A 56,015-nucleotide genomic window follows, 5' to 3' on the forward strand; every position below is an offset into this window, starting at 1 on the left:
TGTCGTTGCGCTGGCGGCCGCGTTTGCGCTTGCCGTTCCGATCGGGTGGGATCGCGAGAAGCGCGCGCGAAGCGCGGGCCTGCGCACTTTCCCACTGGTCGCGCTGGCGAGCTGCGGCTTCGTGCAGGCGAGCGAAAGTCTTCTGGTGCATTCGCCTGACGGCATGGCCAAGGTGATCGAGGGCCTCATTACCGGTATCGGCTTCATCGGCGGCGGCGCGATCCTCAAGCAGGGCAATTCGGTACACGGCACGGCCACGGCCGCAAGCCTGTGGGCCACCGGTGCCATCGGCGTCTCCGTCGGGCTCGGTGCCTACGATGTCGCGGTGACGATCGCGGTGTTCACGTTCCTGACGCTTCGATTGCTGACGCTGGCCAAGGAAGAGGCTGACCTCTGATCACGGCCGACTACGGGATCTCTCGTCATTCCGGGCGCGCTTCTCGGCGCGAGCCCGGAATCCCTTTTAGGTCATAGACCGCGGCCCAAAGGATTCTCAGTTGCGCGGTTCCGCACCAGAACTCGCGACCTCGTCGCGCCCCGGAATGACGCCGGAGAGACTTACGACAGCCCCCCACCACCGCGCCCCATCAAACAGGGGCCAGCCCCCGTCACGATCGCTAAAAGTCAGCCGATCTGAGAAACCGCGCAATTACCAGTCGGATGGTTTCAGCTGCCCCGCAGCGCTGGCGCTAACCAGTCGAAAAGACCTCTCCCGTCAACTCAAAGCTGTGAAAACGCAGGAATGCTTTCATGGCGACCAACACTTTTGGCCGACGTGGTGTCGCGGCGCCGCCCTCAAGAGCGTCGATTCGACCCATCGCCGCGCCGATCGCTCCGGAGATCGTGCGTGACCCCGCTCGGCCCTTTCCCGATGAGGGGACGCTTTTCGGCGACAACAAGCTTCTGGCCGATATCCCTTTTCTCACCATTGGCCTGATTTTCGGTCTGCTGCTGATCTTTGCCCTGCAACGCAGTCTGGCCATCGACGTTGCGCGGGACGGCGACCTTGATGTCCGCTCGCTGATCGCTCAGGGCGCCTCCGGGTACGATCTCGTTGTCGGACGAGGAGAGTGGTGGAGGATTGGCCTTGCGCCGCTGCTGCACGGCAGCGGGTGGCACCTCATCAGCAACTGCGTTGCATTGTTCATCGTCGGCGTCAGGTTGGAGTCTCTGATCGGCCGTGGCTGGTTTGCGCTGATCTTCGTCGCCAGTGCAGTGGCGGGTGAGGTCGGCTCTCTGCTGGGCAATGGCCCCGGCACGGTGGGCGTCGGCGCGTCCGGCGCCATTACCGGGCTCATTGCCGCACTGTTCGTCGCGAGCTTCGAGCCCGAAGCGGACGCCGATCAAACCATATCGCGATTGAAGACGTCGCTCTTCTTCGGTGTGCCCGCATTGCTGCCGTTGGCCTTCGGTGCCTCGGGCAATGTCAACTATTATGCCCATGCGGGCGGTGCGGTGGCCGGCGCCGCGCTCGCGATCACGCCGTGGCTCGCCTTCTGGTCCTATGACAGCCTGCCGCGGAGCGCCGGCATGACGTTGCTTGCAGCATCCCTCGGATCACTGATCTGCGCCGGATTCGCCGCCGTTCATTATGCGTCCTACATGGCCGATGCCGCGCATTATATCCGCGCGTCGGAAGTGCCGTCGAAGGCTGACGAGATGGTCAGCCGATCGCTCGATCTCGTCACTCGCTACCCGAGAGATGCGCGGGCCCACGTGTTCCGATCAGTCTTCTTCCTGGAACAAGCGAACCTCGGTGCCGCCGAGACGGAGGCGCGAACCGCCCTGTCGCTCGCTGCTTCAGATGTGGCGGGTGGGCCGGTGCGCTCCGGGGCGCAGGGCTTGATGGCGGTGTTACTGTGGGCGCAGGGACGAACGAGCGAGGCGAAGGCAATGGCGGTCGAGCCCTGCCGTGCCAAGCTGGCCGAGGTGCGCCGTATCTTGCAGAAGTCGAAATTGTGCAGTCGACCGGAATGACCGGTTCGTAGCCCGGACGGGCCCAGCGACATCCGGGAAAATCTCTCCGCGGGAAGCTGATCCCGGATGTCGCTGCGCTCCTTTTGGCCACGGCATCAAGCCAGCACCCCCACCACCGCGCCCATCAGGCACGTCGTCAGCGTCCCCGATACGATCGACTTCAACCCGAGCGCGTTGATCTCCTCGCGCCGCTCCGGCGCCATCACGCCGAGCCCGCCGATCATGATGCCGAGGCTGGCGAAATTGGCGAAGCCGCACATGGCGTAGAGCATGATCAGGCGCGAGCGCGGGTCGAGCGTATCGGGCGGCAGCTTCGAGAAGTCGACATAGGCGATCAATTCGTTGAGCACCGTCTTGGTGCCCATCAGGCTGCCGGCCGTCACCGCCTGGTCCCAGGGCAGTCCCATCAGCCAGCACACCGGCGCCATCGCGAGACCGAGCAGGCGCTGCAACGAGATCGCGGCGCCGCCGACATTCGGCAGCAGGCCGAGCATGGCGTTGACGAGATAGACCAGCGCCACCAGCACCAGCAACATCGCGACGATGTTGATCAGCAGTTCGATCCCTGCGCCGGTGCCCTTCACGATCGCGTCCATCGTGCTGGCAACCTCCATCTCGGGATTTTCCAACATCCCGCCGGTGCGACTGTCGGAGGTTTCGGGCACCATGATCAGGCTGACGAGGATCGCGGCCGGCGCGCCCAGCACGGAGGCGATGACGAAATGCGCGGGCGCGTCGGGAATGAGGGGCGCCAGCAGCGTCGCATAGAGCACCAGCACGGTGCCGGCGATGCCCGCCATCCCGCCGGTCATCACCAGGAATAATTCGCTGCGGGTCATCTGCTTCAGATAGGGCCGCACGAACAGCGGCGCCTCGACCATGCCGAGAAAGATGTTGGCGGCGGTCGAGAGGCCCACCGCGCCGCCGACGCCGAGCGTCCGCTCCAGCAGCCAGGCCATGCCGCGGACAACGGGCGGCAGTACGCGCCAATAGAACAGCAGCGTCGTCAGCACGCTCATCACCAGCACGATCGGCAGCGCCTGGAACGCCAGGATGAAATCGGCGCCGGGCACCTTGACGTCGAAAGGAAGGGGGCCGCCGCCGACATAGCCGAACACGAAGGCGGAGCCGGCGCGCGAGGCCGCGGAAATCGCACCGACAGCCTCGTTGATGGCGCCGAAGGCGTGCGCGACGACCGGCAGCTTCAGGAGCGCGATCGCGGTGACGAATGTGGCGACGAGGCCGATGGCCGCCTGTCGTAGCGACACGGCGCGCCGGTTCTCCGCAAGCGTGAAGGCGATCAAAAGCAATGCGAAAATGCCGAGTGCCGATTGCAGGCGCAGCATGATGTCCCCAAACCCTCAATGATTATGGCCGCGCCTGCGTTGCAAAGGCAATGCCGGGAATGGTGTTGGCCGTCCCGCTGTTGACAAGCTGGTCTGCGTCAGCCACGCGGAAGACGTCCAAGGGAGCGACGGTCAGGGTGACCCAACAGGCGATGCCAGAGCAGCCAACAGTCGTGAATCCGCCGGTGACCGCCGGCCAACTCCTGACCCACCGCGCTTTCCTGTTCTTCCTGCTCTCGCGCAGCCTGTCGCGCTTTTCCAGCCAGATCGCGGCGGTCGCGATCGGCTGGCAAATCTATGATCTCACCGGCTCGGCCTTCGATCTCGGCATGGTCGGCCTCGTGCAATTTCTGCCCACCGCACTTCTTGTGTTCGTCGCCGGCCACGCCGCCGACCGCTATGAGCGCAAGCGCGTGGTCCAGCTCTGCCAACTCGTCGAGGCGGCGACCGCGCTCTATCTCGCAATCATCACCTATCTCGGCGCGGTCGGCGAGGTGCAGATCTTCATCGCGACCTTCGTGCTCGGCATTGCCGGCGCATTCGAGAGCCCGACTACGGCGGCGCTGCTGCCGCTGATCGCGCCGCAAGGCTCGCTGCAGCGCGCCACCGCCGTCTCCAGCGGCGCGGCGCAGGTCGCGACCATCACGGGGCCCGCGCTCGGCGGCTTCGCCTATGCAGTCGCCCCGCATCTGGCCTATGCCATGATGCTGCTGTTCTGGATTTTTGGAATGATCCTGACCGGTTTCATCCGGCCGCGCCCGCAAGCCGTCGCGAAGGAGGGAACGGACTCGGACAACATCTTCGCCGGCGTCCGCTTCATCCGCAGCAATCCGGCGATCCTCGGCACCATCTCGCTCGATTTGTTCGCGGTGCTGTTCGGCGGCGTCACCGCGCTGCTGCCGATCTATGCCCGCGACATCCTGCAGACCGGCCCGGTCGGGCTCGGCGTGCTGCGTGCCGCGCCCGCAGTCGGGGCGCTTCTGATGACCATGGTGCTGGCGCGTCACGCCATCTCCAGGCATGTCGGCCTGCGCATGTTCCAGGCCGTGATCGTGTTCGGTGTTGCCACCATCGTGTTCGCTCTGTCGTCCTGGATGTGGCTGTCGGTGCTATCACTCGCCGTGCTCGGCGCCGCCGATACGATCAGCGTCGTGATCCGCTTCTCGCTGGTGCAGCTGTCCACGCCCGACGAGATGCGCGGCCGGGTCGGCGCGGTGAACTTCCTCTTCATCAACGCCTCGAACCAGCTCGGCCAGTTCGAAAGCGGGGTGGCCGCCGCGCTGCTCGGCGCCATGCCGGCCGCCGTACTCGGCGGCGTTGCCACGGTTGCGGTGGCGCTGCTCTGGATGAAGCTGTTTCCGAGCCTGCGGAAGGTCGAAAGCTTGGAGTAGGGCACGGGCCTCTCCGCCGTCATTGCGAGGAGCTCTTGCGACGAAGCAATCCAGAACCCCTCCGCGGAAGCAGTCTGGATTGCTTCGCTGCGCTCGCAATGACGATTGCGACGGCAGCGCTGGCATTTAGCTCGTGTCACCCCCCGTCACTGCAGCAGCAGACGCCTCTTGACGGCTACTGTGCATGGGGTTGTTTTCGCAATTTTAGGGTCAGCCCCGTCCGACGAACGGCATCTTGGTCGCCATCACCGTCATCGTCAGCACGTTGGCGTCGAGCGGCAGGCCGGCCATGTAGGCGACGGCATCGCCGACCGCCTTGGCGTCCATGCGCGGTTCGTGCTTGGTGGTGCCGTCCGGCTGCAGCACGCCGGGGCCGTTGACCATGCGGTCGGTCATCGGGGTCGCGGCATTGCCGATGTCGACCTGGCCGACCGCGATGTCGTACATGCGACCGTCGAGATTGCTGGCCTTGGTCAGGCCGGTGATGGCGTGCTTGGTCGAGGTGTAGGCCGCCGAGAACGGGCGCGGCGCGTGCGCGGAGATCGAGCCGTTGTTGATGATGCGGCCGCCGCGCGGGCTCTGGTCCTTCATGATGCGGAAGGCGTGCTGGGTGCACAGGAACGGGCCGGTGAGGTTGGTGTTGACCACCGCCTGCCACTGCTCGAGGCCGAGATCCTCGAACGGCACGGCAGGGGCGCCCATGCCGGCATTGTTGAACAGCACGTCGAGACGGCCATAGGTCGCCTTCACCTTGTCGAACAGCGCGGCGATGGACTCCGGCTTGGTCATGTCCGCGGTGACGCAGAGGCTTTGTCCGGCGGGGCCGAGCTTTGCGGTCTCCTCGAGCATGTCGAGGCGGCGGCCGACCAGCACCACGGTGAAGCCGGTGTTCATCAACGCCAGCGAGGCCGCGCGCCCGACGCCGGTGCCGGCGCCCGTCACCAGGGCGATCTTCTTTGCTTCACTCATCGTTTCCTGCCTTTTCTCATTCTGTCAGGTTTTCGGTTCTTTTTCGTTCTTGTAGGGCGGCCGCGGAATGTTCTGATGCGCCGCGCGCAGCGCCGCCGACCAGCGCGAGCGCAGATCGTGGAAATAGGGCTCGCCGGCCTCGATGCGGTGGTTGAGATCGGCATCGCAGGCGTCGGCGCGCACCACCAGCACGTCGATGGGAAGGCCGACGCCGAGGTTGGAGCGCATGGTCGAGTCCATCGAGATCAGGCCGGTCTTCAGCGCCTCGTAGAGCTCGACGTCGTAATGCATGGCGCGGTCGAGCACCGGCTTGCCGTATTTGTGCTCGCCGATCTGCAGGTACGGCGTGTCGGTGGTGCACTCGATGAAATTGCCGGCGGTGTAGACCATGAACAGGCGCATCCGGGAGCCCTTGATCTGGCCGCCGAACAGGAAGGAGACGTCGAAGGAGACGTCCTCGGATTTCAGCGCCGGGCCTTCGGTGGCGTGCACCGCCCGGATGGCGCGGCCGATGCGCTGGGCGGCCTGGAACATGGTCGGCGCGTTCATCAGGGTCTCGATCTCGCCCGTGTCCGGGTCTTCCAGGCCTTCCGTCAGCGTCGAGAGCACCGACTGGCTGATGGCGAGGTTGCCGGCACTGGCGATCGCCATGATGCGCTCGCCGGGCTTTGAGAAGATGTGCAGCTTGCGGAAGGTCGAGACGTTGTCGAGGCCGGCATTGGTGCGGGTATCGGCGATCATCACCAGACCGTCCCGAACCAGAATTCCGCAGCAATAGGTCATTTCCAGTCCCCGAACGCGTTTGCGCCGAAGTACTAGCCAATTTCGGGGAGGCATGAAACCCCCGATTCCGGCCGTCATCCGGGGCGCGCGCAGCGCGAGCCCCCAATCCACTGAGAGGCAGAGTTGGTGGACGAATGGATTCCGGGTTCGCGACTTCGTCGCGCCCCGGAATGACGGGTGGTGAGATCTTCCTGTCTTGGCTCAATCGGCCGCGTCGACCAGGAAAGCCTCGTCGACCGGCACGCCGAGCGCCGTGACCAGCCGGTTGGTCTCCGCGGCCATGCCGACGATGGCGAGCATCTCGGCATATCCGGCCTCGGTCATGCCCTTGGCCCGTGCGCCGGCGGTGTGGGAGTGAATGCAGTAGCTACAGCCATGTGCGATCGAAACCGCGACATAGAGCATTTCCTTGACCTTGGGATGGAGCGCGCCGGGAGCCATCACCTCCTTGATGCTCTCCCACGTCCTTCGCAGCGTCTTCGGATCATGCGCCAGCGCGCGCCAGAAATTGTTGACGAAATCCGACTTCCGCACCTTGCGGATATCGTCGAAGACGGCCCGCGCTTCAGGAGAGAGTTCATCGTCCGAAAGCAGCTTGACGGTTGCCATGGTGTACCTCGCAGGGGAGCAGATCTGATCCCCGCGAGTGTAGCACGGCCCGTGCGTTCGGGCGGCTGCGTCTAGCTCTGTCGCTGGGATTGCGATTGCGACGGCCCGCCGCGGCTGGCCTGCTCGACCTTCACGGCCACGGTCAGAGTCTCCGCGCCGCCGCCGTAGCGGGTACCACGCACCGGGGCTGCGCCAAGATAGTCGAGCCCGATCGCGACGCGGACATGGGCATCGGTGGCGCAGATGGAGTTGGCGGGATCGAAGCCGACCCAGCCGAGATCGGGCACGTAGGCTTCAGCCCAGGCATGGCCGGCGTCCTGATGCACCGTGCCGTCCGAGCGCAGGAAGTGGCCGGAGACGAAGCGCGCCGGCACGCCGCTGGTGCGGGCGCAGGCGATGAAAATGTGCGCATAGTCCTGGCAGACGCCGCGCTTGAGCGTGAATGCCTCGGCGGCCGACGTGCCGCTGTTGGTCGGGTCCTCGTCGAACGTCATGTGATCGCCGATCTCCGTCATCAGCGTGTGCAGGAAGCCGAGGGTGTCGCTCTCGGCCTCGCTGCGCAACTGGCGCGCGACCGCCATCATGGCCGTATTGGCCGAGGTGAGGTCGGTGGTGCGCAAGAACATGCCCGCCGGGAAGCGCTCGTCGGTACCGCGCAGCACGCCGCCGGTGTCGTGGGTTTCGATCAGGCCCTCGGCGGTGATCTTGATATCGCCGACGGGCCCGCAGGACAGCACATGGGTGACGTTGCCGAACGCGTCCTCGTGGGCGTCGAGCCTGGTGTCGGTGGAGACGTCGATCTGCCATTCCGCAACATATTGCCCGTCATGGCTGCACGGGGTCATGCGCAGGATCTGGATCACGCTGGTGGCCGGCGGCTCGTAGCGATAGGTCGTCGTGTGCAGGATTCGCAGGCGCATGGTGGACCGTGCATTAGTGTGGTTGGGCCCGAATGGCTACCGCGAAGTCATTCGTCATGCCCGGGCTTGTCCCGGGCATCCACGCTCTTCCCTGTACGTGGAAGCAAGAACGTGGATGGCCGGGACAGGCCCGGCCATGACGATATCCCGTTTCGTCAGTCGGAGGACATCAGATCAAATACTGCTTCGTGATGATTTCGCCCAGCCTGGAATTGTCCGTGATGAATTCCTGAATGAATTCATGCACGCCATGCTGGAAAATGTCGTTCATATTGCTGTGTTCGAGCCGGTTACGGATGCCGCGGGCGTGGCGCTGGGCCGGGCCCTGGCGGCCATAGGCGACGCCGATCTGGTCGAGATTGCGCACGAGATTGTCGTAGCAGCTCGCCAGCGAGCGCGGCAGCGTGCTGTTGAGAATGAGCAAATCCGCGACCAGCCACGGTTTGAGCGTTTCGCGATAGACCCAGTGATAGGCCGTCAGCGCCGACACCGAGCGCAGGATCGAGCTCCACTGATAGAAGTCCAGCGGGCCGCCGACGTGCTCCTCTTCGGGCAGCAGCACGTGATACTTCACGTCGAGAATGCGCGCGGTGTTGTCGGCGCGCTCCAGATGCAGGCCGAGCCGGGAGAACCAGTAGGCGTCGTTGCGCAGCATGGTCCGGTAGGCCGAGCCGTCGAAGCGCAGCGAGGTCTCCTGGACGAAGCGCAGGAACTTTGCGAGATCCTCGCGGGTCGAAGTGCCCTTGCTCCAGACCGCCTGTAGTTCGATCCAGGCCGAGTTGATCGTGTCCCACATCTCGCTGGTCAGCGCGGTGCGCACCGAGCGCGAGTTCAGCCTCGCTGCCTCGATGCAGTTTCGGATCGAGGAGGGATTGTCCACGGAGAACGAGAGGTAGTCGACGACGTTGTGCTCGTTGGCTTCCTCGTAGGTCTGATAGAAGCTGGCGGCCACGCCGGCGGTGAGGAGTGCCGAGTCCCATTCATTGGTCTTGCCGATATAGGCGGCCGGCAAGGCCGTGACGCGCAGCGTCGCATCGATTGTGCGCGCGAGATATTCGGCCCGTTCGACGTAGCGGGCGAGCCAGTAGAGGTTTTCGGCGGTGCGCGACAGCATCTCTCTACTCGTCCAAAATCCAGGTGTCTTTGGTGCCGCCGCCCTGGCTCGAATTCACCACCAGCGAGCCTTCCTTCAACGCGACGCGTGTCAGCCCGCCCGGCACGATCGTGGTGCTCTTGCTGCCGGTGAGCACGAACGGCCGCAGATCCACGTGGCGCGGCGCGAGGCCGGAGGCCGTGCAGGTCGGGCAGGTCGAGAGCGCCAGCGTCGGTTGGGCGATGAAGCCTTCAGGCTCGCGCTTGAGCTTCTCGCGGAACGCTTCGATCGTTGCCTTGGTCGCGGCGGGCCCGATCAGCATGCCGTAGCCGCCGGAGCCGTGCACCTCCTTGACGACGAGCTCGCTCAAATGATCCAGCACATAGCCGAGGTCCTTCGGCTCGCGGCAGCGCCAGGTCTGCACGTTCTTCAGGATCGGCTCCTCGCCGAGATAGAATTTCACGATGTCAGGCATGTAGGAGTAGATCGCCTTGTCGTCGGCGATGCCGGTGCCGACGGCGTTGGCGAGCGTGATGTTGCCGGCCGCATAGGCCGACATCAGCCCGGGCACGCCGAGCGCGGAGTCGGGGCGGAAGGTGAGGGGATCCAGGAAGTCGTCGTCGACGCGGCGATAGATGACGTCGACCCGTTTCAGCCCTTCCGTCGTCCGCATGAACACTTCGTTGTTCTTGACGATGAGGTCGCGGCCCTCGACCAGCTCGATGCCGAGCTTGTCGGCCAGGAAGGAGTGCTCGTAATAGGCCGAGTTGTAGACGCCGGGGGTGAGCAGGGCCACGGTCGGCTCGCCCGAGGCGCTTAGCGGCGCGACCGAGCGCAGGGCGGAAAGCAACTCGTCCGGATAGCGCTCGACCGGCGCCACCCTGTGGCGGGCGAACAGATCCGGAAACAACCGCATCATGATCTCGCGGTTCTCGAGCATGTAGGACACGCCGGACGGCGTCCGCGCATTGTCCTCCAGCACGATGAAGTCGTTGGAGTCGACCCGGACGATGTCGATGCCGGCGATGTGCACATAGACGTCGTGCGGCACCTGCTGGCCGTTCATCTCGGGCCGGAACACCGGGTTCTGGAAGATGAGATCTTCGGGCACGATCCCGGCGCGGAGGATGTCGCGGCCATGGTAGACGTCGCGCAGGAACATGTTCAGCGCCTTCACGCGCTGCTTCAGCCCCTTTTCCAGCACCCCCCATTCCTTGCCGGACATGATCCGCGGGATCACGTCGAACGGGATCAGGCGCTCGGTCGATTCGGAATCGCCATAGACCGCAAAGGTAATGCCGATGCGGCGGAACAGGAGCTCGGCTTCCTGGCGGCGATATTCGAGCGCCTCGGGAGGCGTCTCCTTGAGCCAGCGTGCCAGCTCCTGATAGGCGGGGCGAAGGTCCCCACCCGGAATATTCATTTCGTCAAACGCGACTGCCATAGATCCCGACGTGTCTCCCTGGCCATGCGGCAAGAGTGCATGACTTTGAGGAGGTAGCAAGGGGCGGGCCAGCGCGATAAGCATGGAGAGAGGGCATTTGCCCGGGATGCTTGGCGGCCTGCCTGAAAAAATGGCTGAGGACTGCTTATTTCGGCAGCAAAACCGCGTGACTTCAACGCGTTACCTCGGCAAAGTCGGGACCAGAGGTGAGGGACTTAAGGTATGAGCGAGATCGTCACGGCGGGTATTCTGGTCATCGGGGATGAAATCCTGTCCGGCCGGACCAAGGACAAGAATATCGGCTTCATCGCCGAATACCTCACCAATATCGGCATCGACCTGAAGGAAGTCCGGGTCGTCTCCGACGACGAGCCCGACATCATCGCTGCCCTGGATGCACTGCGGCATCGCTACACCTATGTCTTCACCACCGGCGGCATCGGCCCGACTCATGACGACATCACAGCCGACAGCGTCGCCAAGGCGTTCGGGGTCGGCATCGACCATCATCCGGAGGTGGTCGCCCGCTTCCGCGAGCGCTGGAGCGAGCAGGACCTCAACGAGGCCCGCCTGCGCATGGCCCGCATCCCCGACGGTGCCGAGCTGATCCAGAGCGCCACCATCCTTGCCCCCGGCTTCAAGATCGGCAATGTCATCGTGATGGCCGGCGTGCCCTCGATCATGCAGGCAATGATGGACATCGTCTCGCCCAAGCTGAAATCGGGCGTGCGCATGCTCTCCGAATCGGTCCGCGCCAATGCGCGCGAAGGCGACATCGGCAGCCCCTTGCGCGCGATTGCCGCCGCCCATCCCGACACCATCATCGGCAGCTATCCCTTCATGGACGAGGAGCAGAAGCCGAATACGAACCTCGTGGTGCGCTCGCGCGATGCGGACAAGCTCGCGGCAGCCATGGCCGCGGTGAAGGAAATGCTGGCGGGATTGAACATCACCCGTTAGCAGGGAATTTGCCGGCAGGCGAAGCAGGAGACGACAATGGCTGGTGAAGCACCGGAACTGAGCGCACAGGAGCGGGCGGGCAAGGCCTTCCCGGTCTCGTGGGACCAGTTCCATCGCGATTGCCGGGCGCTGACCTGGCGGCTCAACGAGGTCGGCCCGTTCCATGCGGTCATCGCGATCACGCGCGGCGGCCTGGTGCCGGCCGCGATCGTGGCGCGCGAGCTCGGCGTGCGTGTCATCGATACGGTCTGCATCGCCAGCTACGACCACGACAAGCAGGGCGAGCTCCAGGTCCTCAAGGGCATTTCGGAACAGGCCATGAAGCTCGGCGGCGGCACCGGCAAGGGGCTGTTGATCGTCGATGACCTCGTCGACACCGGCAAGACCGGCAGGATGGTGCGTAAGATGCTGCCCGATGCGCATTTCGCCACCGTCTACGCCAAGCCGAAGGGCCGTCCGCTGGTCGACACCTTCATCACGGAAGTCTCGCAGGACACGTGGATCTTCTTCCCCTGGGACACCGCGCTGTCCTATCACCCGCCGCTGCGCGACGGCGCGGCGTGATCACGCTCGTCATTGCGAGCGAAGCGAAGCAATCCAGGAATGCATCCGCTGACATAGTCTGGATTGCTTCGTCGCTGCGCTCCTCGCAATGACTGGTGGAGGCAGTCATGCCCCTGCAAAACCGCGTCACGCCGATCGGCGACATCATCGCCACCCCGCATCGCGGCCTCTTCACCGGCAATCGCGGCATCATCCATGATCCCGCGACGAAGACACTGCTGAACAGGCGCTGGTCGTCGCCGGCCTGGATTACATGCCTGTGTGAATTCCGCGGCTGGCGACGGCCGGTGATGGCGCGGCGGAGCTGGACCGAGCTGTTCTTTCTCGACGAGGCCACCGCCTTTGCCGCCGGCCATCGTCCCTGCTTCTTCTGCCGGCGCACCGATGCCAACCGCTTTCGCGCGGCGTGGGAGACGGGGAATGTTGTGAGCAAGGTGAGTGCGAAGGCGATGGACGCCCGGCTCCACCTGGAGCGTCTGGATCATGGCCGCAAGCGCCTGCACGCGCTGCCGATGCCCGTGGCAGAATTGCCCGGCGGCGCGATGGTGCAGCAGGGCGAGGAGAGCTTTCTGGTGACGAAGGGTCGGCTGTGGCAATGGTCGCCAGCCGGCTATGCCCGCGCCAGTAACGCTCTGGAGAACCCAATGCTGCTGACACCTCCGTCCACATTGCGTGCGCTGAGCGCCGGCTATCAACCGGCGCTGCATCCGACGGCTCTTGATTAGCAGAGCGGCCTGCGGACCCCTGCCATTATCCCAGCTTCTCGCGCGCCAACGCGGCGCCGGCGCCGAGCGCCATCAGCTTGGCTTCGGCGATCTGGCGCCGCATCGGCGCCATGCCGCAATTGGTGGTGGCGATGATGTTGCTCTTGGGCACGAATTTCGACACCGCGTCGATCGTCTTGACGACATCCTCGGCGGTCTCGACCGTGTCGCTGGCGACGTCGATCACGCCGGCCTGTACGATCTTGTTCTTCAGGAGCGCGAGCAGGTCGAGCGGCACCTTGGAATTGCGGCATTCGATCGCGACCTGCTGGATCGGGCTGGCGTCGATCGCCGGAAAGATCTGCTCGTATTGGCGCCATTGCGTGCCGAGCGTTTCCTTCCAGTCGGTGTTGGCCTTGATGCCGTAGCCGTAGCAGATGTGCACGGCGGTGGCGCAGGTCAGCCCCTGCGCGGCGCGCTCCAACGCCTTGATGCCCCAATCGTTGACTTCGTCCATGTAGACGTTGAAGGCGGGCTCGTCGAACTGCACGAGATCGACGCCGTCGGCCTGCAAGGCCTTGGCTTCCTCGTTCAGCAGTTCGGCGAAGGCGAACGCCATCTTGACGCGATCGCCATAGTAGCGGTCGGCAATGGTGTCGATGATGGTCATAGGACCGGGCAGGGTGAACTTCAGTTTCCTCTTGGTGTGCGTGCGCGCCACGCGCGCCTCGAAGGCGTGGACGCGATCCCTGAGCCGCAGCGGGGCGACCACCTGCGGCACCATCGCCTTGTAGCGGTCCTTGCGGATGCCCATCTCGACCTTGTGCGCGAAATCGATGCCTTCGATCTTCTCCAGGAAGCCGTGCACGAAATGCTGCCGGGCCTGCTCGCCCTCGGTGAGGATGTCGATTCCGGCGTCCTCCTGGATCTTCAGCCAGATCAGCGTCGCATCGCGCTTGGCGCGGAGCAGTTCGTCGCCTTGCGCCTTCCAGGGCGCCCAGAGCATGTTGGGCTCGGCGAGCCATTCCGGCTTCGGCAAGGAGCCGGCGATCGTGGTTGGAAACAGCATGGCGGCCCTCGCGGCGGGTTGTGTTGCGCCCCTTCCTGCCATGTCCTAACGTCGAGGTACAGAACAACGAAAGTCGCTCTCTCTTCCAGCGGCTGCCAAGGGAAATACCAAGGGAAAGGTCATGATCGACCTCCATTACGCGCCGACGCCGAACGGCTGGAAAATCTCGATCATGCTGGAGGAACTCGGGCTTCCCTACGTCGTGAAGCCCGTCAACATCCGCGTCGGCGAGCAGTTCAGCCCCGAATTTCTGGCGATCTCCCCGAACAACCGCATCCCCGCGATCGTCGATCACGCACCCGCCGACGGCGGCGGGCCGTTGCCGGTGTTCGAGACCGGCGCCATTCTGATTTATCTCGCGGAGAAGACCGGACGTTTCCTGCCCGCCGACTTGCGCGAACGTTCCGCCACCATCCAGTGGGTAATGTGGCAGATGGCCGGCCTCGGGCCGATGCTCGGCCAGCACGGGCATTTCGCGCTCTATGCGGCGGAGAAGATCCCTTATGCGATCGAGCGCTACCGCGACGAGGCGGCCCGGCTCTACGGCGTGCTCGACCGGCAATTGGAGAAGACCGGCGCCTATGTCGTCGGTGACTATTCCATTGCCGACATCGCCTGCTTCCCCTGGACCATGACCCACAAGGCGCAGGGCTTTACGCTCGACGACTATCCGAACGTGAAGCGCTGGTACGCCCTGGTGCGCGCCCGGCCGCAGGTGCAGGCGGGTCTCGCGATCGGAAAATTCGTGAAAGAGCCGTTCGACGAGGAATCACGCAAGATCATGTTCGGGCAACGGGCTAAGGAAGTGTTGGGGAAGAAGTAGACCTCCGCTCTCTTCCTGTCATTGCGAGCGAAGCGAAGCAATCCAGACTGGTTCCGCTGAAAGATTCTAGATTGCTTCGTCGCTCCGCTCCTCGCAACGACGGGGATGGAGCACCACGAAACGCGATAAAGGAAACCCGATGATCGAATTCTTCTTCGACTGCTCCAGCCCGTGGACCTATCTCGCCTTCCACAACATCCAGCCGCTCGCCAGGGAATTGGACGTCGAGATCGTCTGGCGGCCGATCCTGGTCGGTGGCATCTTCAACACGGTCAATCCGAGCGTCTATGCGCAGCGGGAGAAGCCGGTGCCCTTGAAGGCGCGTTACATGAAGAAGGATCTGCAGGACTGGGCACGCTCGGCCGACCTTGCGATCAAGATGCCGCCGACGGTGTTTCCGGTCAACAGCGTCAAGGCGATGCGCGGCTGCATCTGGCTCGGCAAAGACATGGTGCCGTTCGCGACATCAGTGTTCGAGGCCTATTGGGGCGAGGACAAGGACATCTCGCAGGACGCGGTGCTCGCGGAGATCTGCAAGACGGTCGGCATCGACGAGGCAAAATTCTTCGCCGGCATCTCGGAACAAACGATCAAGGATCAGCTCAAGGCGAATACGGAAGAGGTCGTCGCCCGCGGCGGCTTCGGCTCGCCGACGATCTTCGTCAACAAGACCGATATGTATTTCGGCAATGACCGGCTGCCGCTGATCCGGGAGGCGCTCTTGCGCAGCAAGGCGAGCGCGGCCTGATGGTGCGCGCCGTCGTCTGTCGCTCGCTCGGCGCGCCCGAAACCTTGCGGCTGGAAGAATTTCCGTCGCGCGCCCTGAAGCCCGGCGAGGTTCGCGTCGCGATCCGCGCCGCCGGCCTAAACTTTCCCGACGTGCTGATGGCTGCCGGCCAATATCAGCTCAAGCCCGAGCTGCCGTTCACGCCCGGCATGGAAGCAGCTGGTGATGTCACCGAGATCGGCGCCGAGGCGAGCGGTGTTGCCGTCGGCGACAAGGTCATCGTCAAGATGCGGCACGGCGCGTTCACCGACGAGGCGGTGGTATTGCCGTCGCAGCTCACGCCGATGCCGTCGACGTTCGACTACGCCGAGGCTGCGACCTATCTCGCCGGCCATGGCACGGCCTATCATGCGCTGATCGATCGCGGCCGGATCGAGCCGGGAGAGGTGTTGCTCGTCCATGGCGCCGGTGGCGGTGTCGGCCTTGCCGCCGTCGAGATCGGCAAGATGCTGGGCGCGACCGTGATCGCGACTGCGTCCAGCGACGAGAAGCTCGCCATCGCCAAGGCGCGAGGCGCCGATCACCTCATCCGCTATGACCGCGAGCCGTTTCGCGATGCCGTCAAGAGCATCACCGACGGTCGCGGCGCGGACGTCGTATTCGATCCCGTCGGCGGCCAGGTTTTCGAAGACTCCATGCGCTGCATCGCCTGGGGCGCGCGGCTATTGGTGATCGGCTTCACCGGTGGCATCGGCTCGGCCAAGACCAACCTGCTGCTGATCAAGGGCGCCAGCGTGCTCGGCGTGCGCGCCGGTGAAGCGGTGCGAAAGAACCCTGCGCTGGGAGAGGTGCGCCTGAAAGCTCTGCTGCAATGGGCGGAGGAGGGCAAGCTGCGCCCCAACGTCTCGCACCGTCTGCCGCTGGAAGATTATGCGAAGGCGATGCGGTTGTTGCTCGACCGCAAGGCGATCGGGCGCGTGGCGCTGGTAATGGAGTGACGGTGCCGTAGGGTGGGCAAAGCGTAGCGTGCCCACCATCCGTCGCGATTGCCGGGAGGTGGTGGGCACGGCGCAAGAGCGCCTTTGCCCACCCTACGAGAGCGTCACTTGTATTCCCGCTCCGTCCACCACGGGAAATAGTCCGGCATATCGGTCGAGACCTTGTTCTTGAACTGCGCCGGTCGCTTCTCCAGGAACGACACCACGCCTTCCTTGACGTCCTCGGAACGTCCTCGGGCATAGATGCCGCGGCTGTCGACCTTGTGGGCTTCCATGGGATCGTCGGCGCCCATCATGCGCCACATCATCTGGCGGATCAGCGCGACCGACACCGGTGCGGTCTTCGCCGCGAATTCCTTGGCGAGCGCGCGGGCGGTCGGCAGCAGGTCATCGGGGGCAACGACCTTGCTGACGAGGCGGCCGGCGAGGGCTTCCTGCGCCGGGAAGACACGGCCCGAATAGCACCATTCCAGCGCCTGCGAGATGCCGACGATGCGTGGCAGGAACCAGCTCGATGCCGCCTCCGGTACAATGCCGCGCTGGGAGAACACGAAGCCGAACCGCGCGGCGTCCGAGGCGATGCGGATGTCCATGGCGAGCTGCATGGTGACGCCGATGCCGACGGCCGGGCCATTCACCGCGGCAATGACAGGCTTGAGGCACTTGAAGATGCGCAAGGTCACTTGGCCGCCGCCATCGCGCACTTGCGGATCGCTGTAGTCCACCTTGCCGTCGGCGAAGCGCTTCACCGGGCCGCGCCGAGCGTCGCGATCGAAGGTATCAGCACCTGACGACAGATCGGCGCCCGCGCAAAAACCGCGGCCGGCGCCTGTCACGATGATGGCGCGGACATTGTCGTCCTTGTCAGCGGCATCGAACGCATCGATCAGTTCTGCCTGCATCTGCGCGTTGAAGGCGTTGAGCTTGTCTGGCCGGTTCAGGGTGATGGTGAGGATCTGCTCGGCGACCTCGTACTTGATCGTCTCATACGCCATGGCGGTTTCCTTCCTTTTGGATTCTTGACCCAACTCTGTCATTGCCGGGCTTGACCCGGCAATCCATCTTTTCAACGAGAAGGGATGCGCGGGTCGAGCCCACGCATGGCGAATTGTGCAGTGACGCTAGTGTTGCGTCTTGTGTGAAGGCGGCTTGGGCCAGGGCTTCTGCGGGCCGCGCAGGCCCTCAAACGCCTTGGCCATGCCGAGCACGCCGATATCGTCGAAGCGGCGACCGACGATCTGGACACCGATGGGGTAACCCTTGGCATCGAAGCCGCCGTTGAGGGACACGGCAGGGTTCTCCGACATATTCCACGGCACGGTATAGCAGATGTGTTCGAACGGCCTCATCGGATCGTTGGTGGGCGAGGCCCATTCCGCCGGATAGTTCACGTTCGGCGCGGTTGGCGAGACCACGTAATCGAGCTCGCAGAACAGCTTTGACGCCGCCGCGCGGATCGCCATGGTCTGGTTGAAGCCGCGGATCACGTCGACGCCCGAGAGCTTCGCGCCGGATGCGCCCCACTCGAAGATATAGGGCAGCACCTTGGCCTGTTCGGCCGGCGTCAGCTTCGACAGATCGTCCCACATCCGTGCGCGCCAGAAATTGTCGAGGCCGTCGAGCATTTCGCGCGTCAGGATGCCGTCGACCTCGGTGACGACAGCACCTGCGGATTCGAATGCCTTTGCGGCCTTCACGGCGACGTCGCGAACGGGCCTTTCAGCCGGCAGGCCGACGCCGGCATCGAGCATCAATCCGATACGCAGCTTGCGCGGTGATTTTTCCAGCCCTTTCCAGTTCAGCGGCTCGGCCGGCAGGCTCATGCCGTCGCGCCGGTCGGGCTTTGCGATCACGCTCATCATCAGCGCGCAATCGTCGACCGTGCGGGTCATAGGGCCGGCGACGCGGCCGACATAGGTAGGATCGATCGGCACGCGGCCGAAGCTCGGCTTTAATCCGACGAGGCCGCACCAGCCCGCGGGCAGGCGCACCGAGCCGCCGATGTCGGTGCCGAGATGCAGGGGACCATAGCCGGCCGCCGCCGCAGCGCCGGCGCCCGCGCTGGAGCCGCCGGGATTCTTGGAGAGGTCCCAGGGGTTGCGCGCGAGTGCGTGGAAAGAGGAGAGCCCGGAGGACAGCATGCCGTAATCGGGCATGGTGGTCTTGGCGAAGATGATGCTGCCGGACTCGCGCAGGCGTGCGGCGGGCGGGGCGTCCTTCTCGGCCGGGACGAGCTTGACGCTGGCGGCGCCCAGCGGCACCGGCACGCCCTTGGTCGCGATGTTGTCCTTCACCGTCACGGGGACGCCGTCGAGCGCACCGGACGGCTCGCCGCCGGTCCAGCGTGCGGTCGAGGCCTTGGCGGCCTCGCGGGCGCCGTCCGGATCGAACGCATAGAGCGCCTTCAGATGCGGTTCCCACGCAGCGACGTGCGAGAGCAAATCCTCCAGCACCTCGCTGGGCGAGAATTGCTTGGCGCGATAGCCGGCGATCAGATCGACCGCGGACAGATCGTGCAGCGAGGTGACCGCCTCTTCAGCGCTCTTCTTAGGCATGAGCGCCAACCGGCATGCGGGTCTCGATGATGCGGGCGAACATGCTGGCGCCGATCGGCAGGATCTTGTCGTCGAGCACGAAGCCGGGATTGTGCACCGGCACCGAGCCGTCATGGCCGACCCAGAAATAGGCGCCGGGAATGGTCTGCAGCATGTCGGCGAAATCCTCGCTGCCCATCTTGGGCTGGGCGCGGGTGATGACGTTGGCAGGGTCGACGATGGTGCGCGCGACCTCCTCGACCACCTTGGACTGCTCGACCTGGTTGATCAGCACGTCGAAGGTGTCGCGGATGTCGACGTCGATCACGCATTCATAGGCACTCGCGATGCCGGCGCAGATCGTGCGGATGCGTTCCGCTATCAGAGTGCGGACCTCCTTCGAGAAGGTGCGGATGGTGCCGCAAAGATGCGCGTCGCCCGGGATGACGTTGTAGGCCGAGCCGGCATGGATCTGCGTGATCGAGATGACGGCGGCCTGCAGCGGCTCGACGTTGCGGCTGACGATGGTCTGGATCGCCTGCGCCAGCGTGGTCGCGATGATCACCGCGTCCTTGGATCGCTCGGGCATCGCGCCATGCGCGCCGTAGCCGGTGATGCGCAGGTCGAAGAAGTCGGCGCTGGCCATCGCCGGGCCGGGCAGGATCGCGATCTCGCCGTGGTTGAGGTCGGGCGCGTTGTGCAGGCCGTACAGCTCGTCGCAGGGGAATTTCTCGAACAGGCCGTCCTTGATCATCGCGCGGGCGCCGCCGAGACCTTCCTCCGCCGGCTGGAAGATCAGGTGCACGGTGCCATCGAAATTCCGGGTCTCGGCGAGGTAGCGCGCGGTGCCGAGCAGCATGGTGGTGTGGCCGTCATGGCCGCAGCCGTGGAAGCGGCCGGGGATCTTCGAACTCCATTTCAGATTGGTGTTCTCTTCCATCGGCAGCGCGTCCATGTCGGCGCGCAGCCCGATCCGCTTGCCGCTCGAACCCTTGCCCTTGATCACGCCGATCACGCCGGTGCCGCCGAGGCCGCGATGCACCTCGATGCCCCAGCTCTTCAGCTTGTCGGCGACAATGCCGGAGGTACGCACTTCCTCAAAGCCGATCTCGGGATGGGCGTGCAGGTCGCGGCGGATGGCGGTGAGCTCGTCGGCGTAACCGTCGATGCGGTCGATCGTGGGCATGTGTTTCTATCCGGTTAGCGTGAGGGAGGCGTGAAAACGGAGCCGTTCGGCTTGATGCGGATGCCCGGCCGCAGGCGCGTCCAGGGCAGGGTGGCGGTGTCGGCCGGCATCGCGCCGGGCGCGGCGCAAATCATCAGCTTTTCTGCGATCGGCTCGAAATCGGCGCGGAAATGCACCGAGCTCTTGTTGACTAGAATCTTCTGTTCGGTCGGCTCGATGCCGACATAGCGGTACATCGCCTGGTCGGCGAGTTGCGCCTTGTGCGAGGAGACGACGATTCGGACGTCGCCGATGCGCAAGCAAGCGGAGGGGCCCATCTCCATCTCGCGGCCGCCATAGTACGGGCCGGGCGCGATGAAGCGGCCGTCGGACAGGTTCTCGACCACGAAGGTCTCGGTATAGGGTTCGTCGCCGGGAATGCCGGACTTGCCACCGAGCGACAGCGTCACGGTAGAACCGACGCCGGCATCATGCGCGGCCTTGGCGGAGGTCGGATCGTAGATCACGCCGGTCGCCGCACTCGCTCTGTTGCGGACCAGTGCGCGCAGCATGCCGGTGGTGTCGGAATCGCCGCCGGCACCGGGATTGTCCTGGGTGTCGGCGATGATGATCGGCTTGCTCGCGCCCTTCGCAAGTTCCATGGCGTGCCGCACGCCGTCGTCGGGCGACCAGATCTTGCCATCGAAATCGTCCTCGTGGCTTTCGATCAGCTTGACGATCGCATCGGCCGCGCGATCGGCGTCCTCTTGCGTCTTGCCATAGGCGAACACGCTCGGGCCGCAGTCGCGGAAATCGGCGGCGGGAAAGCCCGGTGCGAAAGACAGCGTTGGAATTGCGTCGGTCTCCAGGGCGGCGAGCTTTTCGTAGATGCCTTTGGTCGGCTGGTCGTTGGTGCACTGCCAGCTGATCGGGATCAGGAACGGCAATTGCCGGAACGCCTTTGCGAAGCGCCGCTTGGACTTCAGCAGTAGAGCGAGATGCCGCGCTGAGGCGCGGCCGGTCTCGGCCATGTCGACATGGGGATAGGTACGGTAGGCGATCAGTGCGTCGGCGTGCTCCATCATCTCGGGCGTGACGTTGGCGTGCAGGTCGAGGCTGGTGACCAGCGGAACGTCCTTGCCGATGACGCGGCGCACCCGCGCCAGGATCTCGCCTTCGCCGTCGTCGAGATGCTCGGTTACCATGGCGCCGTGCAGGTCGAGATAGACCGCATCGAGCGGGCCGGCGGCCGCGATGCCGTCGACCATCACCTTGACGATGCGCTCGAAGGCATCCCTGGTGACGTGCGCCGACGGGCTTGCACCGCAGGCGATCGTCGGGACGAGCTCCCAGCCATTGGCCTCTGCGCTGTCGACGAAGCCGGCGAGGCCGACATTGATGCGCCGCATCACCTTCAGGACATCTGCGCCTTCCGTCATCGCCGGCCAGCCGCCGCCGTGCTGGAAGTCGGCAAATGTCGCCTTGGTGGGAGCGAAGGTGTTGGTCTCGTGCAGGAAGCCGCCGACGGCGATGCGTGTCATTCAGTTCAGTCCAATCAATCAAGAGTGCGCGACGTTAGCCTTGGCCCCAAGGCGAGGGCAAGGCGGGAAGCAATCGCACCGCGCATAGGGTCAAGCTGTTTTGGGAATGCTGCTCCGCAGTCATTCCGGGGCGCGCCACTCGGCGCGAGCCCCGAATCCATCGTGCGACACAGATCGCGGCGCGGTGGATTCCGGGCTCATCGCCTTCGCGATGCCGGAATGACGGCCGAGAAAGTTAGGCCGTCGCCGCCACGCCCTCGGTCACCGGCCGGAAGTTCGCAAAATCCCAGCCGCGGCCCGGCGCAGCTTCGAGCAAGGCCTTGGTGTAGGCCTCTTTCGGATGCGTCAGCACTTCGGCGGCGGGGCCCTGTTCCACTACGCGGCCGTGCTGCATCACCATGACCTCGTCGCAGATCTGCGCAGCGACACGCAAATCGTGGGTGATGAACAGGATTGCGATGCCGAGCCTAGTCTGGATCTCGTCGAAGAGTTCCAGCACCTGTGCCTGAACCGAGACGTCGAGCGCCGAGACGGCTTCGTCCGCGACCAGTACGTCGGGATCGAGCGCGAGCGCACGGGCAATGGCGATACGCTGACGCTGGCCGCCGGAGAACTGGTGCGGATAACGCGACACGGCATCGGCGGGCAGGCCGACCAGCTCCAGCAGCTCGCGGGCGCGTTTCATCGCGTCGGCATGCGCGACGCCGTAATTGATCGGGCCTTCGGCGATGCTCTCGCCGACGGTGACGCGCGGGTTGAGCGAGCGGTAGGGATCCTGGAATACGATCTGGATCTTCTGCCGGTGCGGCTGCAGCAGGCGACGCGAGATGTCGGCGATCTCGCGGCCGGCGAGGCGCACGCCGCCGGAGGTCGGATCGATCAGGCGCACGATGCAGCGCGCCACCGTCGACTTGCCGGAACCGCTTTCACCGACGATGCCGAGCGTGCGGCCCTTGCGCAGCGTCAGCGTCACCTTGTCGGCGGCGACGACCTCGCGGCCTTTGCCGAAGAACGCGCGCTCCTTGTAGACCTTGCTGAGTTCGTTGGCCTCCAGCACCACGGGTTCGCGGCTGTCCTCGCGCGGCGCCCGCGGCACCAGGCTCGGCACCGCCGCGAGCAGATTGCGGGTGTATTCCATGGTCGGATTGCGCAGCACGGTCTCGAGCGGGCCGGTCTCGACCAGCCGGCCCTGCCGCATCACGGCGACGCGGTCGGCGATCTCGGCCACCACGCCCATGTCGTGGGTGATGAACAGCACGGCCGTGCCGTGATCGCGCTGGAGGTCGCGGATCAGGGTCAGGATCTGCTTCTGCGTGGTGACGTCGAGCGCGGTGGTCGGCTCGTCGGCAATGAGCAGCTTCGGCTCGAGCACCAGCGCCATCGCGATCATGATGCGCTGGCGCTGGCCGCCGGAGAGGCGGTGGGGATAGGAAGCGAAGATGCGCTCGACCTGGGGCAGGCGCACCTGCTCCATCATGTCGAGGATGCGCTTCTTGCGGGCCCTCGCGTCGAGACTGGTGTGCGCGCGCAGCACCTCGTCGATCTGGCGGCCGACCGGCACCACCGGATTGAGCGCGGTCATCGGCTCCTGGAAGATCATCGCCATCTGCGTGGCGCGAAGCTGGCGCAGGCGGCGGTCGGTCGCGGTGAGGATCTCCTCGCCGACCAGCTTGACGCTGCCGGCGGTGGGCACCAGCGTGCCCTTTGGCAACAGCCCCATCGTGGTGAGCGAGGTCACCGATTTGCCCGAGCCGCTTTCGCCGACCAGGCACAGCGTTTCGCGCTCGCGGACCTGGATCGAGATGCCGTCGATGATCTTCGGCCCGCCCGGCTTCTTGCCGACGGAGACCACGAGGTTGTTGATGTCGAGGATGGTGTTGGTCATCACTTTATCGGTCATCACTTGCCTTCCCGCTGCTTCATGCGCGGATCGAGGGCGTCGCGGGCGGCATCGCCGATCAGGTTGATGCTGAGGATGGCAATCGAGAGCAGAAGGCCCGGCCAGAAGATCAGCGACGGCTTGATCTGGAAGTACTGGCGGCCCTCGGCCATGATGTTGCCCCAGGTCGGCGTTTCCGGCGAGATGCCGGCGCCGAGGAACGAGAGGATCGCCTCGGTGAGGATGGCGCTCGCGCAGACATAAGTTCCCTGGACGATCAGCGGCGCGATGGTGTTCGGCACCAGATGGCGCCACATGATCTTCGGCAGCGACGAGCCGACCGAGATCGCGGCTTCCACATAGGGCTCCTCGCGCGCCGACAGCACCACCGAGCGCACCAGGCGGGCCACGCGCGGGATCTCGGGAATGGTAATGGCGATCAGCACCGTCCAGATGCTGGCGCCGGACAGCGAGACCACGGCGATCGCGAGCAGGATGCTCGGCATCGCCATCAACCCGTCCATGACCCGCATCAGCACCGCGTCGACCAGCTTGAAGAAGCCGGAGACGAGGCCGATCGCGAGCCCGATGACGATCGAGAGGATCGCCGAGCCGATACCGATCAGAAGCGAGATGCGGCCGCCATAGAGGACGCGCGAGGCCAGATCGCGGCCATAGGCGTCGGTGCCGAGCAGGTACTGCGCGGACGCCGGCTTCAATCGCTGCGACGGCGCGAGCTGGATCGGATCATGCGGCGCGATCAGCGGCGCGAGGATCGAGATCAGCACGATCAGCGTGAGCAGGATCGTCGCCGTGGCGATGATCGGCGTCGAGGTCAGGAATCCGAAGCGCGGCCGCAGCGGCGACGTGATCGGAATGGACGACTGGGGAAGGGTATCGACCGACATGTTTGTCCTTAAATCCTTGCCTCAGTACCGGATCCGGGGATCAAGCAGGGTGTAGGCGACGTCGATGAGAAGATTGACGACGACGTAAATCAGGGATGTCAGCAGGATCATCGCCTGGATCACCGGATAGTCGCGTGCCAGCACCGCATCCACGGTGAGACGTCCGATGCCGGGGATGTTGAACACGCTCTCGGTGACGACGACGCCCGAGATCAGCAGCGCGAAGCCGGTGCCGATCACGGTGATGACAGGCACGGCGGCGTTGCGCAGCGCATGCCGCATCATCACGGCGACCTCGTTGATGCCCTTGGCACGTGCGGTACGGACGTAGTCTTCGCCGAGCACGTCCAGCATGGCCGCGCGCGTCATGCGCGCGATCAGGGCAATATAGATGAAAGAGAGGGCACAGGTCGGCAGGATCATGCGTTCGAAGAACGCGCCGAAGCCTGCGCTGATGCTCTTGAAGCCCTGCACCGGCACCCAGCGCAGTTCGAGCGCAAACACCTCGATCAGGACATAGCCGACCACGAACACCGGCACCGAAAAGCCCAGCACGGAAAGCCCCATCACGAAGCGATCGATCCAGGTGCCATGCTTCCATGCCGCGATCACTCCCAGCGGCACCGCCACGATCACGGCAAGGATGATGGTGCACAGCGCGATCGAGATCGAGGGTTCGACGCGCTGGCCGATCATCTTCATGACGGGCAGGTTGGAGATCAGCGAGGTGCCGAGATCGCCGTGCAGCAGCTTGTTCACCCAGGTGATGAACTGCACGATCAGGGGCTCGTTGAGGCCGAGCGAAGTGCGGATGCGCTCCAGCCGCTCCGGGGTGGCGTTGTCGCCGGCGAGGATCGCGGCGGGATCGCCGGGGGTGAGGCGAAGGAGGAGGAAGACGAACAGCGCGACGACGCCCATCACGGGCACAGCGGCGAAGATTCGGCGAAGGAGATATCCGAGCAAGTTGAATCCGTCTGATTAGAGGCAAATCGGCAGCAGCCGCTAGGGTCTGTTCTGCCACCAGCCTAACATTTCAGCAATTCCCGTGCCATCCGGGGCCGGGACCCCGAGGGGCGTCATGCCCGGGCTTGAGCCGGGCAATCCACGTCTTTCTTCGCGTTTGGTGGCAAAGGCGGGGATGGCCGGGCCAAGCCCGGCCATGAGGCGGTGTTCCCGGATGTCACTCCAGCGTTGCCAGCAGTCCCGCCATCAAGCGGCCGCGTTCGACCAGGCTCTCGACCTCGATATACTCCTCCAGCGTGTGGCCATTGGCTCCACGCACGCCCAGGCCGTCGAGCGTCGGGATGCCCATCGCACCGGTGAAATTGCCGTCGGAGCCGCCGCCGGAGCTCGCATGCGGCAGTTCGGCACCGAGCGATTTGGCGATGCCGCGCGCCTTTTCATACAGCGCCATCGTGCCGGCATCCGGCTCCCACACCGGACGCGTCACCCCGCGCGTCACGTTGAAGGCGACGTCGTTGGCCGTGCCCGACAGTGCCAGCATCCGCTCGACGCCGCGGTCGAGATCGGCCTGCCGCTTCGCCATGGAGAGCGCTTCGCCGGTGGCGGTCGTGGCAACGCAATTGACCCATTGCCCGCCATGCACGACGCCGACCGAGAAGGTGCAGTCCTCCGTCGTCATGGCGTCGATGGCGAGAATCTGCCGCGCCATCTCGCGGATCGCCGAGCGTCCCGCCGACAGCGTCGCGCCGGCGTGGCTCGGCCGTCCCGTCGCCTCGAGATTGAAACGTGCGATGGCGTAACGTCCGGTGGTGACGCCGTTGTCGGCGCGGCCGGGCTCAGGCACCAGCACGTATTTGTTGCGCGCGGCCTCGGCTTCGATGATGTCGCGTGTCGAGGGCGTGCCGACTTCCTCGTCCGGCGTGAACAGCACCGTGATCGGCAGCGGGGTGGTGAAGGATGCGCGCGCCAGTTGCCGGATCGCTTCCAGCGAGAGGTAGTTGCCGCCCTTCATGTCGTAGATGCCGGGGCCATAGCACTTGTTGCCCTCGCGCCGCCATTTCAGCTTCTCGATCGTGCCGACCGGATGGACGGTATCCATGTGGCCGGCGATCAGGATGCCGGGCTCGCCTTGCTTGGGATGGGGAAAGCGCGCGCGGATCACGCCGCCGAAGCCCTGCCGGCCCGCGATGCGCTCGATCGTCGCACCCATGATCGCCATATCCCGCGCTGCGATATCGAGCATGCGATTCACGGCCCCGGCGTCCCAGGTCGGGCTTTCGCATTCGACCCAGGTGCGCAGACCATCGAGCATGGCTTCGGAATCGAAAGGAAGATTGGCTGGATTCATCTCAATGTCTCTCAAGCTTCGGAAGATGGAACGCGCATTGCATTGCCACGGTCGGGACGAGTGGAGAGTGTTGTAGAGCCAAACCGATCTTTGTGGAGCCTGTGCGCGTGCCGCCTGGGCCTGCAGCGAAACCGGATTGACGCGCTCGGCACGGTCTGCAAGTCTCGAAAGATAAAGGCGTTGCATGAGGTTAGTTCGCCCAAAGAACGAACCACATGCTCAATCAATAGCCCGCCTTTGAACAGTTTCACGTCAGGAGAAACTTTTTATGTTGCACTTCATGCGCCGGGGGTCTCGCGCGTTCGCCTCCAAACTCGCGCTGTCTGTCGTCGCGCTTTCGACGGCGCTCGCCTCGCCGGTGCTTGCGGCCGGCAAGACCATTACGGCGGTGATGCATTCCGATCTGCGCATCATCGATCCGATCTTCACCACGGCCTACATCACGCGTGACCATGGCTACATGGTTTACGACACGCTGGTGGCTCCCGATTCGAGCTTCAAGATCCAGCCGCAGATGGCGGATTGGAAGATCTCCGACGACAAGCTCACCTACACCTTCACCCTGCGCGACGGTCTGAAGTGGCATGACGGTGCGCCGGTAACGGCGGAAGACTGCGTTGCCTCGCTGAAGCGCTGGGCCGCGGTCGACGGCATGGGCCAGAAGCTCATGGACTTCACCGCGAGCATCGAGGCGACCGACGCCAAGACCATCACGCTGAAGCTGAAGGAGCCCTACGGCCTCGTGCTCGATTCCATCGGCAAGCCGTCCTCGCGCGTCGCCTTCATGATGCCGAAGCGTCTCGCCGAGACGCCGCCGGACAAGCAGATCCCCGAGCAGATCGGCTCGGGCCCCTTCAAGTTCGTGGCCTCGGAATTCCAGCCCGGCGTGAAGGCGGTCTACGTCAAGAACACCGACTACGTGCCGCGCAAGGAGCCGGCGAGCTGGACCTCCGGCGGCAAGGTGGCGAAGGTCGACCGCGTCGAGTGGATCACCATGCCGGACTCGCAGACCGCGGTGAACGCGCTGCAGTCGGGCGACATCGACTTCATGGAGAACCTGCCCTACGACATGCTGCCGGTGCTGGAGGCGAACAAGGACATCACGATCGAGGTCTCGAACAAGTTCGGCTTTCAGACGCTCGGCCGGATGAACTTCCTCTATCCGCCGTTCGATAATGTGAAGGTGCGGCGTGCCGCGTTTCTGGCCATGAACCAGAAGGACGTGCTCGACGCGCTGGTCGGCAATGCCAAGTATCAGAAGATCTGCGGTGCCTTCTTCGTGTGCGACACGCCGTTCGCAACCGATGTCGGCGCCGACACCCTGATCAAGGGCAACGGCATGGCGGAGGCCAAGAAGGCGCTCGCCGAGTCCGGCTACGACGGTACCCCGGTCGTGATCATGGCGCCAGGTGACGTCACCACGCTGAAGGCACAGCCGATCGTGGCGGCCCAGCTGCTGCGTGAGGCCGGCTTCAAGGTCGACCTGCAGGCGACCGACTGGCAAACAGTGGTGAGCCGTCGCGCCAGCCAGAAGTCCCCGAAGGAGGGCGGCTGGAACATGTTCTTCACCAACTGGGTCGCGGCCGACGTCTCCAACCCGATCGCCAATCTCTCGATCGGCGGCCAAGGCAAGAAGGGTGGCTGGTTCGGCTGGGCGGAAGACCCCAAGATCGAGCAGCTCAAGGACGCCTTCGTCCGCGCGCCCTCGGTCGACGAGCAGAAGAAGATCGCCGCCGACATCCAGAAGGAAGCCTATGAGCAGGTCATCTATATCCCGCTCGGGCAATATCTGCTGCCGAGCGGCTGGCGCAAATCGCTGACCGGCGTGCTCGACGGCCCGGCGACCCCGCTGTTCTGGAACGTCGACAAGTCGGAGTAAGGTCCGCTCCAAAGAAGGAAGGCACGTCGCGCCTTTCACGCCGAACGTTACGCGGCGCCGCTGGTCATCAGCGGCGCCGTCCGCCAGCCGGTCGCCAGGAGAACGTCAATGTTCCAACTCATGCGTCGGGGGCGTCTCGGTTTCGCTTCCACACTTGCGCTTTCGGTCGCGGCACTTTCAGCACTTGCCTCGCCAGTTCTTGCCGCAGGCAAGACCATCACCGCTGTGATGCATTCGGATCTGCGTATTCTCGATCCGATCTTCACCAGCGCCTATATTTCGCGCGACCATGGCTACATGGTCTACGACACGCTCATCGCGACGGATTCGAACTTCAAGATCCAGCCGCAGATGGCCGACTGGAAGGTCTCCGACGACAAGCTGACCTATACCTTCACGCTGCGCGATGGCCTGAAGTGGCATGACGGAACTCCAGTTACCGCGGAAGACTGCGTGGCCTCGCTCAAGCGTTGGGCCGTCGTCGACGGCATGGGGCAGCAGATGATGCTGTTCACCGCGAGCCTCGAGGCGACCGACCCCAGGACCATCACGCTGAAGCTGAAGGAGCCGTACGCGCTCGTGCTGGAATCGATTGGAAAGCCATCCTCGCGGGTCGCTTTCATGATGCCGAAGCGTCTCGCCGACACGCCGGTGGACAAGCAGATTCCCGAACAGATCGGCTCCGGCCCCTTCAAGTTCGTGCAGGGCGAATTCCAGCCCGGCGTGAAGGCGATCTATGTCAAGAACACCGACTATGTGCCGCGCAAGGAGCCGGCGAGCTGGACTGCGGGCGGCAAAGTGGCGAAGGTCGACCGCGTCGAGTGGTTGACGATGCCGGACGCGCAGACGGCGTTGAACGCGCTTCAGTCGGGCGACATCGATTTCATGGAAAATCCCGCCATCGAGATGTTGCCGGCCATCGAAGCCGACAAGGGGCTCAAGCTCGAGATCCTGAACAAGTTCGGCTTCCAGACCGGCGCGCGGATGAACTTCCTCCATCCGCCGTTCGACAACGTCAAGGTCCGCCGTGCGGCATTCCTCGCGATCAAGCAGAAGGACGTGCTCGACGCGCTGATCGGCGATCCCAAATACTACAAGACTTGCGCTGCGGCGTTCATCTGCGACACGCCGTTCGCAACGGAGGTCGGCGGCGAGACTCTCGCCAAGGGCGGCGACATTGCCGCGGCGAAGAAGGCACTCGCGGATTCCGGTTACGACGGCACGCCTGTCGTGCTGATGGCGCCTGGTGATGTGCTGACGCTGAAGGCTCAACCGATCGTGGTGGCCCAGCAACTGCGTGAAGCGGGCTTTAAGGTCGATTTGCAGGCCACCGACTGGCAGACAGTGGTGAGCCGGCGCGCCAGCCAGAAGCCCCCGAAGGAGGGCGGCTGGAACATGTTCATCACCAACTGGGTCAGTGCCGACGTGGACAACCCGATCTCCAACGTCGCCGTCGGTGGGCAGGGCAAGAAGGGTGGCTGGTTCGGCTGGGCGGAAGATGCCAGGATCGAGCAGCTCAAGGACGCTTTCGTCCGCGCAGCCTCGCTCGAGGAGCGGAAGAAGATCGCGACCGAGATTCAGAAGGAGGCCTACGATCAGGTGCTCTATATGCCGCTCGGCCAGTATCAGGCGCCGAGCGCCTGGCGCAAATCGCTGAACGGCGTTCTCGACGGCCCGGCAACTCCAGTGTTCTGGAACGTCGACAAATCGGACTAAGGCGAGCCGCACTCACGTAGGGTCCGGCTTGTTCACCATGCGGCGCCGCTGTCACCAGCGGCGCCGTTGCCATTTGTCAGCTTCACGTCAGCTTGAACCGGTGGGGCGTTTAACCTTTCCAGTTTCCAATCATTGCTATTTGTTTCGTACCTGAAATAGATGTGTCGCCTCACGCATCATTTTCCTTCCTCAGTTTGATTCCCGTGCCGATCGATTTTGCTCTCCAGGCGATGGCCGAACGGTCCGATCGCGCGCCGGCGCGTTGGCGGCGGCCATTCCTGCATTGGCTCGATGGCGTCGAGGCGGGCTGGGCCGTGCCGCTCCTCATTGCCTGCTTCGTTGCGGTCTGGACGCTTTATCTGGCGATCGCCTATGCCGGCGGCGGCCTGCATCCTGATACGCTCGAAGCCTGGACGCTCGGGCAGCATTTCGCCTGGGGCTACCACAAGCATCCGCCATTGTCCGGCTGGATTGCCGCCGGCTGGACCGCCGTCTTCCCGCTCAGCGACTGGTCGCTGCAATTGATGGCGATGGCCAATGCCGGGCTTGCGCTGATCTTCGTCGACCGGATCGCGCGGCAATTCGTGACCGGGCACAAGCGCATCCTGGTGCTTTTGCTCCTGATGCTGACGCCGGTCTATCAATTCCACGCCCAGCGCTTCAATGCCAATTCGGTGCTGCTGGCGACCTGGCCGCTGGCGACCTGGTGCTTCCTGCGCGCATTCGAGACGCGCGCCCCGCTGTGGGCGGTCGCGGTGGGATGCACGACGGCGCTGGCCATGGTCGGCAAATACTATTCGATCTTTCTGGTCACGAGCTTCGCGTTTGCCGCGCTGGCGCACCCGGCGCGGCGCGCTTATTTCACCTCCGCTTCGCCCTGGATATCGGTCGTCGTCGGGCTCGCGGCACTGTCACCTCACATCTATTGGCTTGCGACGACGGGCGCGTCGACCTTCACCTACGCGATGGCGCACGCAGGCGGCAACGCTGCGACCTCGCTCGGCGAGGCGCGAAACTTTCTGCTGGGGCTGGCGGCGGCCATGAGCGTGTCGGCCGTGTTCTGGGTCCTCGTCGCAGGAACGCGCTTGAGGCGGTTTCCGGCCGACTTCGCGGCAATGACCCCGGGCTTGCGGCTTTTGTTCTACGTTGCGATGGGCACGATCGTGCTGCCGGTGGTGACGTCGCTCGTGATGGGCACCGATCTGCCGTCGCTATGGGCGTTGCAGGGAATGTTCCTGTTCACCGTTCTCGTGGTCTGCGGCACGAGCTACCCGATCGAGCGTTTCTACACCGTCAACCTCACGATGATCGTAACCGGCGTTGCACTCGCGGCCGTCCTGATCGCCGCGCCCATCCATGCCGTCTATCGCAACGATCACGGCTACGAGGAGGGGCGGAATCTCTATGCCCAGGCCGCCGGCGAATTGACGCGTGAGTGGCGCGAGTTGACCGGCGTGCCGTTGAGCGCGGTGAGTGGTGATGGTTCGCTGGCCTTCGCCACTGCGTTCTACAGCCCGGACCATCCGCGTAATGCGGCGCCCTTGGAATACGAGCAGACATTGGGCTTGCCGGCCGGGACCCAGCGCGACCGTGGCTGGGCCGCACTCTGTTTCCGCGACCAGGAATCTTGCATTCGATGGATGGAGTGGGCGTCTTCGCAGACCGGACATGTCGTCAGGCGCGAGTACACCGTGCGGGCCACGCTCTGGGGGAGGCCCGGTGTCACGCGTGAAGTGGTCGCTCTGATGATGCGGCCACGGGGAATGCGGATGATGCCCGAGAGCGCTGCGGATGATTTCAGCGCCAGCCGGCGAACGAGCGAATAAAGGCCCTGCTCAGGAGCAACCGTCGCTCAGCAGTGGCTGTCGCGGACCTGCTCCAGCCCTTCGCTCGCAAAGGGCGTCGTGAACGCGAACCGTCCGGTGCCCGGCTCGGAACGTTCCGTCGGTTTCGGCTCGACGTGGCCGTGATCTTCCCGGGGTTCCAGTTCCATCGCAGCGCCTTTCAAAATTGCTGCAGGACAACATGGAGGCGGTCGGGAAGTTCCTTATGCGACGGGATGGTGATGCGGCCTAAACAGCCGGCCCTTCTCGACCACCAGCACGATCGCGAGCGCGGCGAGCGTCGACAGGAAGAAGCCGACCGAGAACGGCAGCAGCGTGCCGTCGAAGCTTTGTCCGATCGCCATGCCGACCACGATTCCGATCAGCGTCGTGATCGAGCCGTAGAGCGAGGAGGCGGTGCCGGCGATGTGGCCCTGCGGCTCCATCGCGAGCGCAGTGAAATTGGCAACCATCATGCCGAACGAGAACATCATCAGCGCCGAGAGCACCATGAACAGGGCAAGCGGCAGCACGTGCAGGCTTTCCGTGATGAGGAGGATCGAAGCCACGACGGCATAAAGCGTCAGCGCGCCGTGGGAGATCACGCGCATGCCCAGCCGACCGACAAGTCGCGCATTGAGGAAACCGGCAATGGCGACGCCGGTCGCGATCGCGGCAAAGGCGAGGGGGAAATAATGACCGAGGTGGTAGATGCCGGTGAAGACCTGTTGCGCCGAGAACACATAGGCGAACAGCGCCCCCATGACGCTGCCTGCGGCCATCGCGTAGCCGATGGTCTGCCGGTTGGTCAGGGTCTGTCGGAAGGCGGAAAGTATATCGGCAGGAGCAAGCGACCTGCGTCCAGACTCGGGCAGAGTCTCCGGCAGACGCAGCACGCTCCAGGCGAGGGCGAGCAGGCCATACAGCGCCAGCACGACGAAGATGCCCCGCCATTGCGACACGAGCAGCACCGCCTGTCCGAACGAGGGCGCAACCACGGGCACCGCGATGAACACCATCATGGCAAGCGACATCACACTCGCCATGCGGCGGCCGGCATAGCAGTCGCGCACGATCGAGGTCGCGATCACGCGTGTCGCCGAGGTGCCGAGCCCCTGCAGCGCGCGCGCCAGCAGCAGCGTCTCGAACGAGGGTGCTGCGACCGCCAGCACGCTCGCCACCGCGTAGACCGCCATGCCGCCGAGCAGCACCGGCCGGCGGCCAAAGCGGTCGGACAGCGGGCCCATGACGAACTGGCCGGCGCCGAAGCCGATCAGGAAGGTCGAAAGCACCAGTTGGAGATGGTTCGCAACGGGAATGTTGAAGGCAGCCCCGATATTGGGCAGCGCCGGCAGCATCATGTCCATCGCAAGCGGGTTCAGCGCCATAATGGACGCGATGACGATGACGAATTCCGGAAACCTCATCGGGCGGTGTCCCGAGGACACCCAAGCGTCGGCATTGACGTCAGACAAGGAGCTCACCTCTGAATTGAGCGACTTTATCCATCGTCCATGCTGCATTGCACAACCCATGTTTCTGGATGGCTGGCAGGCGGGGGCGGAGCGGACAAGAATTGGTGAGGAGTCCGATCTTGCGGCAGCCGACCTGCGGATTCGGCTCTGGCCCGGAAACCAGTGATTCACCATCCTTCCCTTAAAGATCGGCGTCCGGCGGGGCAGGGCGGCCCGGCGCGGGGAAACGGAAACGCCTCTTGTCCAATGTGGCGGCCGATCGACCAGGCGTCGCGCGGGCGCCGCGAGAAGCAGGCCAGACAAGGTATCCGATTGTGTCTGATGTCACCGGTACAGCACGATGGTTGGAGCCCTCGGCCGACAGGGCTTCGAGGCGAAACATCTGGCTTGGCTGCCTGATCGCACTGACCGCGCTCCTGGTGCTTGGCAATCTCGCCAACGACGCCGTGCTCGATGTGAGATATGGCTGGGACACCCGCGTCAATTGCGCGGCGGTGGATGCCTATGCCGGCGGGCTCGATCCCTACTTCGTCAAGAACCTGAAGGGCACCAAGCTCTCCTACCCCTATCTGCCGGTGACCCTGGAGGCCTTCCGTCCCTTCTGCGCGGGCGGCATTCTGGTCGCCCATCACAAAGCTATCTTTCCCGTCCTCGCCGTGCTCTGCGGCCTCCTCTTGCCAGGCCTTGTCTTGCCAAGCCTTGTCTTGCCAAGCCTTGTCTTGCCAAGCCTTGTCTTGCCAAGCCTTGTCTTGCCAGGTCCTGGTCTTCAGGGTCATGGCCGAGCGCGCCCGAGCGCTCGCGACGTCGGGCTCAGGGTGCTCTGCACGCTGGGCGCCTTCGTCGGTTTCGAATGGGTCCAGGCGTCGGGCAATTTCGCGATCCTGAGCGGCGTGCTGACCGCGATCGCGCTGAGACTCCTGCTTTCTCTGCCCGCATCCGGGTCGTCGGGGGACCGCAGCTTTCCGTCGCGCCTCGCCGGCGCCGCGCTGCTCGGCCTCGTGATGTCGTTCAAGCTGGTGTTCTTTCCAGTGCTGGCCGCGCTGTATTTCCTGCCGCTGCCGCGCGGTCGCAAGCTGACGCTGATCGCGATGGCTGTGTTCAGCTTCGCCTTGCCGATCCTGATATCGTGGCTGGCCTACCCCGATCTATTCGCGAGTTGGCAGCTTGCGATGGCCGGAAAGATTCCCGACCAGCACCTCGTCGAACTGTTCGAGAGCAATCCGTCACTGCTGCTGCTGGCCCGGGATCTGATGGGTCATGTGGGCCTGATCGATAGCAAGCCGGCGATCTTCGCAACATATGCAGTCGCCGCGACCGCGCTGGTGCTGGGGCCGTTCGCCCTGTCCGTCCTGCGCTTGATCGGGAAGCGGCCGGCGCACGGAGGAGGTTCGCTTCCCGGGCGACTGGAACGCTGGCTGATGGATCACCCCCGCGTGGCGATGCGCATCACGGTGCTGGCGATGTTTGCGCTCTATCTCAGTTCGCCGCGCCTCAAGGAATATGCCTTCTTCGAACTCGCGCTCTATGCCGCGATCCTGCTGGTCGATCTTTCGGCCACGGCGCTCGCCGCCGCGCTCATCGTCGGTCTCCTGATGCCCTCATTGATCTCAATTGTGGGCACCTCCCTGGAGGACAGTTTCATCCTGCTCTTCAGCGCGCTGATGTTGTTCTGGGTGCTGCTGCTCGACGCCGGTCAAGCGGGCCGGGTGCCGGACACGGTCCAGCTATAGCCGTGGCGGTGGTAGAGCCTCACATCCCCGAAGCCGCCATCCGACAGCAGCGCCTCCGCTTCGGCGCGCGTGTAGTATTTCGCGTAGGCGGGATTGAGCTGGTCGTAGATGGTCAAGCGGCGAACGCTGCGCGGAAACTTCGCCAGCACCGAACGCATGTAGGACCGCATCGGTAGTGGCAATATACGGCACAGCGCGATATAGGCCGTCAGGATCCATTCCAGACCATGCGACAGCACCACCAGCAGCCGGTGCGGCAGCAGGACGGTGAGCTTGCGCAGCGGGATCGCGAGCGACAGATAGGTCTCGTTGCCTTCGTAGCCGTAGAGCCAGACGATGCAGCGTCCGCCGGGGCGCAACGCAGCGTAGGCCGCGCGAACCACCGGGGCCGGTTCGGGGATGTGATGCAGCACACCCATCGAAACCACATAGTCGAGCCCGAGATCGGGCGGCAATTGTTCGCCGGGCACCTGCAGATAGTCGATGTGCTCCGCGCGTGCCGCCGTGTTGTCCTTCAGGACCAGCATGGCATCGGAGGGTTCGACCGCCACGACACGATCCGCCCCGGCATCGAGCAGCATGTTGACGATGCGCCCCGTGCCGCTCCCGATGTCGGCGATCCGCTTGGCCTTGACCTCGTCGAGGGACAGCAACGGACCGAACAGATCGGCAAGCAGGTCCGCTGAGCCGTAATAGCCGGGGTTGTCGCGGAACGCGGTCCATTGCTCGCCGAAATCGTTGATCGTCTGGTCCTTCAGGTCCGGCATGCGCCCGCTCCCTAGGCTCGGCGCGGCGAGGGAGCGGCAAGCCCCGTCAACGAAATGCCCAACGTCAGGATCGGCCACAACGCGAACGCATTGTCGCTCCTGGCCTCGCGATGCGCATTCCAAAGCTGCCGGATCGCCTCCGGTTTCAGGAAAGGCGCGAAGACATCAGCCTCGCGGCCGAGCACCCGGTCGCAGATCGGCCGCAGCCCGCCGCGTCGCATCAGTTGCGCGATCGGCACGTTGAAGCCGCGCTTGCGCGACCATGCGGCCTCGCCAGGCATGCCCAGGCGCTCGGCGAGTTTGCGCAACACATATTTCGGCGCGCCCTTGGGCCAGGGATTGAGCAGCGAGACGTCGAGGCTGCCGGCGAGGTCCATGACCCGTCGGTCGAGGATCGGCACGCGCACTTCGAGACCGTGCGCCATGCTCATGGCATCGACCTTGGTGAGGACGCTTTGCAGATGGAAGCGCTGGTCGGCGATCAGCGCCCGATCCAGCACATTGTCGTGCGGCTCCGAATAATATCCGGCGTATTCCGCGAACGGGTCGGCCGATGCAAGATCGGCCATCCCGTTGTCATAGATCTTCTCGGCGAGAAAGCGGGGAACCAGCCGCCGCCATTGGAGATGAGGGCTGTCGCCGGCTTCGCTGAGCCCGAGCGCAAAGCGGGCGAGTTGCGCCGCCGCCGGAAGCCGCTTCTCGTTGCCCCGCACCGAGGCATAGGCGAGGCGTCCGATCAGGCCGGCAAGGCTGCGCGGAACGACATGGCGCGCGCGTTCGGCCATCATGGTCGCGGCATAGGTTTCGTATCCGGCGAAGAATTCGTCGCCGCCGTCGCCGGACAGGACCACGGTGGAATGCCGGCGGACCGCACCTGCCAGATGATAGAAGCCGAGCGCGCCCGTATCGGCGCATTGGCCGTCGAAATGATAGACCACCGCCCGCAGCGCCGCCTCGGCATCCTCGCCGGCTTCCCCGTCGATGATGTTGAGCGACAGGCCAGCGGCGGTCGCGATCTGCTGCGCCACCGCGGTCTCATCATGGCTTTTCTCGGTGAAGCCGGCCGTGAACAGCGGCGGCTTCAAGCCGAGCCGGCCGAGCGTGAGGCTGATCAGCGAACTGTCGATGCCGCCGCTCTGCAGCACGGCGAGCGGAACGTCGCTCACCATCTCGCTCTTCACCACGGTCTCGATCGTCGATTGCAGCCGGACAACGGCTTCGTCGAGGTCGCGGATCACGGGCGCGCGCACCGGCCGCCAGAACCGTCGCTCGGTCCGCTCGCGCTCGGTAAATCCGATCATCGTGCCGGGCGGGATCTGCTTGATGTCCTGGTACAGGCTCTGTTGCGTTCCTGGATGGCCTGCGGCGAGATAGGTGTGCAGGGCCACGGGATCGATCCGCGCGGCGACGTCACCGCTCGCGGTCAGTCCCTTGATCTCGCTCGCGAAAAGGACGCGGCTGCTGCTTTCGGAATAGTACAGCGGCTTGATCCCGATGCCGTCGCGCGCCAGGATCAGGCGGCGCTCCTGCCGGTCCCACAGGCCGATCGCGAAAAAGCCCTCCAGGCGTTCGAACATCGCCTCGCCCCAGGCGAGATAAGCGTAAGGGAGGATCTCGGTGTCGCAGGTGCTGCGAAAGCGGACGCCGAACGACCGCTCGAGCTCGCTGCGCAGCTCGTGATCGTTGTAGATCTCTCCGTTGTAGGTGACGACGATGCGCTCGGATGCATCGAGCATCGGCTGGCGCCCGGCATCGGAGAGATCGCGGATGGCGAGCCGGCGGTGGGAGAGACCGACGGGGCCGTCCAACCAGTGGCCGTCGCCGTCCGGCCCGCGGTGGACGAGGGCTTCCGACATCGCCGCAACCGCGCGGCCGTCGACCGGCCGGCCGTCACGGTGAAAGATGCCCGCTATGCCGCACATCGCGTTCCCTCGCCGCGGGAGGTCATGGTCGCTGATTCATGATCTGCTTCAGCAGCACCGCGAGCAGTCCCATGGCGACGACGAGGATGCTGAGCAGGATCGCGCCGACGCCGAGCACGAAGGCGCTGACGAGTTGCAGGATGATGCCGCCGATCAGCGAGACCAGCGCGAGGGCCATGCACATCATCGCCAGCAGCACGAATATCTTGAGCGGATTGTAGTAGGTGCAGGCCTCGAGGACGTATTGCAGGGTGCGAATGGAGTCCCGGAACAGGTTCACCTTGGAGCGGCCGATCCGCTCCTTGTAGTCGATGTCGATATAGTCGACGAACTTCGCGTTCATCATGTAGGCGAGCGTCAGCGATGTCGTGAAGCTGAAGAGGTCGCTGACATGGTCGAAATAGGAGATCGCGACCTGCCTGCCGAACACCCGCAAGCCGGAATTGATGTCGGGGATATCGCGGTTGGCGGTGAATTCGACGATCGCCTTGAGGATGGCACGCAACGGCGACTTCAGCATCGACTCGCGGTAATTGGGCCCGGTCCTGGCGCCGACGACCATGTCGAAACCCTGGTTGAAGCGCGCGACGAGGGCCGGGATCGCTTCCATCGGGTAAGAGCCATCCGCATCGCTGATGACGATCGTGTCGTAGGATGCGGTGCGAATTCCATCCTTGAGCGAACGGCCATAGCCGATGTTGTGGGGATGCCTGAGCACCTTTGCACCGGCCCGTTCGGCAAGCTCGCCGGTGCCGTCGGCCGAACCATCGTCGACGATGATGATCTCGTAGGGGGTGAGCCGAGCGCCGTCGAGAGCCGCCTTGGCTCGATCGATGGTTTCGACGATGCCGTTGCGCTCGTTGAGCGCGGGAATGACAACTGAGATCATAAGCGGCGTGCAATACAGGTGACGGATTGCCCGAAGAAGCTTCTCGAGAGCGGATCGAGCGCCCGCGACAGCGGCACGGCATATTTGTCGAACAGGGCGATCTGCCCGTTGACGGCGGTATCGTTCAGCGAATGATGTCGCTTCAGGCGATTGGCAAGCCACCCAAGGCCGCCGATCGGATTGAAGTAGTTCAGCCGGATCAGCTCGACCGGTTGATCGGCGAGCAGCTTGGCGAGACGTGCCGTGGTGTAGCGGCGGCAATGTCCCGCCAGGCGATCGAGATCGTTGTAGAGCAGCATCAGGGCGGGAACGCTGATCAGCAGATGGCCTCCGGGCTTGAGCACCTGCACCAGATTGGCAATTGCGGTGGCGTCATCCTCGATGTGCTCGAGCACGTTGATGGTGAACACCGCATCTACGCCCTGGGGAAACAGGGAACTCAGCTGATCGCGGACCAGAATGTCGCAGACGGCGAACTTGCGATCGGGCATCGCCTTCGCAGCGCGTTCGACGCTTTCGCGGTCGTGGTCCACGCCGCAATACTCGCCAAGCTCTCCGAGCACTCTGCTGTAGAGTCCATGCCCGAACCCGACCTCGACGATCGCGCCCTTCAGGTAGGGGCGGAACTGGTCGATCACCCAGTTCATGTAGTTCTGCGCGTCGGCGATCGCGCTCGAATACGTGTCGGCCCCGACTTTCAGGCTTTCCGTCGTGGACTGGGCGGGAAAGGAAGTCTGAGCCATGGAGCCTGCGCCTTGTTCTCGCCCGGGTTAGCAGCGAGCGCCCCATTTCTCAAGGACATGTGAGGCATAATCGCCTTAAAGTTGACGGCTCGCGCGGCCGATGAGCGGAGTAGCGCCGGGCGAGGGCGCTTACACCGAAGCGTGACCGGTGGTGCGTGAGATCGTTTGACACGCTGAGGTTGACGGCGTCCTGGCGGCGCCGTACTAATGATGATTATTGCTGGAAGTTGCCATTACACGTTGCGTTGATTGTCGAACATTTTTTTAGAGGCCGTCGGTCGTGGCGGCTGCTGGAGGATTGCATGACCAAGAAACAGAAGCCCAAGCCATCATCAAAAAAATCCGACGGGACGTCCGGGCAGGCAGAGGCCACCGCGAAGATGTCCGTCGTGAACCTGGATGGGCAGGATCATCACTTCGAGCTCCTCGCCCCCTTGTCCGATGCCGCACCATTGGTGACCGAGATCACGCCCCAGGTCATCACCGCTGCAAAAGTATCGGCGATCGCGCGATATGACTGGAAGAACCGCGGCGTGGCCTGCATCGGCTACACCGAAGGCATGGCCGTGGCTTACGCGTCGGCCTACGCCCGATTGCAGGCGCATGATCCCGTCGCGGACCGCATGGCGCGCGCCTTGGAACCGGCCTTCCATTCCCACGGCCATCTCAAGGGAGATGCTCTGAGCTGGTACAGCGACCAGTTGAGGGCCATCGGCATGGGCACGGCGACCGCGGTCGAGCGCTTGCGAGCCCTGTTCGTCCTGCTGCTCGGTCTCGGCATGCGGGAGAGCAGCGGGCGTTTCTGCGAAGGACGGGATCGGAGCGCCAACAATCGGGCTGCCGACACGGCGGAGGCGGGTCTGTTCCAGATGAGCTTCGACCTCATTGCGCCGCGTGCGGAACTGCTCGACGTCTTCCACCACTATCAGGACCATCCCGGCGAGGGGCTCCGCGAGATATTCGAGGTGGATATGCGTCCGCGCGAGAACGATCGCGACCGCGAGAATTTCGGCGATCCCGCTTCCCGGGGCTTCGCCTTTCAAAAGCTCAGCAAGCAATGTCCGGCCATGGTGGTCGAGATCGCTGCGCTGGGGCTGCGGGAGGAAGCGGGACATTGGGGACCGATCATCAATCACGCCGCAGAGGTGCGATCGGCGAGCAAGGAATTGCTGCAGGCCGTGGAACGGATCGTCGATGCGCCGGCGATCGGGGCAGCCGGGCCCGCCGCCCGGGGGCTTGGCGCGGACGCGACGCTGAGCCGAGGGGATCTTGCCCGCCGTTTTTCGGCACCGGTCCCTCTTGCGACTCTGCTGCCCATCAACAATGGGCTCTCGAGCGCCAAGGAGGAGACGATGATCTCGCTGCTCGGTTCGCCTCATATGCCGCTCACGACCGTCGGACAGAACAAGCGCGCGTCCGATCTCGTCAAGCGCAACCTCGTGCTGGAGCGGATGTCTCCCCTATTTCGCCTCACCGGCATCAAGCCGGCAATCGACGACGTGAAAGCCGTTCTGGCGAAAGCTTTCGCGAAAGAACCGGATCTCGCGAACGTTCTGTCGACCGAAGGCATGCTCAGCGTGCGCATGCGCAAGCCGACCAATGGTTCGGTCAGCACCCACGTCTCCAACCACGCCTGGGGAACGGCGGTGGATTTCAAGGTCGTCGGCTTCGAAGCGCCCGCGAATACCGGCGGGAGCGTGCCGGCGTTCATCGCGCTCCTCATTCCGCTTTTCAACAAGGCGGGCTGGTATTCGGGCGTCGGCTTCCACGACACCATGCATTTCGAAGTCTCGGAGGAGCGCATCCGGGAATGGGCGAAAAAAAAGGTTTTGAAGTAGGCCCGGCGTGAGCTGACGTCGTCGGCGGCGCAGAATGTTTCGATCGTGACAGCGGCGAGTTCCGGGAGGGGCTTTCGATGCAGCGGATTGTCTTGGGGCGCGTGAAGCCGACGCTTTCACTTCCGGAAGCGCTCGACAAGATCAAGGCCGGAACGAGAGCCGTGGTCGTCGGTGACGGTCATGGATCGAGGGTCGTCACCGCCGGTGAGATCTTCGAAGCCATGAATGAGGCGCTTGATGCGGGCAGGGACCCAAAGAGCGTTGAGATCGGCGAGGTGAAGCCGACGCTCCCGAGAGTTGCGTTGGGAGCGCCTCCAGTCACGGCAACCGACAGGTTTGGACCACCGGGATCGCGGCCGTCGTTGACTTTCCCGGAAGAGGATCGATTTCGCTCGCTCCTGGTGGCCAACGACGGTGGCAAGGAGGCGCACTACCTCGTCGAGGAGATCGGTCCCGAGGGGGCGGTGATCGTGACCTCGTCCGAAGCATTCGCCGGCCACCTCGCCAAGAGCCTGACCATCTGCAAATGCGCGGGCGAGCCCGTCCATAGTTTCGAACCGGATCAGGTCAGGGTGCCCGGGGTCTGCAACAAGCCCCACGGCAAGCCGGTCACTTGCAGCCAGGCGGGCATCGTGTGATCGGCGCGTTCAATTCGGTCTACACCGCGCTCCAGGGCTTCCTGTCGAGGACCTTCTGGTTTGCAGCCTTTCTTCCCGTCGCATTGATTGCGGTCATTCATCTGGCGATCGCCACCCTGGCGGTCGGCCCGATCAAGATATTCGGCGCGACCGTGAGCCTGTCTGGGAGCGTCGACGCCGCCCAGTTTGCCACCTCTGGAATCGTGATCGTCCTCGGCCTTGTCATCGTCGCCTACGCAGTCATGCCGCTGATGCCGCGCTTTCGCGGGTTGCTCGACGGAACCCTTCTGCCGGTGGACATTCACGACTGGCTTCGAGGCATGCGCCGCACTGAAGCGAATATCCTCGAGAGGACGATCCAGGAGCGCCTTGACGATTTGGGAGCGCTCCACACGATGCTGGAGAAGTATAATCCTGCCGATAGTCCGTTCAGAATGGCGTATGCGGACGCGGAACGCCTCGCCAGACCGCCAGACTCCAAAGTCGTCGACACCGCAGCCGCTTCGCTCAAAGCCGCAAGGACGGCAATCGACAAGCGTCGATTGATGGCCGCGGCCGTACGAGAGGCGGAGGCCAGCGTGCTCGCGATGCTGGCCCGCAACAATCCCGACAAGCTTGCGCTCGCCCGCCTGATCGCGCCTGCCACACTCGACGCCGCCGCAGCAAGGCTGTGCGAAGACACGGGGGACCTGGCGAACCAGTTCGAAGATGTTCTGAGTGCGGCATGTCGGGAGGCTTTCTATGCTCATGAGATCGTCAAGGAGCGGGTCCGGATTGCCGCAGCCTTGAAGAATCCTCGCGCGACGCTGATCGGAGACGCCCGATACGTGGTGGAGAGCTACGCCGAGGACGTGTATTGCGCGCAGTTCGATTTCCTCTGGCCACGCCTGCTCGTTGCCATCAAGGCGGAGAAGGCCGACGACCCCATATTGACCTCGATCGAGAATGCGAGAGCGCAGTCGGACTTTGCCGTTCTGTCCCTGGTTCTCATCCTCACGGTTCCAGCGATATGGTTGCCGACGCTGCTCGTGCGCGGCGGCCCGGCCTGGCTGTTCCTGGCCATCGGCGCGGCAACTCCCATGTTGCTCACGTTCTTTTACGAATTGGTCTTCGAGAACCAACTCGCGTTTGGCGACGTCGTGAAATCCACCATCGATCGACACCGGCTCCTCGTGCTCAAGATGCTGGGGCTTCCGCAGCCCGCCTCGCGCAGCGGCGAGCGGCTGCTGTGGGAGCAGGTTCGTCGTGCCGAAGAGGATGGCCGAACGACCGACCTCGTCTACCTTCCACCAAAGACGCAGTGACGCCATGCAGATTTCACGTCTCATTCCGATGGTCGCGTGGTGTCTCCTCGTCTTGTTCGGGACGCTGTTCCTGATCTTCTACGGAAAGCCTCAAGGTCCGGTGGCATCGCGTTTCCTTCCACCGAACACGTATTTGTTGCCGACGGACCTGAGCTACTCCGGGTACGACGGTCGATACGTCGTCGCTGCGAAGGGCCTCGCGCAAGGCGCAACGGTTTCGGCCGCGGACCTGGGCGATCAGCCGAACCTGCTCGACGGCGCGCAAGGCAGGTTGTCGCTTCTCGTCAACCTCGATCGTTCCACGGCTTCCGGCGTGCTGAACGCGGGCAGCAATCCCCAGCTCTGTGGAAAGAAACCCACGGCTTACGGCGCCGTCACCGTCCAGGCGGTGCGCTGCGACAAGGACAACGACCGATGCATAGCCATGGTTGAATTGCCCAATTCCGGCGCTGGCGATTTGGTCGCCAAAGCGCTGAAGGATGAAGCGACCACCAACGAACTGAGATTGGCAAGAAAGTGCGATCTGTGAGGCAACATGCTCACGCTCAACTGGTCTGAGATCAAGAAGATCGATCTGTCTGCACAGGACGTGGTTGCGGCCTGGACTGTCGCCCTGGAAGCGCTTGATCCGGCGCTCAAATATGTGAGGTGCAGGGCAATTGGGAAGTGGACGGCGATGGCGGGGCTTCCCACTTGCGGACCGGACGGGCTGATCGGACAATCCTTTCCGGACGACCGGCTGATCCTCACCGATTGTGCGGTAGGAGCACTCATCGGCCGGATTGGCGGCAGCTCGGCGACGCTCAAGGGACCGAGCACACCAGACGGCGGAGAAACCAAGCCCTTCCCGATCGGCTGCGAGACGGTCGTCAAGCTGCCCGACAACGCGACGGGACCGGTTTATTTCGGCTTCAACATCCTGGTCCGGCCCCTCAAGCTCGAGAGCCTCGAACTGACTGTGCTGGGCGCAAGCTGAGGGATGCCATCAGATCTCGTGGTGCGGGCAGCCGGGGTCGAACCGGCACAGCGCTTGCGCGCCGAGGGATTTTAAGTCCCTTGCGTCTACCAATTCCGCCATGCCCGCTTGATCCAACGAGATCAAACACTTAAGTCCATCTCCGGCCGTCTGGAATTGGCGCGTTTCGCGGGCCCGGAGGGACGGTCCTTCCTTAAGCGAGGCGGGCGCACAAGGCAAAGCCTCAATCCGGACATCTGTTGTTGCTTTAGGCATTCTCAATCCACGGGGACTATTCATCCGGCATGGCTGCTTCGTTCTTCACATCGCCGCGCGGCTTCGGCGCGCTCTTCGCGCTGCTTGCGGCCGGCGCCGGGCTGTCCGGCTGCGCCAGCATGACCGAGACGGTCGCGCCGGCCTTTGCCGATCCCGCCAAATACGAACTGTACGACTGCAAGCAACTGGAGGCTGAGCGCAAGACGCTCGCCAAGCGCACCGACGAGTTGCGGGCGCTGATGGAGAAGGCCGAGACCGGGACCGGTGGCGCCGTGGTGTCCGAGCTCGCCTATCGCAACGATTATGTCGCCGTGCGCGGGTCGTCGCAAATGGCCGAGGACGCCTGGCGTCGCAACAGGTGCCGGGAAACGCCGCCCGATGCGACGCCGCCTGCCACGCCATTATCGCCTGCGGCGTTCGCCAAGCCCGCTTCGAAATCCGGCAAAGCGTCGCGCTGAGGCGCGGCGCTTCGCATCAGGGCCGCCAGCCGTAAATCCAGTCCTGCCGCGCCAGCATGCGGTCCGGGCCGAGCGCGCGGATCGCAAGATCGCGCGCGGCCGCAAGCGGTCCGCTGAGATGATAGATGCGGCCCTGCTGCCGCGCGGTCCGCTGCACCCGCCGCACCCGCGCCTGGCGGGCACGGCCATATTGCGTCAGCGCAGCGTTGATGCCCGCCGTGCTCTCGGCGGCCTCGAAGCTGAGGCGCCGGGCGAGCACCGCCGCATCCTCGATCGCCATGCCGGCGCCCTGGGCTGCAAAAGGCAGCATCGCATGCACGGAATCGCCGAGCAGCGCCACCGGACCCTTGCTCCAGGGGCAGCCGTCGGGCACGCCGAACAGCGCCCATTTCCGCCAGCTCTCGACCGTGGCGAGCATCATGCGCGCCGAGGCCGGCCAGCGCGGCGCGGCGAAGGCGTCCATCACCTCGAGGGGATCGCCGGGCGTGCTCCAGCCCGCCCTGTTCCAGGTACCCGGCAGCACCGCGACCACGTTGATCTGGCGCCCGCCCGCGATCGGATAGGCGACGAGATGGGCATTCGGGCCCATCCACAGCTGCACCCGGCGCGCGGTGTAGTCCTTCGGCAGTTGCGTGGCATCCAGCGTGCCCCGCCAGGCGATCAGCCCGGAGAAGCGCGGCTGCACCTCGGGAAACAGATGCTGGCGGACCGTCGACCAGATCCCGTCGGCGCCGATCAGGGCGCTGGCGAGATCGCTGCGGCGGATCGTTCCGCTGCGATGGACCACTGTCAGCCCCTTAGCATGAGGCGCGACGTCTTCGAAGGTCGCGCCCAGCTTCAGGTCGATGTCGGGATGGTCGGCAACGGCGCCCGCCAGCGCCGATTGCAGGTCGGCGCGGTGCACCACCCAATAGGGGGCGCCGGCCCGCAGCGATGCGGCTTCACCGAGCGGCATGCGCAAGAGCTCGCCGCCGGCCCGCGCGCTCATGATCGAGACCGCTTCCGGGACGACGGCGCGCAGCTCGAGACGCTCGGTGAGCCCGAGCTCGACCAGCACGCGGCTGGCATTGGGGGAGAGTTGCAGGCCGGCGCCGACTTCCTCGAGCCGCTCGGCCTTCTCCAGCACGACGATGCGAAAGCCGCGGGCTGCGAGCGCGAGCGCGGCCGTCAGTCCACCGATGCCGGCACCGGCGATGACAATCGTTCGGGAGAGCGCCACCCCTGACCGATGGACGCGGTCAGGCCACCTTGTCCTTCAGGACGCATTCCGGCGGACGGGCTTCGCCCGCCTTCAAATCGGCCGCGAAGCGGTACAGCGTCGAGCAGTAGGGGCAGATGATCTCGTTGTCGTTGCCGAGGTCGAGGAAGACGTGCGGATGGTCGAACGGAGGGTTGGCGCCCACGCACATGAACTCTTGCGAGCCGATCTCGATGACGGCGACACCGGCATCGTTGTGGAAGTGCGGGACGACATGGTCGGACATCTAACTCATCCTGGAGTGGCAATGGCGGCAGACACAATCACGAACTGACGCGGCATCTTTAAGGCGCCGCGGACCATACTGGCGGGTGTCGATGATTGCTAGTCCGGCGGAACCGATAGCTCCGCAATCGCCCCATGCTCATTTGCTCATGCAAATTCGACACAATCTTGAGGCCTGAGAGAAGCCCTTCTTTCGTCGGGGACGTTGTGTCGCAATTTTGGCATACTATGTCTCCTGGACGAGCAAATTGCACCGAACGACGAATCGTAAGGCGCAGACGATTTTAGGGATCGCCGGGTTCTTCCACATGAAATGGCTGCGAATCAGCACAGCGTTGACCGGTATCGCGGCCTGCGGCTTCCTGCTCGCGCAGGTAGCACCGCACGCTCGCGAGGCCGGCGCGATCCTCGCCGCCCAGGATGATCCGGCCGTGCTCTCCGAGCTGAAGCTCGATCAACTGCTGCGGCACAATGACCGCATGGTTCAGGACAATATCGAAGCCGCACTCGCCGCCGGCGATGCCGATCTCGCCGACAGTTTCGTCGCGCTGGCGCGGGACCGCGACATCGCGCTGCCCGAGGACCTCCTGAGCCGGGTCAATGACGCGGTCAAAGCCGAGAGTTCCACCTCGCATTTTGCCAAACGGTTCGCCACTGGTCTTGTCACCGGCAATGCCGACGACGTCGCGAGCCTGTCCGGGACGGTGGCGGGCGATCTCTTCGTGATCGGCGACATCAGGGACGTGGTGCGCGAGGGCAAGCACCTTGCCATGGGCGAGGACACCGACCGCCTCGTGCTCGGGCTTGCGGCCGCCGGCCTTGCGGTGACGGCGGCCACTTACGTGTCCGTCGGCGGTGCCGCGCCGGCGCGCGCCGGGCTGACGCTGGTCAAGGATGCGCGCAAGGTCGGTCGGCTCGGCGACGGGCTCGCCAAATGGGCCGGACGCTCGGCGCGCGAAATCGTCGATACGCCGATGCTGCAGACCGCAGTCGCCAAGGGTTCGATCTTCCGTCCCGGCGAAACCGCGACCGCCATCAAGGCCGCGTTTCGCGCCGAGAAGGCCGGTGCGCTGGTCCGGCTCGGCAAGGACGTCACCCGCGTCGCCGAGAAAACCGGCACGCGCGGGGCGATGGATACGCTGCGCATCGCCGAAGGTCCGAAGGACGTCGCGCGCGCGGCGCGGCTTGCCGAAGCGCAAGGCGGCAAGGCGCGCGCCATCATGAAGCTCTTGGGCCGCGGCGCCCTGCTGCTGATCGGCGGCGCGTTCGATCTGACGCTGTGGCTGTTCGGCGCGGCACTGACGCTGTTCGGCCTTCTCTCATCCATCAAGGCGACCACCGAGAGCTTGACCCAGGCCTGGTGCGATCGCAAACGGGCGCGGCGGCTGCGCCGTGCCCGGATCACAGCCGAAGCTGCTCTGGCAAACGCGGCCGTCACGGCCTGAGGCGCGCGGCGCTCCGGGTTATTGTTTGAGCATGATGTTGCCGGAAAACCGCTGCACTCTTTTCCGGATCGTGCTCTAAGATCGACTGATCCCCACAAGACCTCACGGAACTGATGATGCCGAGCTTTCACAACGGCGCCGTTGAAATTGCCTATCTCGACGAAGGCGAGGGCGATCCGATCATCCTGGTGCACGGCTTTGCCTCGAGCAAGAACGTGAACTGGGTCTACCCGACCTGGGTGTCGGAGCTGCGCAAGAACGGCCGACGCGTCATCGCGCTCGACAATCGCGGCCATGGCGAAAGCGCAAAGCTCTACGAGCCCGCGCAATATTCGATTCCCGTAATGGCCGGCGACGTGCTCGCGCTGATGGATCATCTCGCCATCCCGCAGGCCGACATCATGGGCTATTCGATGGGCGGACGGATGACGGCGTGGCTCTCCCTCAACGAGCCGCAGCGCCTGCGCTCGGCGATTCTCGGCGGCATCGGCATCGGCGGCCTGATCGAGGGCACCGGACCCGGCGAGAACGTCGCCAAGGCACTCGAAGCGCCGTCGCTTGATGACGTCACCGATCCCGTCGGCCGCACCTTTCGCGCGTTCGCCGATCAGACCCGCTCCGACCGCCGCGCGCTCGCCGCCTGCCTGCGCGGCACGCGCGACCTGATGACGAAGGACGAAGCCGCGCGCATCGATGTGCCCGTGCTGATCGCGGTCGGTTCGACCGATGATGTTGCAGGTTCTGCCAGCGCGCTAGGCGCGATCATTCCGGATGCGGAAGTGCTGGACATTCCGAACCGCGACCATATGCGTGCGGTCGGCGACAAGGTCTACAAAAACGGCGTGCTCGATTTCCTCTCCCGCCGCGGCTGAGCCGGCAAAAGGCCAAGAGGGTCTCTTCGCCGACCAAATCCCGGGACCTGGAGCTCGGTGTCCTTGGCGCCTCAATTGCGGTGGCGACCGATGCTTCACACCGCCTTGTCGCTGAACCCAGCGGCAAGCGTGATGAGGAACGACATGACGCGCTGCGTGCGCAGGGGCGGGCGGCGGTCGGAGGTGCGCAGCATCCACAGGGGTTCTCCGGACGCGCGCCAGGGCGCCAACACCTCGACCAGCCGGCCGGTGCGGAGGTCTTCCTGGACGAGCCACGCCGGCCCCCAGCCGACCCCGAACCCATTCACCACCAACGCGAGCGAAGCGTGCGCGTCGTCGCAAATGTGTTTGGGCTTGGGCGTGACGCGAATGGATCCCTTGCCGCGCGGGTCGGCAAAGCGCCAGGTCAGGATCTGACCGCTCGCGGGATTGCGGAAGCCGACGTGGTCGTGCGCGGAAAGCTCGTCTGGAGTCGCCAGCGCGCCGCGCGCCTTCAGATAGGCAGGCGAGGCGCAAGCGATCCAGGAGAACGTGCAAAGCCGCCGCGCCTGATGGCCGGGCGCGCGGTCGAGCGGCCCCGAGCGGATCGCGACGTCGACGCCTTCCGCTGCGAGATCGAGAATCTCGTTGCGGAATTTGACCTCGATCTCGATTTCCGGCCGTTCCCGCAGGAACGCCGGCAGTCGCGGCAGGATGCAGGCGCGCGCGAACGAGGCGGGGGCGGTCACGCGCACCCGTCCGCCTTCGTCGCGCGCGACTTCGCCGAGCGCGGATTGGACATGGGCGAGACTTTCGACCAACGCGCGTCCCGCCGCCATCAACCTGTCGCCCTCCTCAGTGAGCGCCAACGAATGGGTGGAGCGATGCAAAAGCCGCAACCCGCGAGCCTTTTCGAGGCGGGCCACTGCCTTGGACATCGCCGATGTGGTCGTCCCCGCCCGCCGCGCGGCTTCGGCGAAGGAGCCCGCCTCGACGACGCGGACGAAGGCAAGAAGACGCGAGAGGTCGGGAGGCAAATTTGTTGTGGACATACAGTCCACATAGTCATGGCTACCCAGGCACTACAAGGGCCATTCCCAACCGGCTAGCTAAGGAAGCGTCAGCGCTCATTTTGCAGCGCTAAAACACGGGAAGTCCGATGAACCCCATAGAAATCACTCTGCAAGCCCTTGATGCCGCGGAGCGCGCGATTCCACCGGGCCAGCCCATATATATGCTCAATCTGCTGCGCTACCGCGCGCATGCGCGTTATGAGGATGGATTCGACGCTGCGCCTTGCTCGGGACGGGAAGCCTTTAATGAACGCTACAGGCCGGCATTCCGGCGTCTCGCAACCGGGAAGCCGCTGGTGCGGGTGTTTTCCGTCCCGGTCCTTGCGAGCCTCGTCGGTTCGCCGGGCGAACACTGGGACGAAGCGGCGATCAACGAGTACGGCGATTTCGCTACCTTTCGCTCGATCGTCGAGACTGAGACTTACCAACGCGAAGTCGCGCCCCATCGGCACGCGGCACTTGAGGATTTCAGGCTGCTCGCACTCGCCAAGACGGTTTGAAGAATCTCGAAGTGTCAATTGCGGCGCCGGGGCGGGTGCCAGTCGCACGCGAAACCGGGCCAAGCAGCATCGTTCGAGTCCAAATTGGACGGATGCATGCAAGCCCGCTTTCACCGCTCCGGCCATAATTTTGCCGACGCATCCTTGCCGACGACAGTCGCCCATTCGCGAATGCGCCAGCTCTGGATCAGCCCATTGTTCACATAGGGGTCTTCCTTCACGAATCTTTCCACGACCGCAGCGCTTTCCCCTTTGAAGAGAATGACTCCGGCATCGAGCGGATCCGTCAGAGCACCCGCAAGGACAAGTTCGCCGCGCTCGGCCGCAGCCCAGGCCTTCGTGAGGTGATCGTTGCGAAATTCCTGCCGCCGAGCCTCGTACGTCTCTCCAAACTCCAAAATGAGAAGATAGTGCTTCACGAGCCAATCCTCCTTGATCGGGCGCAGGCTGAGGGTCATCGGGGGAGTGTCGACCGTACGGACGTCACGTCCGCGATGTGGCGCTCGTCAGCGGCGGCAAGCCATGCAGCAGCTTGTCGAGCGTGATTGGAAACTCCCGCACGCGCACGCCGGTGGCATTGTAGACTGCGTTCGCAACAGCCGCGCCTGCACCGCACACGCCCAACTCGCCCACGCCCTTTGCGAGCAGCGGATTGGCCACAGAATCCCGCTCCTCCAGGAAATGGACGTCGATAGCAGGGATGTCGGCATGCACTGCAACGTGATACTCGCCGAGGTCGCGATTGACGACCTTTCCGGAGCGAGGATCATGGATCAGCTCTTCGGTCAGTGCCCCGCCGATTCCCAGCACGATGCCGCCGATCGCTTGCGAGGTCGCGGTCTTGAGGTTGAGGATTCGGCCGGCCGCAAACACGCTGCTCCATCGCGCGACCCGCATCTCACCGGTGACCGCGTGCACCCTGACTTCGCAGAAATGTGCGCCGTAGGATGTCTGGTTGAGGCGGGTGTTGCTCTCGCCCGGCTGGGCCACGCCTTCCACTGCCAAGCCATTGCCGACGAGGTCGGTGATCGGCCGCCGGATTCCCGGCGCCGTCAGCACGCCGCCCGCCAGCGTGATCGCATCCACCGGCGCACCGGCAGCGGCGGCAAGCCGGACGCGCAGTTCTGAACACGCAGCATAGACGGCGGAGCCGCTCGTCGTCGCGCCCCAGCTGCCGCCCGAACCGGCGCTTGCGGGATCGTCGGTATCGCCGAGCCGCACGTCCACCTGCGCGAGCTCCACGCCGAGGAGGTCCGCCACAATCTGCGCAAGGATGGTGTACGTGCCCGTCCCGATATCGGTCATCTCGGTTTCCACGGTTACGCGCCCGTCGCCTTCGATTCGCACCCGTGCCCGGCTTGGTCCGAACAGATTGCCGCGTGCCGCAGAGGACATCCCGTACCCGACCAGCCATTCGCCGTCCCGGAACGCGCCGGGATCGCGGCTGCGCGTGGGCCAGCCGAAGCGCGCTGCGCCTTGTTTGAGGCACGCGACCAACGCGCGGCTGGAGAAGGGAACGCCCGTTTCAGGGTGCCGCTCGGGTTCGTTGCGGAGCCGGAATTCGATCGGATCGAGATTCAACGCCTCCGCCAGCTCGTCCATGGCGCATTCGAGCGCGAGTTGCCCCACCGCTTCGCCCGGCGCGCGCATCGACACGCCGAGCAGTTTGTTGGTACGCACCACCTTGTGGTCCACCTGCCGGTTCGCGCCCGCATAGAGCAGGTGGGTGGCGAGGCCGGCGGGTTCGAAGAACACTTCGCCTGTCAGTTGATCGGTGATCGTGTCATGCTGGACGAGCGTGAGCTGTCCGGCCGCATCTGCGCCAAGTCGCAAGCGCTGATAAGTCATCGGACGCCGGCCGGTCATCTCGAACACCTGCTGGCGCGTCATGACGACCTTCACCGGACGGCCAAGCTGTTGCGCGGCGATCGCCGCCGCTACGGCCTCCGGCATCACTCCCAGCTTGCCGCCGAAGCCGCCGCCGACGAAGGGCGAGAGGATGCGAACCTGCGTAGGTTCCAGGCCCATTACCGTCGCCAGCTGGTCCCTCGTCACGACCGGCGACTGGTAAGATCCATGCAGGGTCAGCTGCCCATCCTGCCAAATCGCCACCGAGGCATGCGGCTCCATCGCCGCATGACTCTGGCTGGGAGTCTGCCAGACGGCGTCGACCAGAGCGGATGCCTCGCTTGCGGCATGCGCGACATCGCCTTGTTCGGTATGAATGAGGAAGAGCCCAAAAATATCGTCAGTTGGCGGCAGCGCGGTTTCGCGCGAAGCCACCATGTCGAATACGCCGGGCGCCGTCTCGAACGTCAGGCGCACGCACAAGGCCGCGGCGCGGGCACGCTCGAGACTGTCTGCGACGACCAGTCCGATCGGCTGGCCGAAATACGCGACTTCCTCCACCCCCTGCACCGGCGCCGCAGCGCCGGCAAAGCCGCCCCCATTGCGGACCATCCGCTCGTCTCGAATGACCGCAAGCACGCCCGGCATCGCCAGTGCTTCCGCAGGATCCACCTTGGTAATGCGGCCACATCCGAACGGGGCGCGTAGCAGGACGCCGTGGACCAAGCCATCGGGAAAATGCTCTGCAGCGTAACGCGCAGTCCCGGTCACTTTGCGCGGTCCGTCGATCCGCGGCAGCTCGGTGCCGACGAGCGGAGCCGGCACGCGGTCGAGCAGGCTGTCCGCGAAGGGCGTATCCATCTTCACGATCGCCTCGGTCATGGCACATTCCCCGTCAGATCCGTGAGGCAGGCGGCGAGTGTCCGCCGCAGCAGTGTTATCTTGAAGTCGTTGCCGCCCTGGCCCTGCGCCTCGGCCGTCACTGCATCCGCACAGCGTTCGAACAGCGCTTGGCTTGGCGTTTGGCCGATCAGCAATGCCTCCGCCGTGCGGTCCCGCCAGGGCATGGGAGCCACGCCGCCGAAGGCCATGGCCGCTTGCACGATCATGCCATCTTCGACGGCAAGCGTGGCGGCGACCGAAACGAGTGCGAAGGCATAGGAGGCGCGATCGCGCACTTTGCGATAACGCTGACGGCCGTTCAGGGGGGCAGGCAGCACTACAGCGGTGATCAGTTCGCCTGGCGCGAGCGTATGGTCGATGTGCGGCGTCTCGCCCGGCAGACGATAAAGCGCATCGAGCGCACGGACCTCCATCTGGCCGTCCCGCTGCCGCGTCTCCACCCTCGCATCCAGGGCACGCATCGCCACGGCCATGTCCGACGGATGAGACGCGATGCAATGGGCAGACGTGCCGAGGATCGCCATGATTCGGTTGAACCCGCCGATCGCCGCGCAGCCGGTTCCCGGTTCGCGCTTGTTGCAGGGTGAAGCAGGGTCGTAGAAGTAGTAGCAGCGGGTCCGCTGCAGCAGGTTGCCGCCGGTCGTCGCCTTGTTCCGCAGCTGTCCTGAAGCGCCCGCGAGGATCGCCTGCGACAGTAGCGGATAGCGCGCCCGCACCAGCGGGTGTGCCGCCAGCTCCGCGTTGGTCACCAGCGCGCCGATGCGCAAGCCACCATCCGGCGTTTCCGCCATGGTGCGCAGATCGAGCCCGCCGATATCTATCAGCTGCGGCGGCCGCTCGATGCCCAGCTTCATGAGATCCAGCAGGTTGGTGCCTCCGGCGATAAAGCGCGCGTCTGGACGATCCGCGGCGGCCTGAAGCGCGTCTGCTTCATTGCCCGCACGAAGGTACTCGAAGGGCATCATGTGGAAGCTCCTTCGTCGCCTGCGTAACGCTGGATCGCCTCGACGATGCGCGGATAGGCGGCGCAGCGGCAAAGATTGCCGCTCATGCGCTCGCGAATCTCTGCTGCGGTGATCGCCTCGGCAGGGGCATGCTCGCCGACATGGCTCGGCCAGCCTGCGCGCCATTCCTCGAGCATCCCCATCGCGGAACAAATCTGGCCAGCGGTGCAATAGCCGCATTGCAAGCCATCCGCCGCGACGAATGCCGCCTGGAGCGGGTGTAGCGCGTCCGTCGTGCCAAGGCCCTCGATCGTCGTGATGTTGTCCGCGCCGTGCATTGCGGCCAGTGAAAGGCAGCTGTTGATGCGGCGGCCGTTCACCAGCACAGTGCAGGCACCGCACTGACCGTGATCGCAGCCCTTCTTGGTACCGGTCAGCCGAAGATGCTCGCGCAAGGCGTCGAGCAGCGTGACGCGTGCATCCAATTCCAGGCGATGAGACACGCCATTCACGGTCAACGTCACGGCGACGTTGGCGTTTGCTTCGATCCAGGGCACTGATTTCCTCTTGAGAAAGCCAAATGAATGGGAGTTCGTCGTCTCAATCAGCCCGCGGAGGCGATGCGAGCGCAGCCTTGAAGGCGGGGATGTCAAGGAAAGCTGTGACGGCGACGATCCGCTGGCCCTTGACCGTCATGATCCACATATAGCTGTTCTCGTAGGAGGTGCCGTTGATGAGTTCGGCCCTTCCGTCCCAATGGACCAGCACATCGTCGCCGTCCGCCCAGACCTTGCGGACGCTGGGCTTGAGGGGTGTTTTCAACCGCGCGGCCAGTGGGCGCGCGGCCGCCGCCAGCAGCGCATCGCGGCTGTCATAGGTCTTCGCGACCTCGGGATCGGCGCCGACGATCTGCCACGTCGCGTCCTCGGCGAGGAGAGTGAAGACATCTCCTTCTCCGCGAGACCAGCGTTCGAAGGCGGCGTTGATGAAGGTCCGATTCTGTTCTTCTGCCGATGAACTCATGCGGCTGTTGTCCTGTGCCCGGCCGAGGCTCTGCGTGGCGAGCACGACCGCGCCTGCGAGGAGCATCGCTAGCTTGGGGGGCATGTTCACACGTCTCCGATCCGCGGCGTTGAAACCTCGTACCGCTAATAGCGCGAGCCCTTGTTTGGTTCGTCTCCGAAATGTCGCGTCAGCGGGGACGGCTGGTCACCGGTGTCTCGGTCCTCGTCTGCGCGAAGTCTCGCTCGAACATGAAGCGCTTGAACGCCTGGATAGCGGGGGACGGGTGTGCGGTCTCGGGTGTGTAGAGACAGGCGGGCCACATCCGTCGATTCCAATCCGGCAACACTTCGACGAGCCGCCCGGCGCGCAAATGCTCCTCGGCAATAAAGTCAAGAAGACGGACGATGCCGACATGATGCAGCGCTCCAGCCACCAGCAGCGGTGCGTCATTGACCACGAGACCGCAATCGGGCGCGATCGATCGGGCATCGCCGGCATCGTTCAGGAAGTCCCAGCTGTGCGGCTTGCCCGTGACGTCGTCGATCAGCCTGACGCAGTTGTGATGGGCGATATCTTCCGGCGTCTCTGGCACCCCCCGCGCCGCGAGATAGGAGGGCGTTGCGCACGTCACCACGCGGCTTTGCAGGATAGCCTGTTTGTCCAACCCGCGCGCATCGGGGTCGCCGAAACGGATCGCCACATCGACCCCCTCGGCCAGCAGATTGTCGATCCGGTCGCGAACCAGCACGTCGATCCGCAATCGAGGATGCGCACGCAGCAGCTCGGGCAGAGCGGGCATGAGCAGGAAGGGACCGAAGGCGGCGTCCGTCGAAAC

Annotated in this window: 53 protein-coding genes and 1 tRNA gene (2 of these 54 only partly in view); 22 read left to right on the forward strand and 32 right to left on the reverse strand. The window is 64.6% G+C overall.

Going from position 1 to position 56,015, the window contains the following annotated elements:
• Together C7G42_RS26910 and C7G42_RS26915 are read left to right on the forward strand one after the other, a co-directional pair.
• Positions 1-397, forward strand: the 3' portion of a protein-coding gene (locus tag C7G42_RS26910) for an MgtC/SapB family protein (protein ID WP_106951941.1). The gene continues 26 nt to the left of window position 1, outside the view; only the last 397 of its 423 coding nucleotides appear in the window; its start codon lies off the left edge, out of view; it ends in the stop codon at positions 395-397.
• Positions 398-750: 353 nt separating this feature from the next.
• Positions 751-1,977: a rhomboid family intramembrane serine protease gene (locus C7G42_RS26915; RefSeq protein WP_245427970.1), complete on the forward strand. Its 1,227-nt coding sequence runs from the start codon at positions 751-753 to the stop codon at positions 1,975-1,977.
• A 95-nt stretch (positions 1,978-2,072) separates the two neighbouring features.
• Here the strand turns inward: C7G42_RS26915 and C7G42_RS26920 are convergent, their stop codons facing one another.
• Positions 2,073-3,323 carry a NupC/NupG family nucleoside CNT transporter gene (locus tag C7G42_RS26920; RefSeq protein ID WP_106951942.1) on the reverse strand — a complete coding sequence of 417 codons (1,251 nt, stop codon included), beginning with the start codon at positions 3,321-3,323 and terminating at the stop codon, positions 2,073-2,075.
• 152 nt (positions 3,324-3,475) lie between these two features.
• On the opposite strand from C7G42_RS26920, the gene C7G42_RS26925 reads away from it, so the two are divergent.
• A complete protein-coding gene (locus C7G42_RS26925) occupies positions 3,476-4,714 on the forward strand; it encodes an MFS transporter (RefSeq protein WP_199581165.1) in 1,239 nt (412 codons plus the stop codon).
• Positions 4,715-4,924: 210 nt separating this feature from the next.
• Here C7G42_RS26925 and C7G42_RS26930 read toward each other — a convergent pair whose 3' ends face one another.
• From C7G42_RS26930 to C7G42_RS26955, 6 genes are all read right to left on the reverse strand, one after another.
• Complete coding sequence (locus C7G42_RS26930) at positions 4,925-5,683, reverse strand: SDR family oxidoreductase (RefSeq protein WP_106951944.1); 759 nt, start codon at positions 5,681-5,683, stop codon at positions 4,925-4,927.
• 24 nt (positions 5,684-5,707) lie between these two features.
• Positions 5,708-6,466 (reverse strand): proteasome-type protease, encoded by a 759-nt coding sequence (locus C7G42_RS26935; protein ID WP_094972168.1) that lies wholly within the window; start codon positions 6,464-6,466, stop codon positions 5,708-5,710.
• 201 nt (positions 6,467-6,667) lie between these two features.
• The gene (locus C7G42_RS26940) at positions 6,668-7,075 is read right to left on the reverse strand and encodes a carboxymuconolactone decarboxylase family protein (protein ID WP_106951945.1); all 408 of its coding nucleotides are present in this window, start codon (positions 7,073-7,075) and stop codon (positions 6,668-6,670) included.
• Positions 7,076-7,146: 71 nt separating this feature from the next.
• Positions 7,147-7,995, reverse strand: a complete 849-nt coding sequence (locus C7G42_RS26945; protein WP_106951946.1) for a transglutaminase family protein — start codon at positions 7,993-7,995, stop codon at positions 7,147-7,149.
• Between the two features lie 169 nt (positions 7,996-8,164).
• Positions 8,165-9,109 (reverse strand): alpha-E domain-containing protein, encoded by a 945-nt coding sequence (locus tag C7G42_RS26950; protein WP_106951947.1) that lies wholly within the window; start codon positions 9,107-9,109, stop codon positions 8,165-8,167.
• Between the two features lie 4 nt (positions 9,110-9,113).
• Entirely contained in the window at positions 9,114-10,532 is a 1,419-nt protein-coding gene (locus tag C7G42_RS26955; RefSeq protein ID WP_106951948.1) for a circularly permuted type 2 ATP-grasp protein, read from the reverse strand.
• Positions 10,533-10,754: 222 nt separating this feature from the next.
• Between C7G42_RS26955 and C7G42_RS26960 the strand changes: the two genes are divergently transcribed.
• The 3 genes from C7G42_RS26960 to C7G42_RS26970 all read left to right on the forward strand — a co-directional run bounded on the left by C7G42_RS26960 (position 10,755) and on the right by C7G42_RS26970 (position 12,781).
• Positions 10,755-11,492 (forward strand): competence/damage-inducible protein A, encoded by a 738-nt coding sequence (locus tag C7G42_RS26960; RefSeq protein ID WP_027518748.1) that lies wholly within the window; start codon positions 10,755-10,757, stop codon positions 11,490-11,492.
• 36 nt (positions 11,493-11,528) lie between these two features.
• Positions 11,529-12,056 carry a xanthine phosphoribosyltransferase gene (gpt, locus tag C7G42_RS26965; protein WP_106951949.1) on the forward strand — a complete coding sequence of 176 codons (528 nt, stop codon included), beginning with the start codon at positions 11,529-11,531 and terminating at the stop codon, positions 12,054-12,056.
• A gap of 107 nt (positions 12,057-12,163) precedes the next feature.
• Positions 12,164-12,781 (forward strand): hypothetical protein, encoded by a 618-nt coding sequence (locus C7G42_RS26970; protein ID WP_106951950.1) that lies wholly within the window; start codon positions 12,164-12,166, stop codon positions 12,779-12,781.
• Positions 12,782-12,806: 25 nt separating this feature from the next.
• On the opposite strand, the gene C7G42_RS26975 is transcribed toward C7G42_RS26970, so the two are convergent.
• Positions 12,807-13,829 carry a methionine synthase gene (locus C7G42_RS26975; RefSeq protein ID WP_106951951.1) on the reverse strand — a complete coding sequence of 341 codons (1,023 nt, stop codon included), beginning with the start codon at positions 13,827-13,829 and terminating at the stop codon, positions 12,807-12,809.
• Between the two features lie 121 nt (positions 13,830-13,950).
• On the opposite strand from C7G42_RS26975, the gene C7G42_RS26980 reads away from it, so the two are divergent.
• The 3 genes from C7G42_RS26980 (at position 13,951) to C7G42_RS26990 (ending at position 16,377) form a co-directional block, all read left to right on the forward strand.
• Positions 13,951-14,652 carry a glutathione S-transferase N-terminal domain-containing protein gene (locus C7G42_RS26980; RefSeq protein WP_106951952.1) on the forward strand — a complete coding sequence of 234 codons (702 nt, stop codon included), beginning with the start codon at positions 13,951-13,953 and terminating at the stop codon, positions 14,650-14,652.
• A 139-nt stretch (positions 14,653-14,791) separates the two neighbouring features.
• Entirely contained in the window at positions 14,792-15,400 is a 609-nt protein-coding gene (locus tag C7G42_RS26985) for a 2-hydroxychromene-2-carboxylate isomerase (RefSeq protein WP_106951953.1), read from the forward strand.
• Entirely contained in the window at positions 15,400-16,377 is a 978-nt protein-coding gene (locus tag C7G42_RS26990) for an NADPH:quinone oxidoreductase family protein (protein ID WP_106951954.1), read from the forward strand. The genes C7G42_RS26985 and C7G42_RS26990 overlap by 1 nt, the downstream gene beginning before the upstream one ends.
• A gap of 104 nt (positions 16,378-16,481) precedes the next feature.
• Here the strand turns inward: C7G42_RS26990 and C7G42_RS26995 are convergent, their stop codons facing one another.
• The 8 genes from C7G42_RS26995 to C7G42_RS27030 form a co-directional block, all read right to left on the reverse strand.
• Positions 16,482-17,372 carry a crotonase/enoyl-CoA hydratase family protein gene (locus C7G42_RS26995; protein ID WP_106951955.1) on the reverse strand — a complete coding sequence of 297 codons (891 nt, stop codon included), beginning with the start codon at positions 17,370-17,372 and terminating at the stop codon, positions 16,482-16,484.
• A 126-nt stretch (positions 17,373-17,498) separates the two neighbouring features.
• A complete protein-coding gene (locus tag C7G42_RS27000) occupies positions 17,499-18,932 on the reverse strand; it encodes an amidase (RefSeq protein ID WP_106952035.1) in 1,434 nt (477 codons plus the stop codon).
• Complete coding sequence (locus C7G42_RS27005; RefSeq protein WP_106951956.1) at positions 18,925-20,097, reverse strand: M20 aminoacylase family protein; 1,173 nt, start codon at positions 20,095-20,097, stop codon at positions 18,925-18,927. The genes C7G42_RS27000 and C7G42_RS27005 overlap by 8 nt, the downstream gene beginning before the upstream one ends.
• Positions 20,098-20,111: 14 nt before the next feature.
• A complete protein-coding gene (locus C7G42_RS27010) occupies positions 20,112-21,617 on the reverse strand; it encodes a M81 family metallopeptidase (RefSeq protein WP_106951957.1) in 1,506 nt (501 codons plus the stop codon).
• A gap of 235 nt (positions 21,618-21,852) precedes the next feature.
• Complete coding sequence (locus tag C7G42_RS27015; protein ID WP_106952036.1) at positions 21,853-23,502, reverse strand: ABC transporter ATP-binding protein; 1,650 nt, start codon at positions 23,500-23,502, stop codon at positions 21,853-21,855.
• A 14-nt stretch (positions 23,503-23,516) separates the two neighbouring features.
• The gene (locus tag C7G42_RS27020; RefSeq protein WP_106951958.1) at positions 23,517-24,404 is read right to left on the reverse strand and encodes an ABC transporter permease; all 888 of its coding nucleotides are present in this window, start codon (positions 24,402-24,404) and stop codon (positions 23,517-23,519) included.
• Positions 24,405-24,425: 21 nt separating this feature from the next.
• Positions 24,426-25,367: an ABC transporter permease gene (locus tag C7G42_RS27025; protein ID WP_162307607.1), complete on the reverse strand. Its 942-nt coding sequence runs from the start codon at positions 25,365-25,367 to the stop codon at positions 24,426-24,428.
• Between the two features lie 217 nt (positions 25,368-25,584).
• On the reverse strand, positions 25,585-26,715 hold the full coding sequence (locus tag C7G42_RS27030; protein WP_106951959.1) for a M20/M25/M40 family metallo-hydrolase: 1,131 nt from the start codon (positions 26,713-26,715) through the stop codon (positions 25,585-25,587).
• Between the two features lie 268 nt (positions 26,716-26,983).
• Here C7G42_RS27030 and C7G42_RS27035 point away from each other — a divergent pair, with 268 nt between their 5' ends.
• From C7G42_RS27035 to C7G42_RS27045, 3 genes are all read left to right on the forward strand, one after another.
• Positions 26,984-28,594, forward strand: coding sequence for an ABC transporter substrate-binding protein (locus tag C7G42_RS27035; protein WP_106951960.1), 1,611 nt, complete (start codon positions 26,984-26,986; stop codon positions 28,592-28,594).
• 108 nt (positions 28,595-28,702) lie between these two features.
• A complete protein-coding gene (locus tag C7G42_RS27040; RefSeq protein ID WP_106951961.1) occupies positions 28,703-30,310 on the forward strand; it encodes an ABC transporter substrate-binding protein in 1,608 nt (535 codons plus the stop codon).
• Positions 30,311-30,540: 230 nt separating this feature from the next.
• The gene (locus tag C7G42_RS27045) at positions 30,541-32,136 is read left to right on the forward strand and encodes a glycosyltransferase family 39 protein (RefSeq protein ID WP_245427985.1); all 1,596 of its coding nucleotides are present in this window, start codon (positions 30,541-30,543) and stop codon (positions 32,134-32,136) included.
• A 26-nt stretch (positions 32,137-32,162) separates the two neighbouring features.
• On the opposite strand, the gene C7G42_RS35485 is transcribed toward C7G42_RS27045, so the two are convergent.
• Both C7G42_RS35485 and C7G42_RS27050 read right to left on the reverse strand, forming a co-directional pair.
• A complete protein-coding gene (locus tag C7G42_RS35485; protein WP_199581166.1) occupies positions 32,163-32,303 on the reverse strand; it encodes a hypothetical protein in 141 nt (46 codons plus the stop codon).
• A gap of 54 nt (positions 32,304-32,357) precedes the next feature.
• Positions 32,358-33,608 (reverse strand): multidrug effflux MFS transporter, encoded by a 1,251-nt coding sequence (locus C7G42_RS27050; RefSeq protein ID WP_106951963.1) that lies wholly within the window; start codon positions 33,606-33,608, stop codon positions 32,358-32,360.
• A 314-nt stretch (positions 33,609-33,922) separates the two neighbouring features.
• Between C7G42_RS27050 and C7G42_RS27055 the strand changes: the two genes are divergently transcribed.
• Entirely contained in the window at positions 33,923-35,338 is a 1,416-nt protein-coding gene (locus tag C7G42_RS27055; protein ID WP_106951964.1) for a hypothetical protein, read from the forward strand.
• On the opposite strand, the gene C7G42_RS27060 is transcribed toward C7G42_RS27055, so the two are convergent.
• The 4 genes from C7G42_RS27060 to C7G42_RS27075 are packed head-to-tail and all read right to left on the reverse strand — an operon-like array spanning position 35,302 to position 39,659.
• On the reverse strand, positions 35,302-36,105 hold the full coding sequence (locus C7G42_RS27060) for a class I SAM-dependent methyltransferase (protein ID WP_106951965.1): 804 nt from the start codon (positions 36,103-36,105) through the stop codon (positions 35,302-35,304). The two genes, C7G42_RS27055 and C7G42_RS27060, sit on opposite strands and share 37 nt — an antisense overlap.
• 11 nt (positions 36,106-36,116) lie before the next feature.
• Positions 36,117-38,027, reverse strand: a complete 1,911-nt coding sequence (gene asnB / locus C7G42_RS27065) for an asparagine synthase (glutamine-hydrolyzing) (RefSeq protein ID WP_106951966.1) — start codon at positions 38,025-38,027, stop codon at positions 36,117-36,119.
• Positions 38,028-38,049: 22 nt separating this feature from the next.
• Positions 38,050-38,916 (reverse strand): glycosyltransferase family 2 protein, encoded by an 867-nt coding sequence (locus C7G42_RS27070; RefSeq protein WP_106951967.1) that lies wholly within the window; start codon positions 38,914-38,916, stop codon positions 38,050-38,052.
• Positions 38,913-39,659 (reverse strand): class I SAM-dependent methyltransferase, encoded by a 747-nt coding sequence (locus C7G42_RS27075; protein WP_106951968.1) that lies wholly within the window; start codon positions 39,657-39,659, stop codon positions 38,913-38,915. Before C7G42_RS27075 ends, C7G42_RS27070 begins: the two co-directional genes overlap by 4 nt.
• A gap of 179 nt (positions 39,660-39,838) precedes the next feature.
• Here C7G42_RS27075 and C7G42_RS27080 point away from each other — a divergent pair, with 179 nt between their 5' ends.
• From C7G42_RS27080 to C7G42_RS27100, 5 genes are all read left to right on the forward strand, one after another.
• Positions 39,839-41,497, forward strand: a complete 1,659-nt coding sequence (locus tag C7G42_RS27080) for a M15 family metallopeptidase (RefSeq protein WP_147250289.1) — start codon at positions 39,839-39,841, stop codon at positions 41,495-41,497.
• A 77-nt stretch (positions 41,498-41,574) separates the two neighbouring features.
• Positions 41,575-42,135, forward strand: a complete 561-nt coding sequence (locus tag C7G42_RS27085; RefSeq protein WP_106951970.1) for a hypothetical protein — start codon at positions 41,575-41,577, stop codon at positions 42,133-42,135.
• Complete coding sequence (locus C7G42_RS27090; protein ID WP_106951971.1) at positions 42,132-43,439, forward strand: hypothetical protein; 1,308 nt, start codon at positions 42,132-42,134, stop codon at positions 43,437-43,439. Before C7G42_RS27085 ends, C7G42_RS27090 begins: the two co-directional genes overlap by 4 nt.
• A gap of 4 nt (positions 43,440-43,443) precedes the next feature.
• Entirely contained in the window at positions 43,444-43,968 is a 525-nt protein-coding gene (locus tag C7G42_RS27095) for a hypothetical protein (RefSeq protein WP_147250290.1), read from the forward strand.
• A gap of 6 nt (positions 43,969-43,974) precedes the next feature.
• Positions 43,975-44,415, forward strand: coding sequence for a hypothetical protein (locus tag C7G42_RS27100; RefSeq protein ID WP_106951973.1), 441 nt, complete (start codon positions 43,975-43,977; stop codon positions 44,413-44,415).
• A 19-nt stretch (positions 44,416-44,434) separates the two neighbouring features.
• Here the strand turns inward: C7G42_RS27100 and C7G42_RS27105 are convergent.
• Positions 44,435-44,523, reverse strand: a tRNA-Leu gene (locus C7G42_RS27105).
• 176 nt (positions 44,524-44,699) lie between these two features.
• Between C7G42_RS27105 and C7G42_RS27110 the strand changes: the two genes are divergently transcribed.
• Complete coding sequence (locus C7G42_RS27110) at positions 44,700-45,128, forward strand: twin-arginine translocation pathway signal (RefSeq protein ID WP_106951974.1); 429 nt, start codon at positions 44,700-44,702, stop codon at positions 45,126-45,128.
• A gap of 16 nt (positions 45,129-45,144) precedes the next feature.
• On the opposite strand, the gene C7G42_RS27115 is transcribed toward C7G42_RS27110, so the two are convergent.
• Positions 45,145-46,347, reverse strand: a complete 1,203-nt coding sequence (locus tag C7G42_RS27115; RefSeq protein WP_106951975.1) for an FAD-dependent monooxygenase — start codon at positions 46,345-46,347, stop codon at positions 45,145-45,147.
• Between the two features lie 19 nt (positions 46,348-46,366).
• Complete coding sequence (locus C7G42_RS27120) at positions 46,367-46,612, reverse strand: zinc-finger domain-containing protein (RefSeq protein WP_106951976.1); 246 nt, start codon at positions 46,610-46,612, stop codon at positions 46,367-46,369.
• Positions 46,613-46,919: 307 nt separating this feature from the next.
• Between C7G42_RS27120 and C7G42_RS27125 the strand changes: the two genes are divergently transcribed.
• Entirely contained in the window at positions 46,920-48,056 is a 1,137-nt protein-coding gene (locus C7G42_RS27125; protein WP_106951977.1) for a hypothetical protein, read from the forward strand.
• 116 nt (positions 48,057-48,172) lie between these two features.
• Entirely contained in the window at positions 48,173-48,928 is a 756-nt protein-coding gene (locus C7G42_RS27130) for an alpha/beta fold hydrolase (RefSeq protein ID WP_106952037.1), read from the forward strand.
• Between the two features lie 95 nt (positions 48,929-49,023).
• On the opposite strand, the gene C7G42_RS27135 is transcribed toward C7G42_RS27130, so the two are convergent.
• Complete coding sequence (locus tag C7G42_RS27135; protein ID WP_106951978.1) at positions 49,024-49,959, reverse strand: LysR family transcriptional regulator; 936 nt, start codon at positions 49,957-49,959, stop codon at positions 49,024-49,026.
• Between the two features lie 107 nt (positions 49,960-50,066).
• Here C7G42_RS27135 and C7G42_RS27140 point away from each other — a divergent pair, with 107 nt between their 5' ends.
• Positions 50,067-50,480 carry a hypothetical protein gene (locus C7G42_RS27140; protein WP_106951979.1) on the forward strand — a complete coding sequence of 138 codons (414 nt, stop codon included), beginning with the start codon at positions 50,067-50,069 and terminating at the stop codon, positions 50,478-50,480.
• A gap of 110 nt (positions 50,481-50,590) precedes the next feature.
• Here C7G42_RS27140 and C7G42_RS27145 read toward each other — a convergent pair whose 3' ends face one another.
• From C7G42_RS27145 to C7G42_RS27170, 6 genes are all read right to left on the reverse strand, one after another.
• The gene (locus tag C7G42_RS27145) at positions 50,591-50,938 is read right to left on the reverse strand and encodes a YciI-like protein (RefSeq protein ID WP_106951980.1); all 348 of its coding nucleotides are present in this window, start codon (positions 50,936-50,938) and stop codon (positions 50,591-50,593) included.
• A 25-nt stretch (positions 50,939-50,963) separates the two neighbouring features.
• Positions 50,964-53,210, reverse strand: coding sequence for a xanthine dehydrogenase family protein molybdopterin-binding subunit (locus C7G42_RS27150; RefSeq protein ID WP_106951981.1), 2,247 nt, complete (start codon positions 53,208-53,210; stop codon positions 50,964-50,966).
• Entirely contained in the window at positions 53,207-54,196 is a 990-nt protein-coding gene (locus C7G42_RS27155; protein WP_106951982.1) for an FAD binding domain-containing protein, read from the reverse strand. The genes C7G42_RS27150 and C7G42_RS27155 overlap by 4 nt, the downstream gene beginning before the upstream one ends.
• On the reverse strand, positions 54,193-54,723 hold the full coding sequence (locus C7G42_RS27160; protein WP_245427987.1) for a 2Fe-2S iron-sulfur cluster-binding protein: 531 nt from the start codon (positions 54,721-54,723) through the stop codon (positions 54,193-54,195). The genes C7G42_RS27155 and C7G42_RS27160 overlap by 4 nt, the downstream gene beginning before the upstream one ends.
• A gap of 52 nt (positions 54,724-54,775) precedes the next feature.
• Positions 54,776-55,282 carry a nuclear transport factor 2 family protein gene (locus C7G42_RS27165; protein WP_106951983.1) on the reverse strand — a complete coding sequence of 169 codons (507 nt, stop codon included), beginning with the start codon at positions 55,280-55,282 and terminating at the stop codon, positions 54,776-54,778.
• A gap of 85 nt (positions 55,283-55,367) precedes the next feature.
• A protein-coding gene (locus C7G42_RS27170; RefSeq protein WP_158537639.1) for a LysR family transcriptional regulator crosses the window boundary here: on the reverse strand, positions 55,368-56,015 show its 3' portion. Its footprint extends 288 nt past the window's final position; only the last 648 of its 936 coding nucleotides appear in the window; its start codon lies off the right edge, out of view — the gene reads right to left on this strand; its stop codon occupies positions 55,368-55,370.

It is taken from the genome of Bradyrhizobium sp. MOS003, assembly GCF_003020125.1.
Lineage (GTDB): Bacteria > Pseudomonadota > Alphaproteobacteria > Rhizobiales > Xanthobacteraceae > Bradyrhizobium.

Bases quoted from the DNA above. Each gene is read 5' to 3' on its own strand.
- C7G42_RS26915 (WP_245427970.1), top strand. From the start codon at position 751: ATGGCGACCAACACTTTTGGCCGACGTGGTGTCGCGGCGCCGCCCTCA.
- C7G42_RS26920 (WP_106951942.1), bottom strand. From the start codon at position 3,323: ATGCTGCGCCTGCAATCGGCACTCGGCATTTTCGCATTGCTTTTGATC.
- C7G42_RS26925 (WP_199581165.1), top strand. From the start codon at position 3,476: ATGCCAGAGCAGCCAACAGTCGTGAATCCGCCGGTGACCGCCGGCCAA.
- C7G42_RS26930 (WP_106951944.1), bottom strand. From the start codon at position 5,683: ATGAGTGAAGCAAAGAAGATCGCCCTGGTGACGGGCGCCGGCACCGGC.
- C7G42_RS26935 (WP_094972168.1), bottom strand. From the start codon at position 6,466: ATGACCTATTGCTGCGGAATTCTGGTTCGGGACGGTCTGGTGATGATC.
- C7G42_RS26940 (WP_106951945.1), bottom strand. From the start codon at position 7,075: ATGGCAACCGTCAAGCTGCTTTCGGACGATGAACTCTCTCCTGAAGCG.
- C7G42_RS26945 (WP_106951946.1), bottom strand. From the start codon at position 7,995: ATGCGCCTGCGAATCCTGCACACGACGACCTATCGCTACGAGCCGCCG.
- C7G42_RS26950 (WP_106951947.1), bottom strand. From the start codon at position 9,109: ATGCTGTCGCGCACCGCCGAAAACCTCTACTGGCTCGCCCGCTACGTC.
- C7G42_RS26955 (WP_106951948.1), bottom strand. From the start codon at position 10,532: ATGGCAGTCGCGTTTGACGAAATGAATATTCCGGGTGGGGACCTTCGC.
- C7G42_RS26960 (WP_027518748.1), top strand. From the start codon at position 10,755: ATGAGCGAGATCGTCACGGCGGGTATTCTGGTCATCGGGGATGAAATC.
- gpt (WP_106951949.1), top strand. From the start codon at position 11,529: ATGGCTGGTGAAGCACCGGAACTGAGCGCACAGGAGCGGGCGGGCAAG.
- C7G42_RS26970 (WP_106951950.1), top strand. From the start codon at position 12,164: ATGCCCCTGCAAAACCGCGTCACGCCGATCGGCGACATCATCGCCACC.
- C7G42_RS26975 (WP_106951951.1), bottom strand. From the start codon at position 13,829: ATGCTGTTTCCAACCACGATCGCCGGCTCCTTGCCGAAGCCGGAATGG.
- C7G42_RS26980 (WP_106951952.1), top strand. From the start codon at position 13,951: ATGATCGACCTCCATTACGCGCCGACGCCGAACGGCTGGAAAATCTCG.
- C7G42_RS26985 (WP_106951953.1), top strand. From the start codon at position 14,792: ATGATCGAATTCTTCTTCGACTGCTCCAGCCCGTGGACCTATCTCGCC.
- C7G42_RS26990 (WP_106951954.1), top strand. From the start codon at position 15,400: ATGGTGCGCGCCGTCGTCTGTCGCTCGCTCGGCGCGCCCGAAACCTTG.
- C7G42_RS26995 (WP_106951955.1), bottom strand. From the start codon at position 17,372: ATGGCGTATGAGACGATCAAGTACGAGGTCGCCGAGCAGATCCTCACC.
- C7G42_RS27000 (WP_106952035.1), bottom strand. From the start codon at position 18,932: ATGCCTAAGAAGAGCGCTGAAGAGGCGGTCACCTCGCTGCACGATCTG.
- C7G42_RS27005 (WP_106951956.1), bottom strand. From the start codon at position 20,097: ATGCCCACGATCGACCGCATCGACGGTTACGCCGACGAGCTCACCGCC.
- C7G42_RS27010 (WP_106951957.1), bottom strand. From the start codon at position 21,617: ATGACACGCATCGCCGTCGGCGGCTTCCTGCACGAGACCAACACCTTC.
- C7G42_RS27015 (WP_106952036.1), bottom strand. From the start codon at position 23,502: ATGACCAACACCATCCTCGACATCAACAACCTCGTGGTCTCCGTCGGC.
- C7G42_RS27020 (WP_106951958.1), bottom strand. From the start codon at position 24,404: ATGTCGGTCGATACCCTTCCCCAGTCGTCCATTCCGATCACGTCGCCG.
- C7G42_RS27030 (WP_106951959.1), bottom strand. From the start codon at position 26,715: ATGAATCCAGCCAATCTTCCTTTCGATTCCGAAGCCATGCTCGATGGT.
- C7G42_RS27035 (WP_106951960.1), top strand. From the start codon at position 26,984: ATGTTGCACTTCATGCGCCGGGGGTCTCGCGCGTTCGCCTCCAAACTC.
- C7G42_RS27040 (WP_106951961.1), top strand. From the start codon at position 28,703: ATGTTCCAACTCATGCGTCGGGGGCGTCTCGGTTTCGCTTCCACACTT.
- C7G42_RS27045 (WP_245427985.1), top strand. From the start codon at position 30,541: ATGGCCGAACGGTCCGATCGCGCGCCGGCGCGTTGGCGGCGGCCATTC.
- C7G42_RS35485 (WP_199581166.1), bottom strand. From the start codon at position 32,303: ATGGAACTGGAACCCCGGGAAGATCACGGCCACGTCGAGCCGAAACCG.
- C7G42_RS27060 (WP_106951965.1), bottom strand. From the start codon at position 36,105: ATGCCGGACCTGAAGGACCAGACGATCAACGATTTCGGCGAGCAATGG.
- asnB (WP_106951966.1), bottom strand. From the start codon at position 38,027: ATGTGCGGCATAGCGGGCATCTTTCACCGTGACGGCCGGCCGGTCGAC.
- C7G42_RS27070 (WP_106951967.1), bottom strand. From the start codon at position 38,916: ATGATCTCAGTTGTCATTCCCGCGCTCAACGAGCGCAACGGCATCGTC.
- C7G42_RS27075 (WP_106951968.1), bottom strand. From the start codon at position 39,659: ATGGCTCAGACTTCCTTTCCCGCCCAGTCCACGACGGAAAGCCTGAAA.
- C7G42_RS27085 (WP_106951970.1), top strand. From the start codon at position 41,575: ATGCAGCGGATTGTCTTGGGGCGCGTGAAGCCGACGCTTTCACTTCCG.
- C7G42_RS27095 (WP_147250290.1), top strand. From the start codon at position 43,444: ATGCAGATTTCACGTCTCATTCCGATGGTCGCGTGGTGTCTCCTCGTC.
- C7G42_RS27100 (WP_106951973.1), top strand. From the start codon at position 43,975: ATGCTCACGCTCAACTGGTCTGAGATCAAGAAGATCGATCTGTCTGCA.
- C7G42_RS27110 (WP_106951974.1), top strand. From the start codon at position 44,700: ATGGCTGCTTCGTTCTTCACATCGCCGCGCGGCTTCGGCGCGCTCTTC.
- C7G42_RS27120 (WP_106951976.1), bottom strand. From the start codon at position 46,612: ATGTCCGACCATGTCGTCCCGCACTTCCACAACGATGCCGGTGTCGCC.
- C7G42_RS27125 (WP_106951977.1), top strand. From the start codon at position 46,920: ATGAAATGGCTGCGAATCAGCACAGCGTTGACCGGTATCGCGGCCTGC.
- C7G42_RS27130 (WP_106952037.1), top strand. From the start codon at position 48,173: ATGCCGAGCTTTCACAACGGCGCCGTTGAAATTGCCTATCTCGACGAA.
- C7G42_RS27135 (WP_106951978.1), bottom strand. From the start codon at position 49,959: ATGTCCACAACAAATTTGCCTCCCGACCTCTCGCGTCTTCTTGCCTTC.
- C7G42_RS27140 (WP_106951979.1), top strand. From the start codon at position 50,067: ATGAACCCCATAGAAATCACTCTGCAAGCCCTTGATGCCGCGGAGCGC.
- C7G42_RS27145 (WP_106951980.1), bottom strand. From the start codon at position 50,938: ATGACCCTCAGCCTGCGCCCGATCAAGGAGGATTGGCTCGTGAAGCAC.
- C7G42_RS27150 (WP_106951981.1), bottom strand. From the start codon at position 53,210: ATGACCGAGGCGATCGTGAAGATGGATACGCCCTTCGCGGACAGCCTG.
- C7G42_RS27155 (WP_106951982.1), bottom strand. From the start codon at position 54,196: ATGATGCCCTTCGAGTACCTTCGTGCGGGCAATGAAGCAGACGCGCTT.
- C7G42_RS27165 (WP_106951983.1), bottom strand. From the start codon at position 55,282: ATGCCCCCCAAGCTAGCGATGCTCCTCGCAGGCGCGGTCGTGCTCGCC.